The sequence below is a fragment of the Allobosea sp. genome, assembly GCF_035999205.1.
Classification (GTDB): domain Bacteria; phylum Pseudomonadota; class Alphaproteobacteria; order Rhizobiales; family Beijerinckiaceae; genus Allobosea.
The window spans coordinates 1-53,278 of sequence record NZ_DASYHA010000021.1; the positions used below are offsets into that span (position 1 = coordinate 1).

General features: G+C 66.4%; 65 protein-coding genes and 1 tRNA gene (1 of these 66 cut by a window edge). 50 read left to right on the forward strand and 16 right to left on the reverse strand.

Annotated features, from left to right (window positions below; translation table 11 throughout):
- The 32 genes from VGN82_RS10580 to VGN82_RS10735 form a co-directional block, all read left to right on the forward strand.
- The coding region (locus VGN82_RS10580; RefSeq protein WP_465247922.1) for an EF-Tu C-terminal domain-related protein at positions 1-145 on the forward strand (145 nt) is incomplete at its 5' end.
- Between the two features lie 67 nt (positions 146-212).
- Entirely contained in the window at positions 213-521 is a 309-nt protein-coding gene (gene rpsJ, locus VGN82_RS10585) for a 30S ribosomal protein S10 (protein WP_043237115.1), read from the forward strand.
- A 76-nt stretch (positions 522-597) separates the two neighbouring features.
- On the forward strand, positions 598-1,323 hold the full coding sequence (gene rplC, locus VGN82_RS10590; protein WP_327526988.1) for a 50S ribosomal protein L3: 726 nt from the start codon (positions 598-600) through the stop codon (positions 1,321-1,323).
- A complete protein-coding gene (rplD, locus tag VGN82_RS10595) occupies positions 1,323-1,943 on the forward strand; it encodes a 50S ribosomal protein L4 (RefSeq protein ID WP_327526989.1) in 621 nt (206 codons plus the stop codon). Before rplC ends, rplD begins: the two co-directional genes overlap by 1 nt.
- Positions 1,940-2,251, forward strand: a complete 312-nt coding sequence (locus VGN82_RS10600) for a 50S ribosomal protein L23 (protein WP_327526990.1) — start codon at positions 1,940-1,942, stop codon at positions 2,249-2,251. The genes rplD and VGN82_RS10600 overlap by 4 nt, the downstream gene beginning before the upstream one ends.
- A gap of 15 nt (positions 2,252-2,266) precedes the next feature.
- On the forward strand, positions 2,267-3,109 hold the full coding sequence (gene rplB, locus VGN82_RS10605) for a 50S ribosomal protein L2 (protein ID WP_327526991.1): 843 nt from the start codon (positions 2,267-2,269) through the stop codon (positions 3,107-3,109).
- Between the two features lie 8 nt (positions 3,110-3,117).
- Positions 3,118-3,396: a 30S ribosomal protein S19 gene (rpsS, locus tag VGN82_RS10610; RefSeq protein ID WP_327526992.1), complete on the forward strand. Its 279-nt coding sequence runs from the start codon at positions 3,118-3,120 to the stop codon at positions 3,394-3,396.
- A gap of 3 nt (positions 3,397-3,399) precedes the next feature.
- Positions 3,400-3,783 (forward strand): 50S ribosomal protein L22, encoded by a 384-nt coding sequence (gene rplV / locus VGN82_RS10615; protein WP_327526993.1) that lies wholly within the window; start codon positions 3,400-3,402, stop codon positions 3,781-3,783.
- Between the two features lie 10 nt (positions 3,784-3,793).
- Entirely contained in the window at positions 3,794-4,507 is a 714-nt protein-coding gene (gene rpsC, locus VGN82_RS10620; protein WP_327526994.1) for a 30S ribosomal protein S3, read from the forward strand.
- Between the two features lie 18 nt (positions 4,508-4,525).
- A complete protein-coding gene (gene rplP, locus VGN82_RS10625; RefSeq protein WP_327526995.1) occupies positions 4,526-4,939 on the forward strand; it encodes a 50S ribosomal protein L16 in 414 nt (137 codons plus the stop codon).
- Positions 4,940-4,950: 11 nt separating this feature from the next.
- Positions 4,951-5,163, forward strand: coding sequence for a 50S ribosomal protein L29 (gene rpmC / locus VGN82_RS10630; RefSeq protein ID WP_327526996.1), 213 nt, complete (start codon positions 4,951-4,953; stop codon positions 5,161-5,163).
- An 11-nt stretch (positions 5,164-5,174) separates the two neighbouring features.
- Positions 5,175-5,417, forward strand: coding sequence for a 30S ribosomal protein S17 (gene rpsQ / locus VGN82_RS10635; protein WP_327526997.1), 243 nt, complete (start codon positions 5,175-5,177; stop codon positions 5,415-5,417).
- Positions 5,418-5,628: 211 nt separating this feature from the next.
- The gene (rplN, locus tag VGN82_RS10640; RefSeq protein WP_054144259.1) at positions 5,629-5,997 is read left to right on the forward strand and encodes a 50S ribosomal protein L14; all 369 of its coding nucleotides are present in this window, start codon (positions 5,629-5,631) and stop codon (positions 5,995-5,997) included.
- Positions 5,997-6,314: a 50S ribosomal protein L24 gene (gene rplX / locus VGN82_RS10645; protein WP_043237098.1), complete on the forward strand. Its 318-nt coding sequence runs from the start codon at positions 5,997-5,999 to the stop codon at positions 6,312-6,314. Before rplN ends, rplX begins: the two co-directional genes overlap by 1 nt.
- Positions 6,307-6,873, forward strand: coding sequence for a 50S ribosomal protein L5 (rplE, locus tag VGN82_RS10650; protein ID WP_327526998.1), 567 nt, complete (start codon positions 6,307-6,309; stop codon positions 6,871-6,873). The genes rplX and rplE overlap by 8 nt, the downstream gene beginning before the upstream one ends.
- Before the next feature lie 36 nt (positions 6,874-6,909).
- Positions 6,910-7,215: a 30S ribosomal protein S14 gene (gene rpsN / locus VGN82_RS10655; protein ID WP_327526999.1), complete on the forward strand. Its 306-nt coding sequence runs from the start codon at positions 6,910-6,912 to the stop codon at positions 7,213-7,215.
- 12 nt (positions 7,216-7,227) lie between these two features.
- On the forward strand, positions 7,228-7,626 hold the full coding sequence (gene rpsH / locus VGN82_RS10660; RefSeq protein ID WP_068181809.1) for a 30S ribosomal protein S8: 399 nt from the start codon (positions 7,228-7,230) through the stop codon (positions 7,624-7,626).
- 33 nt (positions 7,627-7,659) lie between these two features.
- Complete coding sequence (gene rplF / locus VGN82_RS10665; RefSeq protein WP_327527000.1) at positions 7,660-8,193, forward strand: 50S ribosomal protein L6; 534 nt, start codon at positions 7,660-7,662, stop codon at positions 8,191-8,193.
- A gap of 5 nt (positions 8,194-8,198) precedes the next feature.
- The gene (gene rplR / locus VGN82_RS10670; RefSeq protein ID WP_327527001.1) at positions 8,199-8,561 is read left to right on the forward strand and encodes a 50S ribosomal protein L18; all 363 of its coding nucleotides are present in this window, start codon (positions 8,199-8,201) and stop codon (positions 8,559-8,561) included.
- Between the two features lie 152 nt (positions 8,562-8,713).
- Positions 8,714-9,277 carry a 30S ribosomal protein S5 gene (gene rpsE / locus VGN82_RS10675; protein WP_327527002.1) on the forward strand — a complete coding sequence of 188 codons (564 nt, stop codon included), beginning with the start codon at positions 8,714-8,716 and terminating at the stop codon, positions 9,275-9,277.
- A gap of 10 nt (positions 9,278-9,287) precedes the next feature.
- Entirely contained in the window at positions 9,288-9,482 is a 195-nt protein-coding gene (gene rpmD / locus VGN82_RS10680) for a 50S ribosomal protein L30 (RefSeq protein WP_327527003.1), read from the forward strand.
- Positions 9,483-9,495: 13 nt separating this feature from the next.
- Positions 9,496-9,975 (forward strand): 50S ribosomal protein L15, encoded by a 480-nt coding sequence (rplO, locus tag VGN82_RS10685; RefSeq protein ID WP_327527004.1) that lies wholly within the window; start codon positions 9,496-9,498, stop codon positions 9,973-9,975.
- Positions 9,976-10,081: 106 nt separating this feature from the next.
- Positions 10,082-11,419, forward strand: coding sequence for a preprotein translocase subunit SecY (gene secY, locus VGN82_RS10690; RefSeq protein ID WP_327527005.1), 1,338 nt, complete (start codon positions 10,082-10,084; stop codon positions 11,417-11,419).
- Positions 11,419-12,003: an adenylate kinase gene (locus tag VGN82_RS10695; RefSeq protein ID WP_327527006.1), complete on the forward strand. Its 585-nt coding sequence runs from the start codon at positions 11,419-11,421 to the stop codon at positions 12,001-12,003. Before secY ends, VGN82_RS10695 begins: the two co-directional genes overlap by 1 nt.
- A 237-nt stretch (positions 12,004-12,240) precedes the next feature.
- Complete coding sequence (gene rpsM, locus VGN82_RS10700; RefSeq protein WP_327527007.1) at positions 12,241-12,609, forward strand: 30S ribosomal protein S13; 369 nt, start codon at positions 12,241-12,243, stop codon at positions 12,607-12,609.
- 114 nt (positions 12,610-12,723) lie between these two features.
- Positions 12,724-13,113 (forward strand): 30S ribosomal protein S11, encoded by a 390-nt coding sequence (rpsK, locus tag VGN82_RS10705; RefSeq protein WP_043237079.1) that lies wholly within the window; start codon positions 12,724-12,726, stop codon positions 13,111-13,113.
- A 91-nt stretch (positions 13,114-13,204) separates the two neighbouring features.
- On the forward strand, positions 13,205-14,221 hold the full coding sequence (locus VGN82_RS10710) for a DNA-directed RNA polymerase subunit alpha (RefSeq protein ID WP_327527008.1): 1,017 nt from the start codon (positions 13,205-13,207) through the stop codon (positions 14,219-14,221).
- A gap of 111 nt (positions 14,222-14,332) precedes the next feature.
- Positions 14,333-14,749 (forward strand): 50S ribosomal protein L17, encoded by a 417-nt coding sequence (rplQ, locus tag VGN82_RS10715; RefSeq protein ID WP_327527009.1) that lies wholly within the window; start codon positions 14,333-14,335, stop codon positions 14,747-14,749.
- Positions 14,750-14,907: 158 nt separating this feature from the next.
- A complete protein-coding gene (locus tag VGN82_RS10720; RefSeq protein ID WP_327527010.1) occupies positions 14,908-15,873 on the forward strand; it encodes a tripartite tricarboxylate transporter substrate-binding protein in 966 nt (321 codons plus the stop codon).
- A gap of 145 nt (positions 15,874-16,018) precedes the next feature.
- A complete protein-coding gene (locus VGN82_RS10725; RefSeq protein ID WP_327527011.1) occupies positions 16,019-17,398 on the forward strand; it encodes a Do family serine endopeptidase in 1,380 nt (459 codons plus the stop codon).
- Complete coding sequence (locus tag VGN82_RS10730) at positions 17,395-18,705, forward strand: replication-associated recombination protein A (protein ID WP_327527012.1); 1,311 nt, start codon at positions 17,395-17,397, stop codon at positions 18,703-18,705. Before VGN82_RS10725 ends, VGN82_RS10730 begins: the two co-directional genes overlap by 4 nt.
- A 98-nt stretch (positions 18,706-18,803) precedes the next feature.
- Positions 18,804-18,986, forward strand: a complete 183-nt coding sequence (locus VGN82_RS10735; RefSeq protein WP_327527013.1) for a hypothetical protein — start codon at positions 18,804-18,806, stop codon at positions 18,984-18,986.
- 14 nt (positions 18,987-19,000) lie between these two features.
- On the opposite strand, the gene VGN82_RS10740 is transcribed toward VGN82_RS10735, so the two are convergent.
- The gene (locus tag VGN82_RS10740) at positions 19,001-20,311 is read right to left on the reverse strand and encodes a porin (protein ID WP_327527014.1); all 1,311 of its coding nucleotides are present in this window, start codon (positions 20,309-20,311) and stop codon (positions 19,001-19,003) included.
- Positions 20,312-20,435: 124 nt separating this feature from the next.
- Between VGN82_RS10740 and crcB the strand changes: the two genes are divergently transcribed.
- From crcB to VGN82_RS10760, 4 genes are all read left to right on the forward strand, one after another.
- Positions 20,436-20,819, forward strand: a complete 384-nt coding sequence (gene crcB, locus VGN82_RS10745; RefSeq protein ID WP_327527015.1) for a fluoride efflux transporter CrcB — start codon at positions 20,436-20,438, stop codon at positions 20,817-20,819.
- The gene (locus VGN82_RS10750) at positions 20,816-22,102 is read left to right on the forward strand and encodes an RluA family pseudouridine synthase (RefSeq protein WP_327527016.1); all 1,287 of its coding nucleotides are present in this window, start codon (positions 20,816-20,818) and stop codon (positions 22,100-22,102) included. The genes crcB and VGN82_RS10750 overlap by 4 nt, the downstream gene beginning before the upstream one ends.
- Positions 22,103-22,199: 97 nt before the next feature.
- Entirely contained in the window at positions 22,200-22,694 is a 495-nt protein-coding gene (locus VGN82_RS10755) for a hypothetical protein (protein ID WP_327527017.1), read from the forward strand.
- 49 nt (positions 22,695-22,743) lie between these two features.
- Positions 22,744-23,436, forward strand: coding sequence for an HAD-IA family hydrolase (locus VGN82_RS10760; RefSeq protein ID WP_327527018.1), 693 nt, complete (start codon positions 22,744-22,746; stop codon positions 23,434-23,436).
- On the opposite strand, the gene VGN82_RS10765 is transcribed toward VGN82_RS10760, so the two are convergent.
- Positions 23,399-24,265 (reverse strand): hypothetical protein, encoded by an 867-nt coding sequence (locus tag VGN82_RS10765; RefSeq protein WP_327527019.1) that lies wholly within the window; start codon positions 24,263-24,265, stop codon positions 23,399-23,401. The genes VGN82_RS10760 and VGN82_RS10765 overlap by 38 nt on opposite strands.
- Positions 24,266-24,625: 360 nt before the next feature.
- Between VGN82_RS10765 and VGN82_RS10770 the strand changes: the two genes are divergently transcribed.
- The 5 genes from VGN82_RS10770 (at position 24,626) to VGN82_RS10790 (ending at position 29,447) form a co-directional block, all read left to right on the forward strand.
- Positions 24,626-25,024 carry a hypothetical protein gene (locus tag VGN82_RS10770; RefSeq protein ID WP_327527020.1) on the forward strand — a complete coding sequence of 133 codons (399 nt, stop codon included), beginning with the start codon at positions 24,626-24,628 and terminating at the stop codon, positions 25,022-25,024.
- Between the two features lie 228 nt (positions 25,025-25,252).
- On the forward strand, positions 25,253-27,253 hold the full coding sequence (locus VGN82_RS10775) for an acetyl/propionyl/methylcrotonyl-CoA carboxylase subunit alpha (protein WP_327527021.1): 2,001 nt from the start codon (positions 25,253-25,255) through the stop codon (positions 27,251-27,253).
- A 154-nt stretch (positions 27,254-27,407) separates the two neighbouring features.
- Positions 27,408-28,028, forward strand: coding sequence for a glutathione S-transferase family protein (locus VGN82_RS10780; protein ID WP_327527022.1), 621 nt, complete (start codon positions 27,408-27,410; stop codon positions 28,026-28,028).
- Between the two features lie 53 nt (positions 28,029-28,081).
- On the forward strand, positions 28,082-28,588 hold the full coding sequence (locus VGN82_RS10785) for a hypothetical protein (RefSeq protein WP_327527023.1): 507 nt from the start codon (positions 28,082-28,084) through the stop codon (positions 28,586-28,588).
- Between the two features lie 70 nt (positions 28,589-28,658).
- Positions 28,659-29,447, forward strand: a complete 789-nt coding sequence (locus VGN82_RS10790) for a YdcF family protein (RefSeq protein WP_327527024.1) — start codon at positions 28,659-28,661, stop codon at positions 29,445-29,447.
- A 21-nt stretch (positions 29,448-29,468) separates the two neighbouring features.
- On the opposite strand, the gene VGN82_RS10795 is transcribed toward VGN82_RS10790, so the two are convergent.
- Positions 29,469-29,735 (reverse strand): DUF3253 domain-containing protein, encoded by a 267-nt coding sequence (locus VGN82_RS10795; protein WP_327527025.1) that lies wholly within the window; start codon positions 29,733-29,735, stop codon positions 29,469-29,471.
- A 31-nt stretch (positions 29,736-29,766) separates the two neighbouring features.
- Entirely contained in the window at positions 29,767-30,459 is a 693-nt protein-coding gene (locus VGN82_RS10800) for a DUF599 domain-containing protein (RefSeq protein WP_327527026.1), read from the reverse strand.
- Positions 30,460-30,611: 152 nt separating this feature from the next.
- On the opposite strand from VGN82_RS10800, the gene VGN82_RS10805 reads away from it, so the two are divergent.
- Complete coding sequence (locus VGN82_RS10805) at positions 30,612-30,785, forward strand: hypothetical protein (RefSeq protein WP_327527027.1); 174 nt, start codon at positions 30,612-30,614, stop codon at positions 30,783-30,785.
- A gap of 336 nt (positions 30,786-31,121) precedes the next feature.
- Complete coding sequence (locus VGN82_RS10810; RefSeq protein WP_327527028.1) at positions 31,122-32,918, forward strand: ABC transporter ATP-binding protein; 1,797 nt, start codon at positions 31,122-31,124, stop codon at positions 32,916-32,918.
- Positions 32,919-33,082: 164 nt separating this feature from the next.
- On the opposite strand, the gene VGN82_RS10815 is transcribed toward VGN82_RS10810, so the two are convergent.
- Positions 33,083-33,598, reverse strand: a complete 516-nt coding sequence (locus tag VGN82_RS10815) for a gamma-glutamylcyclotransferase family protein (RefSeq protein WP_327527029.1) — start codon at positions 33,596-33,598, stop codon at positions 33,083-33,085.
- A 180-nt stretch (positions 33,599-33,778) separates the two neighbouring features.
- On the opposite strand from VGN82_RS10815, the gene VGN82_RS10820 reads away from it, so the two are divergent.
- Positions 33,779-34,558 (forward strand): CHAP domain-containing protein, encoded by a 780-nt coding sequence (locus tag VGN82_RS10820; protein ID WP_327527030.1) that lies wholly within the window; start codon positions 33,779-33,781, stop codon positions 34,556-34,558.
- Positions 34,555-36,744 (forward strand): hypothetical protein, encoded by a 2,190-nt coding sequence (locus VGN82_RS10825; RefSeq protein WP_327527031.1) that lies wholly within the window; start codon positions 34,555-34,557, stop codon positions 36,742-36,744. Before VGN82_RS10820 ends, VGN82_RS10825 begins: the two co-directional genes overlap by 4 nt.
- Before the next feature lie 86 nt (positions 36,745-36,830).
- Here VGN82_RS10825 and VGN82_RS10830 read toward each other — a convergent pair whose 3' ends face one another.
- Positions 36,831-38,003, reverse strand: coding sequence for an isovaleryl-CoA dehydrogenase (locus VGN82_RS10830; RefSeq protein WP_327527032.1), 1,173 nt, complete (start codon positions 38,001-38,003; stop codon positions 36,831-36,833).
- 248 nt (positions 38,004-38,251) lie between these two features.
- On the opposite strand from VGN82_RS10830, the gene VGN82_RS10835 reads away from it, so the two are divergent.
- A complete protein-coding gene (locus VGN82_RS10835) occupies positions 38,252-39,865 on the forward strand; it encodes a M14 family metallopeptidase (RefSeq protein WP_327527033.1) in 1,614 nt (537 codons plus the stop codon).
- A 4-nt stretch (positions 39,866-39,869) separates the two neighbouring features.
- On the opposite strand, the gene VGN82_RS10840 is transcribed toward VGN82_RS10835, so the two are convergent.
- From VGN82_RS10840 to VGN82_RS10865, 6 genes are all read right to left on the reverse strand, one after another.
- Positions 39,870-40,886: a CorA family divalent cation transporter gene (locus tag VGN82_RS10840; protein ID WP_327527034.1), complete on the reverse strand. Its 1,017-nt coding sequence runs from the start codon at positions 40,884-40,886 to the stop codon at positions 39,870-39,872.
- Between the two features lie 86 nt (positions 40,887-40,972).
- Positions 40,973-41,896, reverse strand: a complete 924-nt coding sequence (locus tag VGN82_RS10845; protein ID WP_414644264.1) for a glycoside hydrolase family 25 protein — start codon at positions 41,894-41,896, stop codon at positions 40,973-40,975.
- 147 nt (positions 41,897-42,043) lie between these two features.
- On the reverse strand, positions 42,044-42,961 hold the full coding sequence (locus VGN82_RS10850) for a glycoside hydrolase family 25 protein (RefSeq protein WP_327527035.1): 918 nt from the start codon (positions 42,959-42,961) through the stop codon (positions 42,044-42,046).
- A 109-nt stretch (positions 42,962-43,070) separates the two neighbouring features.
- Positions 43,071-44,477, reverse strand: coding sequence for a magnesium transporter (gene mgtE / locus VGN82_RS10855; protein ID WP_327527036.1), 1,407 nt, complete (start codon positions 44,475-44,477; stop codon positions 43,071-43,073).
- Between the two features lie 190 nt (positions 44,478-44,667).
- Positions 44,668-44,752: transfer RNA gene (locus VGN82_RS10860), tRNA-Leu, on the reverse strand.
- A gap of 100 nt (positions 44,753-44,852) precedes the next feature.
- A complete protein-coding gene (locus VGN82_RS10865) occupies positions 44,853-45,122 on the reverse strand; it encodes a FliM/FliN family flagellar motor switch protein (protein ID WP_327527037.1) in 270 nt (89 codons plus the stop codon).
- A gap of 122 nt (positions 45,123-45,244) precedes the next feature.
- Here VGN82_RS10865 and lipB point away from each other — a divergent pair, with 122 nt between their 5' ends.
- From lipB to VGN82_RS10880, 3 genes are all read left to right on the forward strand, one after another.
- A complete protein-coding gene (gene lipB / locus VGN82_RS10870; protein WP_327527038.1) occupies positions 45,245-45,946 on the forward strand; it encodes a lipoyl(octanoyl) transferase LipB in 702 nt (233 codons plus the stop codon).
- 88 nt (positions 45,947-46,034) lie between these two features.
- Complete coding sequence (locus VGN82_RS10875; protein WP_327527039.1) at positions 46,035-46,235, forward strand: hypothetical protein; 201 nt, start codon at positions 46,035-46,037, stop codon at positions 46,233-46,235.
- A 127-nt stretch (positions 46,236-46,362) separates the two neighbouring features.
- Positions 46,363-47,970 carry a carboxyl transferase domain-containing protein gene (locus tag VGN82_RS10880; protein WP_327527040.1) on the forward strand — a complete coding sequence of 536 codons (1,608 nt, stop codon included), beginning with the start codon at positions 46,363-46,365 and terminating at the stop codon, positions 47,968-47,970.
- A 116-nt stretch (positions 47,971-48,086) separates the two neighbouring features.
- On the opposite strand, the gene VGN82_RS10885 is transcribed toward VGN82_RS10880, so the two are convergent.
- The 4 genes from VGN82_RS10885 to VGN82_RS10900 form a co-directional block, all read right to left on the reverse strand.
- Entirely contained in the window at positions 48,087-49,457 is a 1,371-nt protein-coding gene (locus tag VGN82_RS10885; protein ID WP_327527041.1) for a peroxidase family protein, read from the reverse strand.
- A 604-nt stretch (positions 49,458-50,061) separates the two neighbouring features.
- A complete protein-coding gene (locus VGN82_RS10890; protein ID WP_327527042.1) occupies positions 50,062-50,781 on the reverse strand; it encodes a DUF599 domain-containing protein in 720 nt (239 codons plus the stop codon).
- 78 nt (positions 50,782-50,859) lie between these two features.
- On the reverse strand, positions 50,860-51,261 hold the full coding sequence (locus tag VGN82_RS10895) for a hypothetical protein (protein WP_327527043.1): 402 nt from the start codon (positions 51,259-51,261) through the stop codon (positions 50,860-50,862).
- Positions 51,258-52,343 (reverse strand): Kelch repeat-containing protein, encoded by a 1,086-nt coding sequence (locus tag VGN82_RS10900; protein ID WP_327527044.1) that lies wholly within the window; start codon positions 52,341-52,343, stop codon positions 51,258-51,260. Before VGN82_RS10900 ends, VGN82_RS10895 begins: the two co-directional genes overlap by 4 nt.
- A gap of 185 nt (positions 52,344-52,528) precedes the next feature.
- Between VGN82_RS10900 and VGN82_RS10905 the strand changes: the two genes are divergently transcribed.
- Positions 52,529-53,278, forward strand: partial view of an SDR family oxidoreductase gene (locus tag VGN82_RS10905; RefSeq protein WP_327527045.1) — the 5' portion only. 12 nt of this gene lie beyond the right edge of the window; the window shows 750 of its 762 coding nt (coding positions 1-750); it begins with the start codon at positions 52,529-52,531; the stop codon falls past the right edge of the window.

Below are 53,278 nucleotides of genomic sequence, written 5' to 3' on the forward strand. Positions count from 1 at the left end.
CACGGAGATGGTGATGCCGGGCGACAACATCGCCATGGAAGTGCACCTGATCGTGCCGATCGCGATGGAAGAGAAGCTGCGCTTCGCCATCCGTGAAGGTGGCCGCACCGTCGGCGCCGGCGTCGTCGCAAGCATCATCGCGTAACGCGTTTTCGTGAGGGCGTAGGCCCTGCCGGGCCTTCGCCCTTTCACGTCACGAGGAAGAAAAGACCATGAACGGTCAGAACATCCGAATCCGCCTCAAGGCGTTCGACCACCGCATTCTCGACGCTTCGACGCGCGAGATCGTGTCGACCGCGAAGAGGACGGGCGCTCAGGTCCGCGGCCCCATCCCGCTGCCCACGCTCATCGAGAAGTTCACGGTCAACCGCTCGCCCCACATCGACAAGAAGTCGCGCGAGCAGTTCGAAATGCGGACCCACAAGCGGGTTCTCGACATCGTCGACCCGACCCCGCAGACGGTCGATGCCCTCATGAAGCTCGATCTCGCCGCCGGCGTCGACGTCGAAATCAAGCTCTAAGATTTTTGTTCAGCCGGGTCCTCTGTCTCCCGCGTAATGGCGGGATGGACATGACCCCAAAGGAAGGTATGCACCGATGCGTTCCGGTGTGATTGCACAGAAAGTCGGGATGACCCGCATCTTCACCGATGCCGGCGAACATATCCCGGTCACCGTGCTGAAGCTCGATAACTGCCAGGTCGTCGCTCATCGCACGATCGAGAAGAACGGCTATGTCGCCGTGCAGCTCGGGACGGGCTTGGCCAAGGTCAAGAATGTCTCGAAGGCTGAGCGCGGCCATTTCGCCGTCGCCAAGGTCGAGCCCAAGCGCAAGGTCGTCGAGTTCCGCGTCAGCGATGACGCGCTGATCCCGGTCGGCGCCGAGCTCACCGCCGACCACTTCGTCGTCGGCCAGTTCGTCGATGTCAGCGGCACCACCACCGGTAAGGGTTTCGCCGGCGGCATGAAGCGCTGGAACTTCGGCGGTCTGCGTGCCACGCACGGCGTCTCGGTCTCGCATCGCTCGATCGGTTCGACCGGTGGCCGTCAGGACCCTGGCAAGACCTTCAAGAACAAGAAGATGCCCGGCCACCTCGGTGCCGAGCGCGTCACCACGCAGAACCTGCGCGTCGTCCAGACGGATGCCGAGCGCGGCCTGATTCTGGTCGAGGGCGCCGTCCCCGGCGTTGCCGGCGGCTGGATCCATGTCCGTGACGCCATCAAGCGCCCGCTCCCCAAGGATGCGCCGCTGCCTGGCAAGTTCAAAGCCGCCGGTGAGGCGACTGCAGAGGCTCCTGCGGCCCAGGCTGAGGAGAACGCGTGATGAAGCTCGATATCACCACCCTTGAAGGTGGCTCGGCCGGTTCGGTCGAGCTGTCGGATGCGATCTTCGGCCTCGAGCCGCGCGCCGACATCCTCGCCCGCATGGTGCGCTACCAGCTCGCCAAGCGTCGCGCCGGCACGCACAAGTCGAAGGGCCGGTCGGAAGTCGACCGCACCCGCAAGAAGATCTACAAGCAGAAGGGCACCGGTGGCGCCCGTCACGGCGCAGCCTCCGCTCCGCAGTTCCGCGGCGGCGGCAAGGCCTTCGGTCCGATCGTGCGCGACCACGCCCACGACCTGCCCAAGAAGGTCCGCGCGCTGGCTCTGCGTCATGCGCTCTCGGCCAAGGCCAAGGACGCCGGCCTCATCATCATCGATGATGCCAAGCTGTCCGAGCCCAAGACCAAGGTGCTGCTGGGTCACTTCGGCAAGCTGGACCTGTCCAGCGCGCTGGTGATCGGCGGCGCGGAGATCGACACCAATTTCGGCCTGGCCGCCCGCTCGATCCCGAATGTCGACGTGCTGCCGGTTCAGGGCATCAACGTCTATGACATCCTGCGTCGCGACAAGCTCGTCCTGACGCGCGCGGCTGTCGATGCGCTGGAGGCGCGCTTCAAATGAGCCAGTCCGCCAAGAACCTGGACCCGCGCCACTACGACGTCATCCGTGGCCCGGTGATCACCGAAAAGGCGACCATGCTCTCCGAGCATAACAAGGTCGTCTTCAAGGTCGCCAAGACGGCAACGAAGCCGCAGATCAAGGCGGCGATCGAGAAGCTGTTCGATGTCAAGGTGAAGAGCGTCAACACGCTCGTCACCGAAGGCAAGATGAAGGTCTTCCGGGGCCGGCTCGGCCAGCGCTCGGATGTCAAGAAGGCGGTCGTGACCCTCGAGGAAGGTCACTCCATCGACGTGACCACGGGCCTGTAAGGAAAGATCGTCATCATGGCTTTGAAAAGCTTCAAGCCGATCACGCCGAGCCTTCGCCAGCTCGTGATCGTCGACCGCAGCGAGCTCTACAAGGGCAAGCCGCTCAAGGTGCTGACCGAGGGCAAGTCGTCCTCCGGCGGCCGCAACAATCTCGGCCGTATCACCGTCCGCTTCCGCGGCGGTGGACACAAGCGCACCCTGCGCCTGATCGACTTCAAGCGTCGCGGCAAGGACGGCATCCCGGCCGTCGTCGAGCGCCTGGAATATGATCCGAACCGCACGGCGTTCATCGCCCTGATCAAGTATCAGGACGGCGAGCGGGCCTATATCCTGGCTCCGCAGCGCCTGGCCGTGGGCGACACCGTCGTCTCCGGCCCGTCGGTTGACGTGAAGCCCGGCAACGCGGCCCCGATGGGCACGCTGCCGATCGGCACGATCGTCCACAATGTCGAGCTGAAGATCGGCAAGGGTGGCGCGCTGGCTCGTTCGGCCGGCAACTACGCCCAGATCGTCGGTCGCGACCAGGGCTACGTCATCGTCCGCCTGAACTCGGGCGAGCAGCGCCTGATCAGCGGTCTGTGCTATGCTACCGTGGGCGCGGTCTCGAACCCCGACCACATGAACACGAACGATGGCAAGGCGGGTCGCTCGCGCTGGCTCGGCCGTCGTCCGCATAACCGCGGCGTCTCGATGAACCCGGTCGACCATCCCCATGGCGGCGGCGAAGGCCGCACCTCGGGTGGCCGTCATCCGGTCACGCCCTGGGGTCTGCCGACCAAGGGCAAGAAGACCCGCTCGAACAAGCGGACCGATACGTTCATCGTGTCGAGCCGTCACGCCCGCAAGAAGAAGAACTGAGGTCCGTCATGGCGCGTTCGCTTTGGAAAGGTCCGTTTGTCGACGGATACCTTCTGAAAAAGGCCGAGGTCGCCCGCACGGCGAGCCGGCAGGAAGTCATCAAGATCTGGAGCCGTCGCTCCACGATCCTGCCGCAGTTCGTCGGTCTGACGTTCGGCGTCTACAACGGCCACAAGCATGTGCCGGTTGCCGTGTCCGAGGAGATGGTGGGCCACAAGTTCGGCGAGTTCTCGCCGACGCGCACCTTCCACGGCCACGCCGCCGACAAGAAGGCGAAGAGGAAGTAAGCCATGGGAAAAGCATCAGCACCCCGTGCGCTGCCTGAGAACGAAGCCGTTGCGGTCGCCCGCAACCTTCGCGTCTCGCCGCAGAAGCTCAACCTCGTCGCCCAGCTCATCCGGGGCAAGAAGGTCGCCACGGCGCTCGCCGATCTCGAGTTCTCGCGCAAGCGGATCTCGCTCGACGTGCGCAAGTGCCTCCAGAGCGCGATCGCCAACGCCGAGAACAACCATGATCTCGACGTCGACGATCTCGTCGTGGCCCAGGCCTTCGTCGGCAAGGCGCTCGTGATGAAGCGCTTCCACGCCCGCGCCCGCGGCCGTGGCGCCCGCATCATGAAGCCGTTCGCGAACATCACGATCGTGGTGCGCGAAGTCCAGGCTGCGAAGGCCTGAGGAGAGAACGATGGGTCAGAAAATCAATCCGATCGGGCTTCGCCTCGGCATCAACCGGACCTGGGATTCCCGCTGGTTCGCGCAGAAGGGCGAGTACGGCAAGCTGCTCCATGAGGATATGGCGATCCGCGCCGCCCTGATGAAGCTGCTGAAGCAGGCCGCGATCTCCAAGATCATCATCGAGCGCCCGCACAAGAAGTGCCGCGTCACCATCCACTCGGCTCGCCCGGGCGTGGTGATCGGCAAGAAGGGCGCCGATATCGAGAAGCTGCGCAAGACGGTGATGAAGCTCACCAAGGCCGATGTGACCATCAACATCGTCGAGGTGCGCAAGCCCGAGATCGACGCGACGCTCGTCGCCGACTCGATCGCGCAGCAGCTCGAGCGCCGCGTCGCGTTCCGCCGCGCCATGAAGCGGGCCGTCCAGTCGGCCATGCGTCTCGGCGCCGAGGGCATCCGCATCAACTGCTCGGGCCGTCTCGGCGGGGCTGAGATCGCGCGCCTGGAATGGTATCGCGAAGGTCGCGTTCCGCTGCACACGCTGCGCGCCGATGTGGATTATGGTGTCGGCACCGCCTTCACCACCTACGGCACGTGCGGCATCAAGGTCTGGATCTTCAAGGGCGAGATCCTGGAACATGACCCGATGGCCCAGGACAAGCGTCTCTCGGACGAAGGCGGCCGCTCTGGTGAGCGTCGCGAGCGTCGCGAGCAGGCTGCGTAAGGCTGATCGAGAAGAGCCATGTTGCAACCGAAAAGAACCAAGTTTCGCAAGCAGTTCAAGGGACGCATCTCCGGCGTTGCCAAGGGCGGCACGGAGCTCAACTTCGGCCAGTTCGGCCTGAAGGCCCAGGCTCCCGAGCGCATCACTGCCCGGCAGATCGAGGCGGCCCGCCGCGCGATCACCCGCGCGATGAAGCGCGCCGGCCGCGTCTGGATCCGCGTGTTCCCGGACGTTCCGGTGTCGAAGAAGCCGACCGAAGTCCGCATGGGCAAGGGCAAGGGCGCGCCTGAATTCTGGGCAGCCAAGGTCAAGCCGGGCCGGATCATGTTCGAGCTCGACGGCGTGCCCGAGGATATCGCTCGCGAGGCCCTGCGCCTCGGAGCGGCCAAGCTGCCGATCAAGACGCGCTTCATCCAGCGCATCGCCGAGTGAGGGAGGACGAGATGAAAGCTTCGCAACGCCTGTCCGACCTGAAGGCCATGAGCGTGGACCTGCTCCAGGACGAACTCCTGAAGCTCAAGAAGGAGCAGTTCAACCTGCGCTTTCAGAAGGCCACCGGCCAGCTCGAGAACACCGCCCGCGTGACCGAAGTCCGCAAGGACATCGCCCGCATCAAGACGCTGCAGCGGTCCAAGACCGCGGCAGTGAGCGCCTGAGGAGTTAGACAATGCCGAAGCGCGTGCTGCAGGGCGTCGTCGTCAGCGACAAGCAGAACAAAACTGTTGTGGTCAAGGTCGAGCGGCGCTATACGCACCCTCTCCTCAAGAAGACGGTTCGCCGTACCAAAAACTATCACGCCCATGATGAGGCGCAGGTGGTCAAGGTCGGTGACACGGTCTGGATCGAGGAGTCCAAGCCCATTTCCAAGCTGAAAAGCTGGGTTTTGCTCGACAGCGCTCCCAAGGCGTGAGTCAACGTGCTTCCCGCGCCCGATTCGATCGGGCGTCGGAAAGCAGGGCAAGGTAGAAAGTCGGGCATGTTACGCCGCAAGAGTGGGCGCCACTTTTGCGGATCGTGCTTTGTTTTGAGGCCAGGGGGCGATCGACCCCCGTCAGTCGTAGTCCCGGAGGCACTGATGCTTTCGGGAAACCGCGCTGATACACACTGGAAGGATCAAGGCCATGATCCAGGTGCAGACGAATCTCGAGGTCGCGGATAACTCCGGCGCCCGTCGCGTGATGTGCATCAAGGTTCTCGGCGGGTCGAAGCGGCGCTATGCCCGCATTGGCGACATCATCGTCGTTTCGATCAAGGAAGCCATTCCGCGCGGTCGCGTGAAGAAGGGCGACGTCATGAAGGCGGTCGTCGTTCGCACCGCCAAGGACGTCAAGCGCGCCGACGGCTCGGTGATCCGCTTCGACCGCAATGCGGCCGTGCTGATCAACAACCAGAAAGAGCCTGTCGGCACCCGTATCTTCGGACCGGTTCCGCGCGAGCTGCGCGCCAAGAACCACATGAAGATCATCTCGCTTGCGCCAGAGGTGCTGTGATGGCTGCGAAGATCAAGAAGGGCGACAAGGTCGTCGTGCTGGCTGGCCGCGACAAGGGCAAGGCCGGCGAAGTGCTCCAGGTCCTGCCGAAGGATGCCCGCGCCGTGGTGCGTGGCGTCAACCTCGTCAAGAAGCACACCAAGGCTTCGGCTCAGTCCGAGGGCGGCATCATCTCCAAGGAAGCCACCATCGACCTGTCGAACCTCGCCGTGGCCGATCCGAAGGATGGCAAGCCGACCCGTGTCGGCTTCAAGGTCCTGGATGATGGCCGCAAGGTCCGTTTCGCCAAGCGTTCGGGGGATCTGATCGATGGCTGAGAATCTGCAGGCGGCCCTGACGCCGCGCATGAAGAAGCATTATGACGAGGTCGTTCGCCCGGCGATGATCGCCGAGTTCGGCTACAAGAACGTCATGGAAGTCCCGACGATCGACAAGATCGTCATCAACATGGGCGTCGGTGAAGCGACTGCCGACCGCAAGAAGGTCGACAACGCTGCTGGCGACCTCGCCCTGATCGCCGGTCAGAAGCCGGTCATCACCAAGTCCCGTCTCGCCATCGCCGGCTTCAAGCTGCGCGAGAACATGGCGGTCGGCTGCAAGGTCACGCTGCGCAAGACCAAGATGTTCGAGTTCGTCGACCGGCTCGTCACCATCGCCCTGCCGCGCGTGCGAGACTTCCGGGGCCTGAACCCGAAGTCGTTCGACGGGCGCGGCAATTTCGCGCTCGGGATCAAGGAGCACATCGTGTTCCCCGAGATCAACTACGACAAGGTCGACCAGGTCTGGGGCATGGACGTGATCGTCTGCACGACTGCGAAGTCGGACGACGAGGCACGCGCTCTGCTCAAGCACTTCAACTTCCCGTTCCGGCAGTGAACCTAAGCGTTCATACGCGGAAACCAGGAGAGATCGATGGCTAAGAAAAGCTCCGTCGAGAACAACAACCACCGCAAGGCCCTCGTGAAGAAATTCGCGGGTCGGCGCGCGCGGCTTCTCGCGATCGCTAACGACGAAAGCCAGTCCATGGACGAGCGTTTCCTCGCTCGCCTCAAGCTGGCCGAACTGCCGCGCAACTCGGCTCCGACCCGGGTGCGCAACCGCTGCGAGGTGACGGGCCGTCCGCGCGCGTTCTATCGCAAGCTGAAGATGTCGCGCGTTGCGTTGCGCGAGCTTGGCAACAAGGGGCTGGTTCCCGGCCTCGTCAAGTCGAGCTGGTGAGGAGTACGCAACATGGCGATCATTGATCCGCTTGGAGATATGCTGACCCGCATCCGCAATGCGCAGATGCGTCGCAAGTCGCGCGTTTCGACCCCTGGTTCGAAGCTCCGGGCCCGCGTGCTCGACGTGCTTCAGTCCGAGGGCTACATCCGCGGCTACACCCAGACCGAGTTCGGCAATGGCCGGACGGAGTTCGACATCGAGCTGAAGTACCACGAGGGTCTGCCGGTCATCCGGTCGATCTCGCGGGTGTCGAAGCCCGGCCGCCGCGTCTATTCTTCGGTGGAGACGATGCCGCGCGTGGCCGATGGCCTGGGCGTGACGATCATCTCGACCCCGAAGGGTGTGATGCCCGATCATCTTGCCCGCGAGCAGAACGTGGGCGGCGAAGTGCTTTGCAAGGTCTTCTGACCTTCCGCGCCGCTCGTTTTCAGGAGAAATCCAATGTCTCGTATCGGTAAGAAGCCTGTTCCGGTCCCCGCTGGCGTCACCGCCAACGTCGCCGGCCAGCTCGTCAAGATCAAGGGCGCGAAGGGGGAACTCTCCTTCACCGTGCCCGACGACGTTTCGGTCGTCATGGAGAACGGTGCGATCGCGGTTCAGCCGCGTTCGCAGAGCAAGCGCGCTCGCTCGCTCTGGGGCACCTCGCGCGCCCGTATCAACAACCTCGTGGTCGGCACCACTGCCGGCTTCGAGAAGAAGCTCGAGATCAACGGCGTCGGCTACAAGGCCGCCGTCGCTGGCAAGGTGCTGAAGCTGTCGCTGGGCTACAGCCACGACATCGACTACGAAATCCCGGCTGGTGTCGCGATCACGACGCCGAAGCCGACCGAGATCGTGATCACCGGCATCGACAAGCAGGTGGTCGGCCAGACCGCTGCGGAGATCCGCGAGTACCGTGGGCCCGAGCCTTACAAGGGCAAGGGCGTCAAGTACGCCGGCGAATTCATCTTCCGCAAGGAAGGGAAGAAGAAGTAAGCGCCATGAGCAAGCAGACCGAAAACACTGCGCGCCGCAAGGCCCGCGTTCGCCGCGCGATCAAGGCTGTTGCCAATGGCCGCGCCCGCCTGTCGGTGCACCGCACCGGCAAGCAGATCTATGCCCAGGTCATCGACGACGCGAAGGGGGTCACCCTCGCTTCGGCCTCGACCCTGGACAAGGACATCCGCGCCAACATCAAGTCGGGCGCGAATGTCGAGGCGGCTTCGACGATCGGCAAGCTCATCGCAGAGCGCGCCGCCAAGGCTGGCGTGAAGGACGTGGTCTTCGACCGCGGTTCCTACATGTATCATGGCCGCGTCAAGGCGCTGGCGGAAGCAGCCCGCGAAGGCGGCCTGAACTTCTGATTTCGACCAACCCGGTTTTCCTTCCTCGACGCCGAAAGGCGCCGGGGCAGGGGCCGGGAACTATCTTTTGAAGAGACGTCGTTCCATCAGGAACGCTCGAGCGAGCAGTGCCGGACGATGATCCGGTCGCTGCGCAAGTAAGAGGAAAGAACATGGCGAGAGAGCCGCGTGACCGTCAGGATCGCGAAGAGCGCGATTCCGAATTCGTGGACCGTCTGGTCCACATCAACCGCGTCGCCAAGGTGGTGAAGGGCGGGCGTCGCTTCGGCTTCGCCGCGCTTGTCGTCGTCGGCGACCAGAAGGGCCGCGTCGGCTTCGGCCACGGCAAGGCCCGTGAAGTTCCCGAGGCCATCCGCAAGGCGACGGAAGCCGCCAAGCGCGGTCTGGTCCGCATTCCGCTGCGCGAGGGCCGCACCCTGCATCATGACGTCGCTGGCCGCCATGGCGCCGGCAAGGTCGTGCTGCGCGCGGCTCCGGCCGGTACCGGCATCATCGCCGGTGGTCCGATGCGCGCCGTCTTCGAGGCGGTCGGCATGCAGGACGTTGTGTCGAAGTCGCTCGGCTCGTCGAACCCGTACAACCTGGTTCGCGCCACCTTCGATGCGCTGAAGAACGAGGACAGCCCGCGCGGTGTCGCCGCGCGCCGCAACCTCAAGGTCTCTGCCCTGCAGACCCGCCGCCGCGATGCCGGCGCGGATGCTGCGGCCGAAGCGTGAGGGCTCGATCATGGCAAAAGCTGAAAAGACCGTCGTCGTCGAGCAGATCGGTTCCCCGATCCGCCGCGAGGCGTCGCAGCGCCAGACCCTGATCGGTCTCGGCCTCAACAAGATTCGCCGGCAGTCGACCCTGGTCGATACGCCGTCCGTGCGGGGCATGATCGACAAGGTCAAGCACCTCGTGCGCGTCGTCGACGCGAAGTGAGGGGTATCGTTCGATGAAACTCAACGACATCCGTGACAACGAAGGCGCGCACAAGTCGCGCATCCGCGTCGGCCGGGGCATTGGCTCGGGCAAGGGCAAGACCGGTGGCCGTGGCGTCAAGGGTCAGAAGGCCCGCGCCGGCGTGGCGGTGAAGGGCTTCGAAGGCGGCCAGATGCCGCTGTATCGTCGCCTGCCGAAGCGCGGCTTCAACAACCTGTTCGCCAAGGACCTGAACGAGGTGAACATCGGCCGCATCCAGCAGGCGGTGGAAGCCGGCAAGCTGGACGCCAAGGGCGCGATCACGATCGAGGCGCTCGTCGCCGCCGGCGTGATCACCCGCCAGGCCAAGGACGGCGTGAAGATCCTCGGCGTGGGCGAGCTCAAGACGAAGCTCGCCTTCGAGGTTGCCGGCGCGTCGAAGTCGGCCGTCGAGGCGATCGAGAAGGCCGGCGGTTCTGTGAAGATCCTGGCGGCTGCCGCTTCACAGGCGTGAGCCGAACGCTTACATGACGACTCGCGAACGGCGGCCGGGCCAGAAGCCCAGGCCGCCGTTCGACTGTCTGACGACCGAATGACGACATCACCCAAGGACCAGACGCATGGCATCGGCGGCTGAACAGCTTGCTTCAAACCTGAATTTCGGAGCGTTCGCGAAGGCGGACGAGCTGAAGAAGCGCATCTGGTTCACGCTCGGAGCGCTGATCATCTACCGGCTGGGAACCTATATCCCGCTGCCGGGCATGAACCCCGACGCGGTCGCCGACCTGTTCAAGCAGTCGCAGTCGGGCGTGCTGGGCCTGTTCAACATGTTCTCGGGCGGCGCCGTCGGCCGGCTTGCGATCTTCGCGCTGGCGATCATGCCGTACATCTCGGCCTCGATCATCATCCAGCTCCTCTCGAGTGTCATCCCGACGTTCGAGGCGCTGAAGAAGGAAGGCGAGCAGGGTCGCAAGATCCTGAACCAGTACACGCGCTATCTGACGCTCGTGCTGGCCGTGTTCCAGGCCTATGGCATCGGCGTGGGTCTTCAGGGTTCGGGTAACCTGGTGCTCGAACCCGGCCCGTTCTTCCTGCTCTCGACCACGATCACCCTGGTCGGCGGCACGATGTTCCTGCTCTGGCTGGGTGAGCAGATCACCAGCCGCGGCATCGGCAACGGCACCTCGATGATCATCTTCGCGGGCATCATCGCCGAGTTCCCGTCGCAACTTGCGCAGACCCTCGAGCTCGGCCGCCAGGGCGCGATCTCGACCGGCCTGCTGCTGCTGATCCTGGTCATGGCAGTCTGCGTCATCGCCTTCTGCGTGTTCATGGAGCGCGCCCAGCGCCGGCTCCTGATCAACTATCCCAAGCGCCAGGTCGGCAACCGGATGTATGAGGGGCAGACCTCGTTCCTGCCGCTGAAGCTCAACACGGCCGGCGTCATTCCGCCGATCTTCGCTTCCTCGCTGCTGCTGCTGCCGACGACGATCGCGAGCTTCTCGCAGGCTTCGGGCGGCACGGGCGTGCTGTCGACGATTGCGACCTATCTGGCCCATGGCCGGCCGCTGTTCATGATCCTCTACGCGGCGCTGATCATCTTCTTCTGCTTCTTCTACACCGCGATCGTGTTCAACCCGGTCGAGACGGCGGACAACCTCAAGAAGCATGGCGGCTTCATGCCGGGCATCCGGCCGGGCGAGCGCACCGCCGAGCATATCGACCGGGTGCTGACGCGCATCACCGTGCTCGGCGCCGGCTATTTGACTATCGTCTGCCTTATCCCCGAGTTCATGATCACCTATGCCCAGATTCCGATCATCCTGCTCGGCGGCACCTCGCTGCTGATCGTGGTGACGACGACGATGGATACCGTGGCACAAGTCCACGGACATTTGCTGGCCCATCAGTATGAGGGGCTGGTGAAGAAAGCGAAGCTGCGAGGAGCGAAACGCTGATGCGACTGATCTTCCTGGGGCCGCCGGGGGCGGGTAAGGGCACTCAGGCTACGCGCATCGTCGCGAAGCATGGCATTCCGCAGCTTTCGACCGGCGACATGTTGCGCGCCGCCGTTGCTGCCGGCACGCCGATCGGCGTCAAGGCCAAGGCGGTCATGGATGCGGGCGGGCTGGTCTCGGACGAGATCGTCATCGGCATCGTCGCCGACCGCATCGAGGAGCCGGACGCGAAGAAGGGCTTCATCCTGGACGGCTTCCCGCGCACGCTGGCGCAGGCCGAGGCGCTGGACAAGATGCTCGCTTCCAAGGGCCTGAAGCTCGACACCGTGCTCGAGCTCAAGGTCGACCAGGCCAAGCTCGTCGACCGGATCATCAAGCGCGCCGAAGAGGCGAGGGCGGCCGGCCAGCCGGTCCGCAAGGACGACGATCCGGAGGTCTTCAAGACCAGGCTCGAAGCCTATAACCGCGATACCGCGGTGGTCGCGCCCTACTATGCGGCGCGGGGCCAGGTGATCGATATCGACGGCATGCAGCCGATCGACGTCGTTACGGCAGCAATCGAGAAGGCTCTGGCGGGACACTGATTTCCGCCTTGGCACGATTCTTGGTCGCGGCGGGTTGACTCGTCGCGGCCAAGCGACTAACGACCCCACTTCCGGTTTCATGCGAGCGATGCCGTTACCTTCGCGAGAAGGGGCGACGTCGCATTCCCGCATGGGACGGATTCAACGCTTCGCAGAGGCCGGCCTCCACCGGCGCGAGGGCATCCGATAACCGCCGGTGCGCCAATGGGTGCAGTCGGCCGACATGGAGAGACGATCATGGCTCGTATCGCGGGCGTCAACATTCCGACCAACAAGCGCGTCGTCATCGGCCTGCAGTACATCCACGGCATTGGCGCGGCCAAGGCCAAGGAAATCTGCGAGAAGGTCGGCATCGTCGACGAGCGTCGCGTCAATCAGCTGACCGACGCCGAGGTTCTGCAGATCCGCGAGACCATCGACCGCGACTATCTCGTCGAGGGCGATCTGCGTCGCGAAGTCTCGATGAACATCAAGCGCCTGATGGATCTCGGCTGCTATCGCGGCCTGCGTCATCGCCGCTCGCTGCCGGTCCGCGGCCAGCGCACGCACACCAACGCCCGCACCCGCAAGGGCAAGGCGAAGCCGATCGCCGGCAAGAAGAAGTGATTTCGGCGGGCCGGTTCTCCGGCCCGCTGCTTTGCGCCGCCTGACCCCGCAGGGGCGGGCGGCATCCCCAGCGCCTGGCATCACGGGCGCGTCTGAAGGACAAGAGAGAAGACTATGGCCAAGGAAGCCCAGCGCGTTCGCCGTCGCGAACGCAAGAACATCGTCTCCGGCGTCGCCCATGTGAACGCCTCGTTCAACAACACCATGATCACCATCACCGACGCGCAGGGCAACACGATCTCGTGGTCGTCGGCCGGCACGATGGGCTTCAAGGGCTCGCGCAAGTCGACCCCCTACGCCGCCCAGGTCGCTGCCGAGGATGCCGCCCGCAAGGCCGCCGAGCACGGCATGCGCACACTCGAAGTCGAAGTCACCGGCCCGGGTTCGGGTCGTGAGTCGGCTCTGCGCGCCCTGCAGGCCGCCGGCTTCACCGTGACCTCGATCCGCGACGTGACGCCGATCCCGCATAACGGCTGCCGTCCGCGCAAGCGCCGTCGCGTCTGACGCTGCCTGACCTTCGAGGCGCCCGCACCGGCGGGCGCCTGTCCGGGGCGGCCCGCCGCCGCCATAGAATTCAAGCACGAGGAGTGCGGTCGTGATCAGCAAGAACTGGCAGGATCTGTCAAAGCCCAACAAGCTCGAAGTCAAGGTCGGCGACGACCCGAAGCGTCAGGCGACCGTCATCGCCCGTCCGCTGGAGCGTGGCTTCGGCATGACGCTCGGCAATGCGCTGCGTCGCGTGCTGCTTTCCTCGCTCCAGGGCGCGGCCGTGACCGCCGTCCAGATCGACGGCGTGCTGCATGAATTCTCGTCGATCCCGGGCGTCCGCGAGGACGTCACCGACATCGTCCTCAACATCAAGGCCATCGCGGTCAAGATGCAGGGCGAGGGTCCGAAGCGCATGACCCTGCGCAAGACCGGCCCGGGCATCGTCACCGCCGGCGACATCAACACCATCGGCGACGTCTCGATCCTGAACCCCGACCTCGTGCTGTGCACGCTGGACGAGGGCTCCGAGATCCGCATGGAGTTCACGGTCAACACCGGCAAGGGCTATGTCCCGTCCGAGCAGAACCGTCCGGAAGATGCGCCGATCGGCCTGATCCCGGTCGACAGCCTGTATTCGCCGGTCAAGAAGGTGTCGTACCGCGTCGAGAACACCCGCGAGGGCCAGAATCTCGATCGCGACATGCTGACGCTGAACATCGAGACCAACGGTTCGGTGACCCCTGAGGACGCGCTGGCGCTGGCCGCCCGCATCCTGCAGGACCAGCTCGCGGTGTTCATCACCTTCGAGGAGCCGCGCAAGGAAGAGGCCGTCTCGACCGCGCCGCAGCTGCCCTTCAACCCGGCGCTGCTCAAGAAGGTCGACGAGCTCGAGCTTTCGGTGCGTTCGGCGAACTGCCTGAAGAACGACAACATCGTCTACATCGGCGACCTGATCCAGAAGTCGGAGGGCGAGATGCTGCGCACCCCGAACTTCGGCCGCAAGTCGCTGAACGAGATCAAGGAAGTGCTCGCCACCATGGGCCTCCATCTCGGCATGGACGTCACCGGCTGGCCGCCGGAGAACATCGAAGAGCTGGCGAAGCGCTTTGAAGAGCACTACTGAGCAACACGGCGCAGGCATCCGCCTGCGCCTTTCGGCCCGCCGCATGAGCGTCGGAGCATAAAGAACGGCCGTACCGTGGCACGGCGGCCGTAATCATCGAAGGAGCCAATCATGCGTCACGGTTTCCGCGGTCGTCGTTTCAACCGCTCGGCCGAGCATCGCAAGGCGATGTTCGCCAACATGTCCCAGGCCCTGATCAAGCACGAGCAGATCACCACCACGCTGCCGAAGGCCAAGGACCTGCGTCCGGTCGTCGAGAAGCTGGTGACGCTCGCCAAGCGCGGCGACCTGCATGCCCGTCGCCAGGCGATCGCGCAGATCAAGGACGTCGCCCTGGTCGGCAAGCTCTTCGCGGTCCTCGGTCCGCGCTACAAGGAGCGCAATGGCGGCTATCTCCGCATCATGAAGGCGGGCTTCCGCTTCGGCGACAACGCCCCGCTCGCCGTGATCGAATTCGTCGATCGCGACGTCGACGCCAAGGGCCAGGATTCCGGCCCGGTCTTCACGGCGGAAGACGAGGCGGCCTGAGGTTTTCCTCGGTTCACCGATTTGGAAGGGCGGCCCTCGGGCCGCCCTTTTTCTTTGTTCGGGCCTTCGCAACGCCGCTTGGCCGCGCTCCGCTTCGCGACTAGGCTTCCCGCAAAGACATCGACACGGCGACGGATCGCCGGCAGGGGAGCGCAGACATGAAGATCACTATCGGGGCAGGATTGGTCCTGGCGACCACGGTCGCCTTTGCCGCCCAGCCGGCCACGGCGCAGGACTATCCCTCCAAGGCGATCACGATGATCGTGCCCTTCGCCGCGGGTGGCTCGTCCGACGTGATCGCGCGGCTCGTCGGCGACGAGATGGGCCGCGTGCTCGGCCAGCGCATCGTGATGGAGAACATGGGCGGGGCGGGCGGGGCTACCGCATTGTCGCGTGCAGCCAAGGCGGAGCCGGACGGCTACACCATCGTCATCGGCAACAGCGGCACCAATGCTGCCTCCTACTCGATCTATCCGGACCTGAAATACACGCAGGCCGATTTCGCGCCGGTCGGCCTCGTCGCCAAGACCTCGCCGATGATCGCGCTGAAGCTCGATTTCCCGGCCAAGACGCTGATGGAGTTCGTCGCCTATGCGAAGGCCAATCCGGGCAAGGTCAGCCTGGGGCACGCCGGTGTCGGCTCGTCGAACTACCTGATCTGCCGGAATTTCATCAAGGCGGCGGGCGTGGACGTGGCGCTGGTGAGCTATCGCGGCGCGGGTCCGGCGCTGAACGACCTGATGGGGGGGCAGATCGACGGCGTTTGCGATGCGGCGACCTCGCTCTCGGGAGCCGTCCAGGGCGAGAAGGTGAAGGCGCTGGTTGTTGCGACGCCGTCGCGGCTGCCCAGCCTGCCGGATGTTCCGACCTCGTCTGAGGCCGGTCTGCCTGGCTTCCAGGCACAGGGCTGGAACGCGATCTTCGTCCCGAAGAACACGCCCGAGCCGATCATCGCCAAGCTGAACGGGGCCCTGCGGACGGCGCTGGCGAGCGCCAACCTGCAGGGGCGTTTCAAGGAGCTGTCCTCGGTCGTTCCCGGCACCGACGAGATGACGCCTGCCTTCGTCGCGGCGATGGTGCCGGGCGAGATCGAGAAATATCGCGTGCTGCTCAGCGACAAGTGAGGCAGCACTCGTAACGAGCCGGTCGCGCCGTCGGCGCGGCTGGCTGGAAATCACCTCGCCATCGGCCTATCTGTCCCGTGAGTCGCGCCGATCGCAGAGGAGATGCCAGATGCTTGGGCGAGCCACCTTCACTCGAGGGGCCCTCATGGCCGCAGTGCTGACCGCCGTGTCGGTCGGCGCGCAGGCGCAGCAAAGGCAGGTCCCCGAGTCCCGCCAGGAAATCTCGCTCTCTTTCGCCGGGGTGGTGAAGAAGAGCGCAGGCGCCGTCGTCAACGTCTATGGCGCGCGGGTCGAGAAGCAGCCGCGCAACCCCTTCATGGACGACCCGTTCTTCCGGCGGTTCTTCGGCGATCGCGGCTTCGGCGTCCCGCAGGATCGCGTTCAGCGCTCGCTCGGCTCGGGCGTCGTCGTCGATGCGAGCGGCCTCGTGGTGACCAACAACCACGTCATCGAGGGCATGAGCGAGGTCAAGGTCGCCTTCGCCGACAAGCGCGAGGTCGAGGCGACGATCCTTTTGCGCGATCCGCGCACCGATCTCGCGGTGCTCAAGCTCAAGAGCGCGAAGGATCTGGTCGCGATCGAGCTGGCCGATTCCGACAAGGTCGAGATCGGCGATATCGTCCTGGCGATCGGCAATCCCTTCGGTGTCGGCCAGACGGTGACGCAGGGCATCGTCTCGGCGCTGGCCCGCACACAGGTCGGCGTCGGCGATGCCCAATCCTTCATCCAGACCGACGCGGCCATCAATCCCGGCAATTCCGGCGGTGCCCTGGTCGACATGCAGGGCCGGGTGATGGGCATCAACACGGCGATCTTCTCGCGTTCCGGCGGCAGCCACGGCATCGGCTTCGCCATTCCGTCCGCGATGGTGCGCGTTGTCCTGGAGAGCGCCAAGTCGGGTGCCACGACGGTTCGCCGGCCCTGGTTCGGCGCGCGCCTCCAGGCCCTGACGGCGGATGTCGCCGACGGGCTCGGACTGGACCGCCCGGCGGGCTCCGTCGTCGCCGGCGTCGTCGAGAAGGGGCCGGCTGCCGAAGGCGGCTTGCGCCGCTCCGACGTCATCCTCGCCGTTGACGGTTTCGCCGTCGATGATCCTGAATCCTTCGGCTACCGCTTCGCGACCCGCCCGCTCGGCGGCGTGGCGTCGCTGACCGTGCTGCGCGGCGGCAATCGGGTGACGGTGCCGGTGAAGCTGGTTCCGGCGCCGGAGCTTCGCCCGCGCGCGCCCGTGACGCTGTCTGGGCGTTCGCCACTGTCGGGGCTGACCGTGATGAACCTGTCGCCGGCGGTGGCCGAGGAACTCGCGATCGAGGCGGGGACGGACGGGGTCGTGATCGCGGAGATCGAGGAGGGCAGCACGGCGGCCCGGGTCGGCTTCCAGAAGGGCGACATCATCCAGGCCCTGAACGGCGAGCGAATGGTCAATTCGCGCGATGTCGAGAATGCTCTGAAGGAGCGCAAGCGCGCCTGGGAGGTGACGATCTCGCGCGGCGGCCAGAGCATCACCTCGGTCTTTCCGGGGTGAGCGACCTCTTCGCTGCCTCCGGGCTGGATAGGTCAGGCCCGCGGCCGCTCGCCGATCGCCTGCGCCCGACGACGCTGGCCGAGGTCGCAGGCCAGGAGCACCTGACCGGCCCAGACGGCGCCCTGACGCGCCTGGTGCAGTCCGGCTCGCTCGGCAGCCTGATCTTCTGGGGGCCGCCCGGCACCGGCAAGACGACGGTCGCGCGGCTATTGGCGGGCCAGGTCGATCTCGGCTTCGAGCAGATCAGCGCGATCTTCTCCGGCATTGCCGACCTGAAGAAGGTCTTCGAAACGGCGCGTGGCCGCCGGCTCGGAGGCAAGGGCACGCTGCTCTTCGTCGACGAGATCCACCGTTTCAACCGGACCCAGCTCGACGCCTTCCTGCCGGTCATGGAGGACGGCACGATCACGCTGGTCGGCGCGACCACCGAGAACCCGTCCTTCGCGCTCAATGCGGCGCTGCTGTCGCGCGCCCGGGTCCTCACCTTCAAATCGCTGGACGAGGGCTCGCTGCTGTTCCTGCTCGGCCGGGCCGAGCTGCTCGAGAATCGTGAGCTGCCGCTGACGCCGGAGGCGAAGGCGGCGCTGGCGCGTTTCGCCGATGGCGATGGCCGCGCCGTGTTGACGTTGGCGGAGGAACTGTGGCGGGCGGCCAAGCCCGGCGAGGTCTTCGACGAGGCGGGGCTGGCGGAGGTGATCCAGCGCCGCGCGCCGATCTACGACAAGGCGCAGGACGGCCACTACAACCTGATTTCGGCCCTGCACAAGACGATCCGCGGCTCGGACCCGGATGCGGCGCTCTACTATTTCGCCCGCATGCTCGATGCCGGAGAAGATCCGCGCTTCCTGGCCCGGCGGCTGGTCCGGATGGCGGTCGAGGATATCGGGTTGGCCGATCCGCAGGCGCTGGTCCATGCCCGCGCCGCGGCCGAGACCTATGAGCAACTCGGCACGCCCGAGGGCGAGCTCGCGCTGGCCAACACGGTCATCTACCTGGCGACGGCGCCGAAATCGAACGCCGCCTACACGGCCTACAAGGCGGCGCGCCGTGTCGCCTCCGAGCGTGGCTCGCTCATGCCGCCCAAGACCATCCTCAACGCTCCGACCAAGCTGATGAGGCAAGAGGGCTATGGCGCCGACTACGCCTATGACCACGATGCGCCCGATGCCTTTTCCGGCCAGAACTACTGGCCGGACGCGCTCGGTCGGCAGGTCTTCTACGATCCGCCCGAGCGCGGCTTCGAGCGCGAGATCCGCAAGCGGCTGGAGTACTGGGAAAAGCTCAGGCGTGAGCGGGGCGAAGGCTGAGCACCACCGCCTGATTTGATCGATCGCATGGGTGGGGCGCCGTGGTCGAGATATTGTCGGCGACTGTGCCAGCCCCAAGCATTCCGACCGGAGCGACCATGATCTCCCTCATAGCCCGCATTCTCCTGATCGTGCCCTCGCTGATCGCGGGCTGGTTCGTGTCGGCAGACGATGTCGCCTATTGGGTGATCGCTTTTGCGATCGCGCTGGTCTTCGTCGTCCTGACCATCGCGTTCGAGCTCTATGTCCATCCGCTGCTGAAGCGGGGGCCCAGGCCGTAGCCGGGCGGAGTCGGCTAGAACGTTCTCTCGAAGAAAAGTTGCCCGGAGAGCAGGCGCCCGCCCAGGTTCGCCGGCACGGATCGTCCTTCGAAGGCGATCCGCGACTGGGCGATCGATCCCTCGATGCCTGCCTTGAAGCCGTCCACCGGTGTCCAGACGAGATTGGCCGTCATGCGGTCGACACGGAGCTTGCCCATGGCTGAGGCCGTCAGCGGCACCGCGATCTGGTAGCGGCTGACATAGAAGTTCGTCGCCAGCTCGTCGGTCCATTCACGGCGGGTGGCGAGAACGGTCGAGAAGCCGCGCGACGAATCGCCTTGAACCAGGATCTGTCGGGCGCTGGTCGCATCCAGCGAGGAGCCGATATAGGCGGCGGCATCGATCGCGCCGGCGATCTGGGCGGTGATTTCACCGGGACGCCCGAGGAGCGTGAATTCGTAGGTCGCGCCGACGATACCGGCGCGGCCGAGCTTTGGCACCAAGCCAGGCACCTCGCGCAGCGCGCCCGCAAGGTGCAGCGTCAGGTCGCCTGCGGTGTAGGTCAGGCGCGCGACGCCGTCGGGGACCCGGCCCGTGGCCGCCGGGATCGACCCGGTCGTCCCGGCCGACGGGTCCTCAAGCGAAAGCGCCAGGTTCCAGCGATCGGTGAGATCACGCTCCCAGGCGATGAGGTTCGCGTTTCGGCTGGGCAGGCGGGCGCTGAAGGCGAACTCGTCGCCGGTCCAGAAGCTGAAGCGCGTGGTCGCCAGGCCGAAGGTCATGGTGCCGACGGTCACCGTCGCCTCCTCGAGCGTGGTGGTATCGGGCTGGCTGCCGCCTGGAGTGACCATCATCTCGAAGGCCGTTCCGATGCGCAGACCCGAAGCGAGGTCGTGCGAGGTTTCGAGCCGCAACGACGCGCTGGCTGGCCAGGAGTAGCCCGGTCGCGGCTCGGCGTCGCCGGCCTTGGGAATGCGATAGCTGTCGTATTGCAGCCCGGCGCTGACAGTGCCGGAGATCGCCAGGCAGGTCGTGGTACCCGGCAGGATCAGCCCTGGGACGCTCTCGTCGTCGTCATCCTCATCGTCATCGTCATCCTCGTCGTCGTCCTGGTCCTCGCTGTCCTTTGTCGCTGACGTGCTGGCATTGCCGGTCGCGGGAAACAGGGGCGCGACGTCGGGAGGCTCGATCATGCAGCTGCGGGCAAGCTGGGGCGCCCTGGCGGGAAGACGACGAGGCGAAGCCGCCTCGGCCAGGGAGAGCGCCGCCGGCGCTGCGCCAAGGGCGAGCAGGAGCGCGCAGAGCACGCCTCGACCGATCTTCGCGCCCCCGGGTGCCTCCTGCATGATCTTCGGTCGCCCTCCCGGCCGCTGCGTCGCGGCAGCTTGACTACACTTTCCAGCTTGCCCGGCGCGCGGCAAGGGCCCGAATTCGTTTGTGCGCGCGCGAAGTGCTGGCTATTGCAGAGCCATGACCTCCACCGTTCTCGTTTTCCTGGGCGCCGGCATCGGCGGCATGCTGCGGCATGGCGTCAATTTCGTCTCGCCCCGCTGGTTCGGCACCGGCTTTCCCGCCGGGACCATGCTGATCAACGTCGTCGGCTCGGCGCTGATGGGGCTGATCGCCGGCTGGCTCGCCTTCAAGACGCAGACCGGCTGGTCGCAGCCTGTCAGGCTCTTCGTGACCACGGGCATCCTCGGCGGCTTCACCACCTTCTCCGCCTTTTCGCTCGAGGCGGTGCTGCTCTGGGAGCGGGGCGAGGCGGGGCTCGCCTTCGTATACATTGCCGGCTCCGTCATCCTCTCGCTGGCTGCGCTCTGTGCCGGCCTCGCACTCGTCCGGAGCCTGTCATGAGAACCGGTGGCAAGGGAACAGGTGGCAAAGGACCTGGAGCCGGGCGGGGCGGCAGGCCGCCGGCAGCCGGCGCTCCCAAGGGCAGGCGCCCGAGCCATGATGCGCGTCGTTCCGCGCGGGCCTCGGAGAGGTCTGGCCCGGAGCGCGAGGAGGCGGAGGTCCGCACGACGCGCAACCCGGCGCCGCGCGCGGCAGGGCCGCGCAAGCCAGCGGCACCACGCAAGGCCCCGGTGACGAATGCGCCGACGCGCGCCGAGATCAAGGCCGAGACGGCGCAGGTACTGGCGACAGGTGTGCAGCAGCTCGTGGTCAGCGCCGACGAGCACGAGATGCGGATCGACCGCTTTCTCGAGAGCCGCTTTCCGCAGCTCTCCTTCAGCCATATCCAGCGCATCGTCCGGAAGGGCGAGCTGCGCGTCAACGGCAAGCGCGCCGACAGCAAGGACCGGCTCGAGGAGGGGCAGACCGTCCGCATCCCGCCGCTGAAGCTGGAAGTCGCGGCCGAGCGGCCGCGTTCGGCCAAGGCGGATGAGGACACGATCGGCTTCCTGCGCTCGATCACGCTGTATGAAGATGACGACGTCATGGTGCTGAACAAGCCGGCCGGCCTTGCCGTGCAGGGGGGCTCCGGCACGACGCGCCATGTCGACCGCATGCTGGAGGCGCTGACCGACAAGAGCGGGCAGAAGCCGCGCCTCGTCCACCGACTCGACAAGGACACGGCCGGCTGCCTCGTCATCGCCAAGTCGCGCTTTGCTGCCGCAACGCTCGCCAAGACCTTTCGCTCGCGTTCGGCCCGCAAGGTCTACTGGGCGCTGGTCGCGGGCGTGCCGCGCGTGCGCCAGGGCCGGATCTCGACCTATCTCGCCCGCGAGGAGGCCTATGACGGCGACCAGCGCATGGCGGTGGCCAAGCATGGCGAGGACGGCGCCATGCATGCGGTGACCTATTACGCCGTGGTCGAGACGGCGGCGCAGAAGCTGGCATGGCTGTCGCTCAAGCCGGTGACCGGGCGCACCCACCAGCTGCGCGCCCACACCACCCATATCGGCCATCCGATCGTGGGCGATCCGAAGTACTTCAACATCCAGAACTGGGAGCTGCCCGGCGGCATCCAGAATAAGCTTCATCTGCTGGCGCGGCGCATCGTGCTGCCGCATCCGCGTGGCAAGGGCACGATCGACGTCAGCGCGCCGCTGCCGCCGCATATGCGCCAGTCCTGGAACCTGCTCGGCTTCGAGGACGAGCGTTACGATCCGATCGTCGACGCGCCGGATGCGTGAGGCTTGCAAGGGGGCTGACGCAGCGTAAGAGAATGATTGCGGAACAAAAGGAATTATGTTCTAATTTTGTTCCCATCACTCTGACGCAGGTGTCCCGATGATCCGCTTCGCCTTCCTGCTTGCCGGCCTCGTTCTCACCGCTTCCGTTCCCGTGCTCGCGCAGAGCCAGGGCGCGCCCGCCACGCGGAACGCGTCCGCCTCGGCGGACGAGCCGGTGCCGCGCGCCGAGCGTGCCAAGGCGCGTCAGGACTGTCTGGCCGAACATGTCGCGCTCTCCGGCGACGATCTCCGGGTCGCCATGCGCGACTGCATCCAGGCCAGGTTCCCCGGCGTCCAGCTCTATGCCCGCGACGGTGTGACGCGAGACGGCAAGCCGACAGCGGTCGCGACGCGTGCCGCCTGCAAGGAGGAGGTCGATGGGCGCGGGCTTGCGGGTTCGACGCGCACGGCCGCGCTCGTCGCCTGCTTCAATGCCAAGCGCCCGGATCTCGCGCAGCGCGCCGAGTGCCGCAAGGAAGCGCGCGGCAAGGGGCTCGACGGCGAGGATCTGCGCAAGGCGGTCGAGACTTGCGCCCGCGAGGCGCGCTCCTGACGGCGTTCGGCCCTCGGAGCGGCGGCGGAGGAGCCATGAGCGGAGCGCAATGGATCGCCGTGGCGATCCGCGCTACAGCGCCGCCATGGATCTCATCATCTTCGATCTCGACGGCACGCTCATCAACTCCGAGGCCATCCTGCTCGGCGCACAGGTCGAGACCTTCGCGCGGCATGGCCTCGTCCATCCCGGCCGTGAAGCGGGGCTCGGCGTCGTAGGCCTGACCCTCAACATCGCCTTGATGAGGCTGGCAGGGCTGGCGGAGCCGGACGAGGCGCTGACGGACACCTACAGGGAGGTGTTCGGCGCGATGCGGCGCCGGGCCGAGACGGATGCGTCCTTCGACGAGCCGCTCTTTCCCGGTGTGTCGGAAACGCTGGCGACACTGGCAGCGCGGCCCGGGCTCAAGCTCGGCGTTGCGACCGGCAAGTCGCGCCGTGGCGCCGAGTACATCATCGAGCGCCATGGCTGGCAGGATTTGTTCGCCACTGTCCAGAGCGCCGACGACGCGCCCTCCAAGCCGCATCCCGGCATGATCCTGCGGGCGATGGCCGAGACCGGGGCTGCACCGGAGCGTACCGCGATGGTCGGCGACAGCTCGTTCGACATCGAGATGGCGGTCGCAGCCGGCGTCGTCCCCGTCGCAGTGTCCTGGGGCTTCCAGCCCGCCGCGAGCCTCGTCGCGCTGGGCGCGCGCCATCTGATCACACGTTTCGACGAGGTCGCGCAGCTGACGGCTTGACCGGGTTCAGTCCGAGCGGGGCGACCGGCACAGGTTGCGCCGCATCGAGTTCCTGTTGGCAGGACGCGATGAAGGTCTCGAGTTCGGCGATCTTCTTCGACAGGTCCCGGCCGGAACGGAGCAATGTCGCCTTGTAGCCGTTGAACTGCTCGGTGGTCGCCAGATCATCCTCGATCAGGCCGTCGAAGGCCTTGCCGATCTTGTCGTTGTATTCATAGGCGCCTTTGGCAATCTGGAGGAAGGCGGCGGTCTTGCCCCATTTGGCGAGCTGCGCCGCGCTCGCATTCAGGTCGACGATGTAGAGCGCGCTGCTGCGGATCACCTTCGACTGGTTTTGATGCATCGCGGCGTTGACGACCTCGACCTTGATCGCGGCCGACCGCACGAGCAGTTCGTAGCCCTTGTTGTCGGTCATCAGCGGCGCCCCCTTGCGGACGGAAACCGCTGCCGTGTCGACCCAGTCGACCTTGTTGCCGGCCGTGACGTTGCCCAGCGCATCGGCCCAGGGGGATGCGGCTCCGTAGACGCGGGCTACCATGTCGCTCTGGGCGGCCTGCTTCGGCATCACGACCTTGACGAGGGCTGCCGTCATGACGACGAAGGCATCGGCCGTCGCGCGTGTGAAGCGGGCCACCATCAGGGCCTTATTGATCAGTTCCGCCTGCTTTCGTTCGCTTTCGAGCTCGCGCAGGCTGATATCGAGGCCGCTGCGAAGCTCGTTGAGAGTCGCCAGATGCTTGTTGGCCTTCCACAGGCCGGCGGCGTTGCACACCCGCACGGCATTCGGCTCCACAATCGGTGTCGTATTGGCACTGAGTTCGCCGCTCATCGCTCAACCTCCGTGTTCGGTCATCGGGTTGGCGTCCAGCGCCGATGTTGCTCCTGAACGGCGTGGAGGGATCCAGCGTCCTTCGATCGGAGGAGGTGCTTCGCACCGCTCCGCGTTAGCCCGTGGATGCGGGGCGGCGGCACTGGCGGAAGTCGAGAAGGTCAGCTTAGTAACATCCTCGCAACCACGTCCGATCAGGGCCGTTTAACCTGAACACGCGTTCAGATTTGGCTGTTAACCACCTGATGGCGAGCGTCGATCCATGGTGTCCCTACAGCGGGAACGTACCGGCACAAAACAACGCCGGACAGGGGTCGAACAATGATTGGTCATGAGCTTCGTGAATTCGTTGATCGCGTGATGGATCGTCTCTCTATCAGTGATGAAGACGTCAAGTTTCTTCAGCGCGATATTCTGGACGATGCAGTCCTGACCCGAGATGCGATCGATGTGCTGATCGCCCTCGACCGGGCTGTGCCGGAGCGCTGTGAAGCGTTCGGCGAATATCTGGTCCAGCTCGTGGTCGATTTCGCCGTCTGGCAGAACCGCCCTACCGGCGTCATCGATCGCGACAAGGCCCACTGGCTGGTGACGTCGCTCTCGGCCGGCGAGGGGCCGACAGCGACGGCTCGCCGCATCGCCTTCGAGATCGTGCGCGAGGCGGAGCGCTGCGACGAGCTGCTGATCGGCTTCGCGCTCAACAAGGGCATCGCCGCGCCCATGCGCTTCAGCCCGGAGCGCGTGCTGCTGGCGAGCTGACGGGGCTGGGCGCTGGCCCGCCGCAGCTCGGCACCTTCCGACTTTCGCATCGGTGGACGCCGCGCGCGGCGTCCCATACACCCGAACCCGGATCGACGCGTCAGCCCGGCGCGCCGATCCGGGTTTCGCCATTGGGGCTGTGCGAAAAACCGGTAGCTGGTTTTGCCCGAGATGCTCTAACTGACGTGCTCCAATTCGAGCAGCCAGACGGCCGGGGAGGCGCCACGCATGTTCTCGAAGATCCTGATCGCGAACCGCGGCGAGATCGCCTGCCGGGTCATCAAGACGGCGCGGCGCATGGGTATCAAGACCGTCGCGGTCTATTCGGATGCCGATCGGGACGCGCTGCATGTCGAGATGGCCGACGAGGCCGTGCATATCGGACCGCCGGCTGCGGCCCAATCCTATCTGGTGATCGAGAAGATTATCGAGGCCTGCAAGGCGACCGGCGCCGAGGCCGTGCATCCGGGCTACGGCTTCCTCTCCGAGCGCGAGGCTTTCGCCCAGGCGCTGAAGGACAACGGCATCGTTTTCATCGGCCCCAATCCGGGCGCCATCGCCGCGATGGGCGACAAGATCGAATCGAAGAAGGCGGCTGCGGCGGCCAAGGTCTCGACCGTGCCTGGGTATCTCGGCGTGATCGACAGCCCCGAACAGGCCGTGAAGATTGCCGACGAGATCGGCTATCCCGTGATGATCAAGGCCTCGGCCGGCGGCGGCGGCAAGGGCATGCGCATCGCCTATTCGGCCGGCGAGGTGGCGGAAGGCTTCGCGCGGGCGAAGTCTGAAGCGGCGTCCTCCTTCGGCGACGACCGCGTCTTCGTCGAGAAGTTCATCGTCGATCCGCGCCATATCGAGATCCAGGTGCTCGGCGACAAGCATGGCAACGTGATCTATCTCGGCGAGCGCGAGTGCTCGATCCAGCGCCGCAATCAAAAGGTGGTGGAGGAGGCGCCATCGCCGCTGCTCGACGAGGCCACGCGCCGCAAGATGGGCGAACAGGCGGTCGCGCTGGCCAAGGCGGTGAACTACGATTCCGCTGGCACGGTCGAATTCGTCGCTGGCCAGGACAAGTCCTTCTTCTTCCTCGAGATGAACACGCGGCTCCAGGTCGAGCATCCGGTCACCGAGATGGTCACCGGGATCGATCTGGTCGAGCAGATGATCCGCGTCGCCTATGGCGAGAAACTCCAGCTCACCCAGGACGACGTGAAGCTCGACGGCTGGGCGGTCGAGAGCCGCGTCTATGCCGAGGATCCGACGCGCAGCTTCCTGCCTTCGACCGGCCGGCTCGTGACCTATCGCCCGCCGGCGGAGGGGCCGGACGGGGATGCGACGGTGCGCAACGACACCGGCGTCTATGAGGGTGGCGAGATCTCGATCTATTACGACCCGATGATCGCCAAGCTCGTGACCCACGCGCCGACGCGCAAGGCGGCGATCGAGGCGCAGGCGCGCGCACTCGATGCCTTCGCGATCGATGGCATCCGCCACAACATCCCCTTCGTCTCGGCGTTGATGCACCACCCGCGCTGGATTTCCGGCAATCTCTCGACCGGCTTCATCGCCGAGGAGTTTCCGGAAGGCTTTTCGCTGCCGGCGCCTGAGGGCGAGGTCGCCTTGCGGATGGCTGCCATCGCGATCGCCTGCGACCACAGACTCAACCAGCGTAAGCGCCATGTCTCGGCGCAGATGGAGGGCTGGCGCAAGGTCTCGTTCGAACGCACGCGCATCGTTGTCCTCGGCGGCGAGCGCTTCCAGGGCGAGGTAACGGAGCAGGGCGAGGCTGTGGTGATCGGTTTCGGCTCCCGCAGCCTGTCAGTCGTCAGCGACTGGCGCCCGGGCGAGCCGGTCTGGCGCGGCACGCTGGATGGCGTCGTGGTCGCGGCGCAGGTGCGTCCGATCCTGAACGGCGTCGCGCTCGGCCATGCCGGAGCCTATGCCAACGCCCATGTCCACACCCCGCGCGAAGCGGAGCTCGCGGCGCTGATGCCGGAGAAGGTCGCGGCCGACACCGGCAAGTTCCTGCTCTGCCCGATGCCCGGCGTGGTCAAGGCGATCTCGGTCAAGCTCGGCCAGGAGGTCAAGGCCGGCGAGGCGCTCTGCATGGTCGAGGCGATGAAGATGGAAAACGTGCTGCGCGCCGAAAAGGATGCGACCATCGCCAAGATCCTGGCGAAGGAAGGCGATTCGCTTGCCGTCGATGCCGTGATCATGGAGTTCGCCTGAGCGGAGGCCGATCCGCGAGCCGTCATCCAGAGAAGCAGCGGACGGCTGCGTCTCGCAGGATGCTCAATGAGGGCCCGGCGATAGCTGGACGATCCTTCGAGACGTCGCTTCGCGGCGCCTCGGGATGAGGGTTGGTGACGAGGAGTAGCCGCGCATGCTGACGATCTGGGGGCGGATCAGCTCCATCAATGTCCAGAAGGCGGTGTGGGCGGCCGGAGAGGTCGGCCAGAGCTTCGAGCGCATCGATTGCGGTGGTTCGTTCGGCGGGCTGCGCGAGCCGGTCTTTCTCGCCAAGAATCCGAACGCGCAGATTCCGGTCCTCGAGGACGGCGAGGTCTGCATCTGGGAATCCAACAGCATCGTGCGCTATCTCGCGGCGCGCTACGGTTCCGGCTGGATCTGGGAGGAAGATCCCGCCCTGCGTGCCGATGCCGACCGCTGGATGGACTGGATGCAGTCCTCGTTGCAGCCGGCGATGACGCCGGCCTTCTGGGGCCTGGTGCGCAAGGTGCCGGACTACACCGACCCTGAAACGATCGCGGCCAGCGCGGCCAAGGCCGAACGGCTGATGGAGATTCTTGACAATCACCTTTCGACGCGCAGCTTCCTCGCCGGAGGGCGCTTCGGCATGGCAGACATCACGGTCGGCTGCGGCGCGCATCGTTGGCTGAACATGCCGGTCGAGCGGATCGAGCGGCCGCATGTCCGGCGTTGGTACGAGACGATCTTCGCCCGGCCGGCGGCCAAGCCGGCGCTGCCGCTGCCGGTCACCTGACGGTGATCGGGGCGCGGCTTGATCCGGCTGAGAGGCATGGCAAGATGACCGCCATGCTCTTGCCTAGGCTCATCATTCTTGCGCTCGCCTTCGGCGCCACGCCCTGCTGGGCACAGGGCAGCACGACCCTTGCCGCCGACCGGGCGCAGGTCGCCGCCTGCCTGCGCGACAACCGCACGGCCGCGCCATCTTGCATCGGTGCCATCGCGGTCGCCTGCGTGAGCGCGGCCAGCACCGACCGCCGCGCGGCCGAGGCCGGTTGCGCGCGGCGCGAGGAGGCGGTCTGGCGCGAGCGGCTGATGCAGGCGATGCAAGTGAGCGGGCGATCCCTCGATGCAGGGCAGCGCAGCCGACTTGCGGCGCTGCATCTCGCCTGGGAAGGGTTCATCGCCCAGAAATGCGCCTTCTATGGTGCGACCCAGCGCGAGGGTTGGCAGCTCGGCCGGCAGGCAGGCTGCGAACTGCGCGAGGTCGCCACGCGGGCGCTCGAACTCCAGCGCGCGGCCTTGCCGCAGGCGCCGGCACGTCGCCCGTCATCGCCGCCGCAGATTTTCCGCTGAGACGGCCGTTAGCGAGCTGTCAGCTTTCCGGGGCTAGAAGCGGCTGAACCCTGCGGCCCGGAAGCACGCCATGTTCTTCGCCCTGTCCAAGCTGGTCTGGTTCGTGTTCTCTCCGGTGAACCTGGCCATCCTGCTGGCGGCGCTAGCCGCCCTCCTGTCCTTCACGCGCCTGGCGCGCCCGGCCCGCTGGCTAGGAGCGGCGGCGTTGCTGGCGCTGGTGCTAATGGCGTTCAGCCCGCTGCCGCGCATCGTGATCCGCCCATTGGAGGATCGTTTCCCGCAGCAGGACGCGGCGAAGGGGCCGGTCGCCGGCATCATCGTGCTCGGCGGGCCGATCGGTGTCGCCCGCGGGGATGTGGTGCTGACCTCTGCGGGAGCGCGAATCACCAAGGCAATCGAGCTGGCGCGACAGCATCCGCAGGCGAAGCTTGTCTTCACGGGGGGCTCCGCGAACCTGATCTCGCCTGTGACCAAGACGGAAGCGGATGGCGCGAGACTGCTCTTCACCGGGCTCGGCCTGCCGCCGGAGCGGCTCCTCTTCGAGGACCGGTCACGCAATACGGTGGAGAACGCCATCCTCACGCGCCGGCTGGTCGATCCCAAGCCCGGCGAGCGCTGGCTGCTGGTGACGTCGGCCTGGCACATGCCACGTTCCATGGGTGTCTTCCGCAAGGCCGGCTTCGCCGTGGAGGCGTTCCCGGTCGACTATCTCTCGGAAGGCGAACCGGACGATTTCATCCGGCCTTACATGCGGGCACCGCGAGGCCTGACCATCGCCGATGATGGCTTCAAGGAGTGGGTCGGGCTGCTGGCCTACTGGCTGGCGGGCTATACGGATGCGCTGCTTCCGAAGCCCTGAGAGAGCTTCGGCGCGTGGCGTTCACTCGCCCTCGGGCAACCTCAGCCGGTAGACGCCACGGAAATCGTCGGGGTCGACGGGCCGCCCCTTGCGGGTGATGACGATCCGGCCCTCCTTCATCAGCCGCACCGCCACCTTGCGGATCGGTTGCATCAGCGGGCCCCAGCCGTCGGGATGGTCGCCACCCACGGCGCGCGCCGCATCCGCCGGCGAGACCGTCTTGCCGGGGCCGGCCGCTGCGGTGAGCGTCAGGATCGCGGATTCGAGGGCTTCGGTCTGGTCAGTCATGGCTGCGAGAAAGGCCCGAGCGCGGGATTCGTCAAGGCGCGCCGGGATAGCGGAAGACACGCGCGGCGTCGGAAGCGAATTGGCGCCGGTACATCGCCACCAGCACGGCGCCGGTGAAGAGGATGAAGGTCGTCGGCCCAAGGAACCAGCCCATATAGGCCAGCGCGAAGAAGAAGGCGCGCTGGCCGCGGTTGAAGTGCCGCCCGCCGGCGATGTTCATCTCGGTCGCTTCGTGGACGGCGCGCTCGGCGTCCTTGGCTTCGTGGTTCTTGGCCGGCGGCAGCGAACCCAGCAGGATGACGCAGTAGTTGAACAGCCGATAGCTCCAGGCGAATTTGAAGAAGGCATAGCCGAAGATCAGCGCGAGCCCGATCACCTTGAGTTCCCAGACGGCGCGGGTCGGCGCCGTACCGAAGGGCAGGTCTGAGAACAGCGCGACGACACGATCGGTCGATTGCAGCAGGGTCAGCGTGCCGCCGATCGCGATCAGCGAGGTCGAGGCGAAAAAGGCCGTGCCGTTCTGCAACCCGTTCATGATCTGGGTGTCGACGATGCGGTTGTCGCGTGTCATCGCCTCGCGGATCCAGCGGGCGCGACGCAGGTTCATCCGCATGTTCAGGCTCTTGCCGGCATGCGGGCCCAGCTCGACGGCGTAGTGATAGCCGATCCAGGAGGCGGCGAAGAAGACGACGCCGATGATGTCGAGGTTTTCGAATCCGATCATGCCCATCCCCTGCCGGCAGCTTGCGTCGCCTCCGCGTCCTTGCCAAGGCTTCCCGCGACGCTCGCCCGGATTGACCTGCTTCGTCCGAGCCGACAAGGGTGTTGCCGATGAAAGCGGCGTGCTTGCCGCGCCCGGAACGGTCCGAGTCTGCCTTGTCCCATATCCTGATCGTTCTCGCCGTCGTCGCCTTTCTGTTCCGCAAGCCGCTGGGGCGGTTGCTGGCGCGGCAGTTTCCCAACCGGGCGAAACGCCAGCAGGTGCTCGGAACCATCATCGCGGCCTTTCTATTGGTCATCGCGATCAGGCTGCTGGCACTGTTCTGGTAGGAACATCGGCCTGGCGCATCCGCTCCTGTTGCCACGAAGCCTCATGCCGGCCCTGATCCGCCCGGCCGGCTTGCCAGCCGGATGATCCTGCGGCATTCTGTCCGCTCGCTCACACACGAGACAGGGAGGGCTGAATGAAATTCACGATCGTCGTCAGCTCCCCGCGCAAATTCGCCTTGCCGCGAATGTCCCGCGCTTAAGCCGGACACGCCCGTGGCCCGCCCGAGGCGGCGCCTGAGCTTTCTCCACCGTTTGTCGTCCTTTCGCTGAAGACCGGCGCGTGTCGCCGTCTCCAGCCTGATCCGGAGTCGGCTCCCCTGCGGGCCGAAATCACAGATGTCCCGTCCCGATCGTACCGGGCGGCCCGAACCCTTCCGGGCCGTTCTCGGCTTCACCTTTCGTCACTGGGCCCGCCGGCCCGGCTCCGTCGGCCTTGTCGGCGGTGCGATGATGGCGGCGACCGTCGCCGACCTGTTCATGCCGCTCTATGCCGGCCGCCTCGTCGATGCGGTGGCGGGCGAGGGCCCTGCCGCCCGGGAGGCGGCGCTGTGGGCGCTCGCCGCGATGCTGATGCTTGGCGCCTGTGGCGTGGCGTTCCGCCATCTCGGCTTTATCGGCATCACCGGCATGACGCTGCGCACGATGGGCGACACGGCGAGCGAAGCCTTCGCGCGACTGCAGCGCTTCTCGACCGACTGGCACGCCAACAATTTCGCCGGCTCGACCGTGCGCAAGATCACGCGCGGCATGTGGGCGCTCGACCTGCTGACCGACACGATCCTGATCGCGCTGCTGCCTTCGGTCGTGGTGCTGGTCGGCTCGACGGTGCTGCTCGCCTGGCACTGGCCGGCGATGGGGCTGGTCGTTCTGGCCGGTGCGCTGGTCTATGTCGGCGTGACGGTCGCGCTGTCGCTGAACTATGTCGCGCCGGCCGCACGCCTCGCCAATAGCTGGGATACCCGCCTCGGCGGGGCGCTCGCCGACGCGATCTCCTGCAACCCGGTGGTGAAGGCCTATGGCGCCGAGCTGCGCGAGGATTCACGCACCGCCGGCGTGCTGGCGAAATGGGCGCTGCGCACCCGGCGCACCTGGGTCCGGGGCACAACCTCGGGCACAGCCCAGCAGCTCGTATTGCTGGTGCTGCGGGCGGCCGTGATCGGGCTGGTGATCTGGCTCTGGGCCAATGGCCAGGCTACGCCGGGCGATGTCGCCTTCGTGCTGACGAGCTATGCGGTGGTGCATGGCTATCTGCGCGATGTCGGCCAGCACGTCCATAATCTGCAGCGCTCCGTGAACGACATGGAGGAGCTGGTCGCGATGCACGGCCAGCCCTATGGCGTGCCGGACCGCAAGGGCGCTGTAGCCATGGCGGTGACGGCCGGCGAGATCGCCTTCGAGGACGTGACCTTCCATTATGGCGGGCATGCCGAGCCGCTCTATCGCGACTTCTCGCTGACGGTCCGGGCCGGCGAGAAGGTCGGGCTCGTCGGGCGCTCCGGCTCCGGCAAGACGACCTTCGTCAAGCTGGTGCAGCGGCTCTACGACGTCACCTCGGGCCGCATCACGATCGACGGGCAGGAGATCGCCGGTGTCACGCAGGCGAGCCTGCGCCAGCAGATCGCGATCGTGCAGCAGGAACCGGTGCTGTTCCATCGCTCGCTGGCCGAGAACATCGCCTATGGCCGACCCGGTGCCTCGCTCGCCCAGATCGAGCAGGCAGCGAGGCTCGCCAACGCGCATGAGTTCATCATGCGCTTGCCGAAAGGCTACGCGACGCTCGTCGGCGAGCGCGGCGTCAAGCTCTCCGGAGGCGAGAGGCAACGCGTCGCGATCGCGCGCGCCTTCCTGGCCGATGCGCCGATCCTGATCCTAGACGAGGCGACGTCCAGCCTCGACTCGGAATCGGAGGCGCTGATCCAGGATGCGATGGATCGCTTGATGGAGGGACGCACCACCATCGTCATCGCGCACCGGCTCTCGACGGTCCGCGCGATGGACCGGATCCTGGTGTTCGACCGGGGTCGCGTGGTGGAGGAGGGGCCGCACGAGCTCCTGCTGACGGCCGAGAACGGCGCCTATCGCGCACTGTTCGAGAAGCAGGTGAGCGAGCTGGCCAAGGGGCTGGCGGTGTAGGGCAGCGCGCGGGAACCCCTCTCCCGGATGGGAGAGGGGCAGGGGTGAGGGACTGGCCTGATCGTTGGAGCGCGACGAAGCCGTTGGGCCTAGAGCTGCGACGGCAGGCCCTCATCCAGCGCTCCGCGCCAACTTCTCCCATTCGGGGGAAGGAAGAAGGCGTCTTACTTCGGTGCCAACGCCCGCGGCCTCACGCCCTTCACAGGCCCCGGCGGCAGTTCGCCCGAGTCCTGGGTGAACGACTTCAGATCCAGATTCGGCTTGCTTAGAAAACGATTCAAGCCGGCTACATAACCCTCTGGCAGAGACCAGTGTTTCGCGCTTTCGATCACGGTCTCCATATAGCCCGGTTTCGCCTTCCCGACCTCGCCGGAGCGGCCGATATAGACCAGCGCGCGCTTGGCCCCGCCGGGCACGATCACCGGCTGGCTGATCTTGACGTAGAGCCCGCTGGCCAGCTCCTCGAACTTGTCGAGGGCGCGGACATCGCCGAGCGAGCAGTCCCAGAGCACGCCATGGACCTCCTCGCGCGGGTCGCGGATCACCGAGGCGTACCCGTCGCGGGTGACGATGAAACGGTGGCGCGGCAGGCGGGCCAGGCCGAGCGCCCGCGAATTGGGACAGCGCTGCGCCATCCCGGCGGGGTCCATGTTGAGGCCGTAGGCGAAGTAGAGGGGCATGCGCTGATCGTCCTTGCTGGCGCGCGGCGGCGGCGGACATCCATGCGGGCTCGGCCGCGCGGAATCAACGGGCGATGAACGCTTGCCGAAGAACGCAACCTAAGGTAGTGATTACTAATGTGATGATATCAGGGGTTTTATTGCAGCCGTTCGAGTTTCCCAGGGGACGAGGGGGGAAAGATGCACACTAGACGTTCGGTTTCCGGCCTTGCGCTTGCTCTTGCCGCATCCGGCCTGCCGCTCTCGCGGGCGCTGGCGATCCCTGATCTCGCCGGGCCGCCGAAGCCGCTGAGCCTGGAGCGGGATGTTCCGACGATCGCGGAGGCCCTGGCGTCCGAGGTCGCGACGACCGGCGTCGGGACGCCGTATCAAGGCGAAGTGACGATGGGCAAGAAGGTGCTGGCGGGTGCACCGGCCTCGCAGCCCGGGCGCCCGGTCACGCCACTGGCGGTGGCGCAGTACTTCCTTGATGTCGGTGCCGGCAGGGTCGATCCGGACTGGGCCGGCTATGTCCAGGAATGGCCGGTGCGGGCCAATCCGGTGATACTCGGCTTCTTCGACGAGACGAGCTATCGGCGGCCGGCGGGCGACACGACGCCGTGGTGCGCCGCCTTCGTCAACTGGTGCATGCACCGCGCCTATACTGGACGGGCAGGGTCGGACGTGCTGGCGGGGACACGATCGGCTGCTTCGCAATCGTTCCTGAACTGGCCGGGCAGCATTCGCACCGACGATCCGAAGCCGGGCGATCTTTGCGTCTTCACCAATACCGGCGATCCCGCGCACGGGCATGTCGCCTTTCTGGTCGGCCGGAGCGGCAACTCCCTTTTCATCCTCGGTGGAAACCAGCGCTACCAGAGCGGCTACAACAGCGGCGAGGTCAACATCTCGCGCTTCAACGCCAATTCGCCGAGCCAGCCGCTGACGGCCTTCGTGACCGCCAAGGGGTTGCGTGGATGAAACGTTTCGTCGCCGCGCTGCTGCTCGCACTTGTCGCCGTTCCGTCGCGGGCGGCGGCGCAGGCCGATGCGTGCCCGGCGGCGAACTGGATCTTCGACATCGTCGAGACGAGGCCGGCGCCCGCGCCGCCGCTCAAACGCGGCCTCGCCGTGCCCGTCGACAAGCTCGGCAACTTCATCCTCAACGAGCACGCGCTCGAATTCGATGCGGCCACGTCCTCGCTCGCCAGCTTCACGCTGGTCCGGCAGAGCGATCCTCAGCAGCGCATCCCGCTGGCGTCGATCAATTCGGTCAAGGCCGGCCCGCTGGACTTCCTCATCGTCCATATCCCGGATGCGGTCGGAAAGGTCCATTACGCGCCGAGCTTCCGGGTCGTCGACAGCTTCGAGAAGCTGAGGGTGGTTTCGTCGCAGAGCAAGCGCGTGGTCGTCGCGGCTTCCAAGCGCGAGATCGTGGTGCCGGGGCGGGACGGCGGGGTGCGCTCGCTGGCCTGTCCGACGACGATCGAGATCATCAACATCCCGTCCTACATCCGTGGCGACAGCGGCAGCCCCATCATCGACGACGCCTGCAATCTGGTCGGCATCACCAGCAAGTTCGCGGCGGGCAAGGATCTGTTCCGGAATGCCGACAATTTCGCCCGGATCATGCAAGAGGTCGCCAAGCAGAAGGACGCCGCCGCCGACGCTGCGGGAGGGGCCGGCGTCGACGAACTGATGCTGGTGCTGGGCCGGTACGAGCAATTCTCGGCGCTGCTCGAGCGCACGGGCGACGTCTCGGTCGTCTCCGGCTACTGCATGCTCGCTTCCCATATCGCCATGGGCGGAGCCGTCGACCTCTATCAGCCCAAAGGCGGGTACAGCCGAGCGATGTTCGCCCGGCGCGACCGCGACTTCGACGCGACGCTGGCGGAGATGACGAAGCTGACGGACATCGTGCCGTTCGTGAGCGACGCCGTGCGGGCTGTGAGCAACGGCAGCCGCCCCGAAATGCAGTTTGCGATCGCAAGCCTGCTCAAGCTGGCACATGCCCGCGGGATCAGCCTGGACACCGTCGACGACTTCATCGCGGGCCCGGAGGCCGCCGTCCGAACGCCCGTCAGCCCGGCCGCCGCGGGGGCCACCCCAGCCCCGGCGGCGCCGTCGGCGCCTTCGGGTGACGGCGCCGCAACCCGTGGACCGGATCCCGGCGCGCCCGATGCCGCCGCGGGCAGCGGCGCGGCGCCGACGGGTGGAACGGTTGCCGCACCGCAAGGCGCGTCAGCGGCGGGCTCCGCGCTCATCAAGCACACCGGCACGGTGTCTGATGCGGTCGTCGCCGCGGAAGGCCAGGTCAGCAAGGTTCCGGCCGAAATACCCCGCCTGCTCCTGCGCCTGTCGCCCGGCGAGCGTGTCACGCTTGCCGCCGAGATGGCGGAGATGGCCCAGGCCGTGCTTGCGCGGGCGGAGAGCATCGAACAGGTCGGCGCGGCAAGACGATTGGCGGATGGCAGCGTCGCCGTTGCCGCGCATGTCGCGGGCATGCAGGAAAGTGCCGAGGCGCGGCTGGGGACCAATGCAGCCGCCTATGCGACCATTGCCAAGGCGTTGTCCTTCTATTCCCAGGCCTCGGCGCTGGTGGCGGTCGGGGGGGCAGCCGACGGCGCCACGGCCCTGGCCGCCGCCAGGGAGCAGGCGAAGAGCCTGGTCGAAGCCAACGAGACCCTGAACATTGCCGTGGCGGAGGTGTCGGCGCGAGCGCTGCGACTGGACTGGCAGAATCCGCAGGCCTGGACGAGCTTCGCGCAATCGTCGAGCAATCTCGGCGATCATTTCGGTGCCCTCAAGGCCGCGAGCATCTCGGCAAAGAGCTGCAGGCCTGGCACCGCCTGCCCCGCTGCGGCGATCGCGGAGGCCGCACGGGCGCAGGCGCCGGCCCTGCCGGACGCCGCCACCGTGGGATCGCTCGGCGCCGCCGCCGCGTCCCCCTGGGAGGTCGAGGTCCTGTCGCCGGCCGAGATAACGCGGGCGCCCGCGATCAGCATCGACCAGAAGAAGGCTGTCGAGGCACTGCTGAAGGACGGAGCCTTCGGCCCCAACGCGATCGGCGTCTGGAGCAAGGCGGGTGCCTGCCCGTCTTGCCTGCCGGCACCGCGGCAACTGACCAGCATCGACGCCGTGATCGGCAAGCGCGGCATCCGCTTCTGAGCGCCGGGGCGCGAGGCGTCGAGCGGGGTGCCGGCTCCGCGCGGCATCACTTCACGCTGGCCGGGCCGTCACGCCGGCTTGTAGCGTCACTTCGTCTTCTCGAACAGCTCCCGCCCGATCAGCATGCGCCGGATCTCGCTGGTGCCGGCGCCGATCTCGTAGAGTTTGGCGTCGCGCAGCAGGCGTCCGGTCGGATAGTCGTTGATGTAGCCGTTGCCGCCGAGGAGCTGGATCGCGTCGAGGGCGATCTGCGTCGCCTTCTCGGCCGAGATCAGTATCGCGCCGGCGGCGTCCTCACGGGTGGTCTCGCCGCGGTCGCAGGCCTTGGCGACGGCGTACACATAGGCCTTGCAGGCGTTCATCATCACGTACATGTCGGCGAGCTTGCCCTGGACCAGCTGGAACTGGCCGATCGACTGGCCGAACTGCTTGCGCTCATGGACATAGGGCATGACGACGTCCATTGCCGCCTGCATGATGCCGAGCGGTCCGGCAGAGAGCACGACACGCTCATAGTCGAGGCCGGACATCAGCACGTTGACGCCGCGCCCGACGCTGCCCAGCACGTTCTCTTCCGGGACCTCGCAGTCCTCGAAGACGAGCTCGCAGGTGTCGGAGCCCCGCATGCCGAGCTTGTCGAGCTTCTGGGCGGTGGAGAAGCCCTTCATGCCCTTCTCGATCAGGAAGGCGGTGATGCCCTTCGAGCCGGCCGCCGGGTCAGTCTTGGCGTAGACCACCAGCGTTTCCGCGATAGGCCCGTTGGTGATCCACATCTTGTTGCCGGTGATGACATAGCGGTCGCCCTTCTTCTCGGCCCGCGTTTTCATCGAGACGACGTCGGAGCCGGCGCCGGGCTCGGACATGGCGAGCGAGCCGACATGCTCGCCCGAGATCAGCTTCGGCAGGTACTTCGCCTTCTGCGCCGCGTTGCCGTTGCGGGCGATCTGGTTGATGCAGAGGTTGGAATGGGCGCCATAGGACAGGCCGACCGAGGCCGAAGCGCGCGAGACCTCCTCGATCGCGACGACATGCTCGAGATAGCCGAGGCCGGCGCCACCGTCCTCTTCCTTCACCGTGATGCCATGCAGGCCGAGAGCGCCCATCTGCGGCCAGAGATCGCGCGGGAACTGGTTCGTCTTGTCGATCTCCTCGGCGCGCGGGGCGATCTGCTCCTGCGCGAAGCCATGGACCGCGTCACGGATCGCGTCGGCGGTCTCGCCGAGGTCGAAATTGAAGGGGCGGGGCGCGTTGGCGAGCATGGCGGATCCTCCCGGCAGATCGTTGGGAGCGAGGCTCCCCTTTACGCCGTTATAGCCGGGCCGGCGTCTCTGCGTCAGTGTGCAGGCACGCCCGGCGCGTCTGGGTGTCGGCGCGATGGCTGAGGCGAGATGTACGCGCTCGCCGGACTGGTCGAAGGGCGTTCCCTCGCTGCAGCATGCATGACATTGCGAAAGCCTCGCGCGCGGATTTAGGGTAGCGCTTCCACATCATCAGGCGGGAGCGCGCCATGAACGGTCGGAATGTCCTCGCAGCCGGTCTCGTCGTCGCGCTCGGAGGAGGCGCGCTGGCGCAATTCAAGCCGGAAGGCGCCTATCGCGAGAGTCCCGCCGTGGCGGAGCGCTATCCCGATCCGCAAATCGCCTTCACAACGCCGGCCTTCGCGCCGGGAAAGACCGATTTCACCAGCCAGGCCGAGATGATGAGGTTCCTGACGGAGCTGGCGGCCCGCGCACCGAAAATGACGTTGTCGATCGTCGCGAAGAGCCAGGAAGGGCGCGACATGCCCGCTTTGGTGTTCTCGCGCCACGGCCTCGACACGATCGGCAAGGGGCAGCGGCCAGTGGTGATGCTGATCGGCCAGCAACACGGCAACGAGCCGGCGGGCGGCGAGGCCATGCTCGTGCTGGCGGAGCGGCTCGGCGCCGGCACCCTCGCGCCCCTGCTCGATGCGATCGACGTCGTCATCATCCCGCGCGGCAATCCGGACGGGGCCGACCGCTTCCGCCGGGCCCTGGCCAACGGCATCGATGCCAACCGCGACCATACGCAATTGCGCACGCCGGAAATCCGGGCGATCGCCGAATTGTTCACCCGTTACCGTCCCGACATCGTCCTCGACTGCCATGAGTTTACCGTCGCCGGGCGCTGGGTTGAGAAGACCGGCGGGATGGTCAAGATCGACGGGATGATTCAGGCCGCGACGGTGCCGAATCTCGCGCCGGCCCTGAAGCAGGTCCAGGACGAGGTGGTGCTGCCGGCGCTGCGCTCGGCCTTCGAGGCGGCCGGCGTCAGCTATGACTGGTATCACACCACCGATGGCGCCAATCCGGCCTCGCCCGTGGCGATGGGCAGCATCGGCGCGGATACCGGGCGCAACATCGCCGGCCTGCGAAATGCGGTCAGCCTGCTGCTGGAGACGCGCGGCGTCGGGATCGGCCGGGCGCATCTGGGCCGGCGCGTGCAGGCCCATGTCGTCGCCTCCGAGGCCATCATGAAGCTCGCGGCCCAGCGGCCGGGCGATATCCTCGCTGCCACACGCAAGGCGGAGGCCGAGGTCACGGCGATCAAGCCGGGGACGCCGTTCGTGGTCACGGCCCGGCAGCGGCCGGAGCAGCGCTTGCTGACCTTCATCGATCCGGTGACAGGCCAGGACCGGCAGGTCGAGGTGACATGGCTGTCCTCCCTCGATATCGAGGCGACGATGATGCGGTCGCGTCCGGCCGGCTATGTGCTGCCGGCGAAGGCCGCCGCCGCGATCGAGGCCCTGCAGCGGCTGGGGCTGACGACTGAGACGGTGGCGAACGCCGCGAGGGTGCCGGGGGAACGCTACAGGGTCGTCAAGGTCGAGCTCGGCGCCAAGGAGGACGGGCGCGGCGACGATACCGGCGCCGGTCAGATCGTGAAGGGCAGCTATGTGGTCGAACCGGCCTCGGTCCAGCTTGAGCCGGGGGATGTCTATATCGGCCTCGACCAGCCGCTGGCGGCGTTGCTGCCGGTGATGCTAGAGCCGGAAAGCCAGACGGGGCTCGCGGCCAACAAGGTGCTTCCGGTGAGCGAGGGCGGCGTGCTCGACGTTCTGCGCATCACCGAGCGACCGGGGGCAGCGCTCGCAAAGCCGTGACGGTTCAGCCGCCGATCACGCCTCGGCGCCTGAGCAGCAGGAGCGTCAACAGCGCGGCGCCGAGGCAGGCGAGCGCGACGAAGCCGGCGCCGAGATCGGCCTCGACCCAGGGCAGGCCCTTCACATTGATGCCGAAGAGCCCGGTGATGAAGGTGGCGGGCAGAAAGAGCGCGGTCAGGAGGGAGAGCGCGTAAAGCTGGCGGTTGGTCTGGCTGGCGTTGCGGGCGGCCATCTCGTCCTGCAGCAACCGGGCGCGATCCTGCACCGACTGGACGTCGGTATGCGGACCCTCGATCCCTTGCAGCAAACGGCTTGCACAAGCCCTCATCGCGTCGGGCGCGCCGCGTCCGGAGTTGCCGTCGGCGAAGCGGCGGAGGAGCAGGTGCAGCCCGGCGAGCTGCCGGTGCAGGCGCACCGCCGTGCGCCTGATCGCGCCGATCCGGCTCGGTGCATCCTCGAAGCCGTCGGACAGGACGAGATCCTCGACGCTGTCGGTCTGGTCCATCAGGAGGACGACCGCATCGGTGACGTCGTCGATGATGAGCTCAAACAGGAGCTCGAAGAGGTCGGCGGTGCTGGCGACGCTTTCGCCCCGGTCCAGGGTCTCGGCCACGAGCCGGGTCGAGCGCATCGCCTCGCGCCGGCCGGTGATGACGAAGCGGTCGGTCACGATCCAGTAGAGCGCGCCCACCTCGCCGGAGTTGCGGTCGACGTCCCGGATCAGGTCGTGGGCGACGCCCCAGACCAACCCGGCCGAGTGATCGAGCCGCTGATGGGTTTCGCCCGAAAGGAAGACCTCCTCCGCCGTGGGAGAGAGCAGGCGCGATTGCTCGCCGATCCAGCTCTTGGCGCGGTTGTGGACGAGGTCGAGATGGATCCAGACGAAGCCCTGTTCCGGCGGCAGGGTTGGGATTTCCTCGCGCGGGACGATTTCGGCACGGCCGTCCGCGGCGAAGCGGTAGGCCCAGACGATGCCGGTCTTCGACTGCTCGTCGGCCCGGAAGGCGAAGGCTTGTGTCATGAGCTGGTGGCCGGTCGGGAAAAGGACGGCCGCGAGCCCTGCGCGCGCTGCGCGAAGGTTTTATGACGAAGCGCCTGCGCTGCGCCTCAGTTCTTCGCCTGCACCGTGCGGGAGGGGACGCGCCCCGGTGGCCGAGGCCCGTCGCTGCCGCCGTTCACGAGACGGGCAGGGGGCGTGGGCAGGGCGCGCGGGCCGGCAACCTGGACCTTCGGTTCGCCGCCGCGCCATTTGCGGGAGCCGATGTCGAAACGCCCCTCCCGCCAGGCGGCGAATTCGCGTTCGCTGCCGAAGAAGGCGTTGCGGTCGACGTCGCCGGTGATCCCGGGCACGCGGCCGGTCGTCGTGAACTGCCAGAACTCCCACTTCTCGCGATTGTAGCGGTGGCGCAGCGGGGCGGCGGTCGAGCGCAGCCAGTAGGGATAGTCGTTGAACTCGCCCTCGAGGATGTCCTCGTGGAAGTTGATGTCGGTATAGATGATCGGCTTCTTGCCGGTGTGCTCGTGCAGCGCGGCCAGCATGATCCGCATCTTCTCCAGCGCGTCCTCGCGCGAGACCTTGCGGGTGCATTGGGAATCGTTCTGCCATTCGACGTCGAGCACCGGAGGCAGCGCATCGGGATCGCGCGGGATATGGCGCTTTATCCAGCGCACCTGATCCTTGGCCGGGCGGCACCACCAGACGAAGTGATAGGCGCCGCGCGCGACGCCGGCCCTCTTCGCACCGGCCCAGTTCTGCCTGAAATTGGGATCGAGATGATCGCCGCCTTCGGTCGCCTTGATGAAGGCGAAGCGCGTGCCGGCATCCTTGACCTTCGCCCAGTCGATCTCGCCCTGCCAGCGCGATACGTCGATGCCCTGGATCGCCTGGCGGCGCGCGTCGCGGACGCCGTGATGGGGGGCGGAGTCGCTCTTCTTCGGATAGAGGGCGGCGGCAGGAGCGGCCAGACAGGTCAGCAGGCCGCAAAGTGCGATCGCACCGAGCGTGGCCCGCTCCAGAATCCTCGGTCGCACCGGCATCTCCTTGTCTCGCATCGCCTATCGAGATGCCGAGGGGATGGTTAAGGGCCGGTTAGAGTTTGCGAGAATGCGCCGGGCTTGTTTCAGCCTTGGTTAACCCCGGAGACGGTGCCGTAGCGTCGTTGTGCCCGAAGCTGAGGATCAGTCCGCCGCCGCCATCTCCTGGTCGGCCGGCTGGAAGGCGGACGCCATGGGAGAGACGCTGCCCGGAATCCTGGCGATGGCCGGCGCGGCAGGCCGTTCGGGCCCCGGGTTCGGCGGCACGCCCTTTTCCTTGTCCCAGCGGCGCGTGCCGATATCGAAGCGGCCCTCCCGCCAGGCGACGAACTCGCCGTCATTGCCGAAGAAGGCGTTGCGATCGACATCGCCCTTGATGCCGGGAATGCGGCCGGTGGTCGTGAACTGCCAGAAGGACCAGGGGCGGTTGGCGTAGCGCGTCTCGGGCAGCGCCGCGGTCGAGCGGATCCAGTAGGGGTAGTTGTTGAACTCACCCTCCAGCACGTCCTTGTGGAAGGTGATGTCGGTGTAGATCACCGGCTTCTTGCCGGTGAGCTGCTCCAGCTCCGTCAGCATCAACCGAATCTTTTCCAGCGCCAGTTCGCGGTCGATCTTCTTGGGGCAGCTCTTCGAGTGCCCGTTCCATTCGACGTCGAGCACCGGCGGCAGCGCATCGGGATCGTTGGGGATATGCTGCTTGAACCAGACCGCCTGCTCATGCGCCGGGCGGCACCAGTAGACGAAGTGGTAGGCGCCGCGCGGGATGCCGGCGCGGCGCGCGCCATCCCAGTTGCGCAGGAAGGCGGGATCGACATGGTCGCCGCCCTCGGTCGCCTTCATGTAGACGAAGCGGGTGCCGGCGCCCTTGACCGCGGTCCAGTCGATGTCGCCCTGCCAGCGCGAGATGTCGATGCCGTGGATCGGGTAGCGATGGGCCTCTGCCACGCCAGGGTGGGGGCGCGCATCGCCCTTGGCCGGATAGTGCCCTTCCATGGCGACGCAGCCGCCAAGGGCGGCGATCGCGACGGCGAGCGCAAGAGGGGCCAAGGATGAGGTTTGCATGCGGCGGGCGGTCATTGCCGCAAGATTGAGGAGAAAGCTTGACGACGGGTTTACGTTACCGGTTTTTCCGCAATCGTCAGCTCCGCTGGCGGGTCGGCCCTCCTGCCCGTCAAGCCAGATGCAGCAGCATCGTCGCGATGCCGAGGAAGGAGAAGAAGCCGATCACGTCGGTGATCGTGGTGACGAAGGTGCCCGACGAGATTGCCGGGTCGATGCCGGCCTTGTCGAGCGCCAGCGGCACGGCGACGCCGGCGAGTGCGGCGACGATCAGCGTCAGGACCATCGCCATGCTGATCACGATGCCGAGCATGACGCTGGAGAACCAGACGGCCGCCACGACGCCGGTGATCGCCGCGAAGGCGACGCCGTTCAGCAGGCCGACGATCATCTCGCGTCGGAAGAACCGGCCCATGTTCCAGCTTCCGAGGTCACCTGTGCCGAGCGCGCGCACCGCGACCGTCATCGTCTGGGTCGCGGCATTGCCGCCCTGGCTGGCGACGATCGGTGCGAGCACGGCCAGCGCCACGAGCTTGGAGAGCTGCGCCTCGAACATCGCCATAACCGATGCGCTGACGAAGGCGGCGATCAGGCTGATGAAGCGCCAGCGGAAGCGCCCGAGCGCCACCTCGCGCACCGAATCCGACAGTTCTTCGTCGGCATGCACGCCGCCGAGCTGCTTGACGTCGTCGTCGGCCGCTTCCTCGATCACGTCGACGATGTCGTCGATGGTGATCACACCGACGAGCCGGCCGGCGTCGTCGATGACGGGCGCGGCGATGAGGTTGTAGCGCTGGAACAGTCGGGCCACGTCCTCGATGTCGTCCGTCGCCTTCACGGCGCGGCTGTCCTCGTCGACGAGCTCAGAGACGGAGACGGGGCGCTTGGTGCGCAGCAATCGGTCGAGCCGGACAGTGCCGACGAAGTGGTGCGCCGGGTCCGCGACGAAGATCTCGAAGAAGCGCTCCGGCATGTCGGCCGCCTCGCGCAGATAATCGATGGTCTGGCCGACGGTCCAGAAGGCCGGCACGGCGACGACCTCGCTCTGCATGCGCCGTCCGGCGCTGTCCTCGGGATAATCGAGGCCCTGCTGCAGGATGATGCGCTCGGCCGGAGGGAGCTTGTCGAGAACCTCCTGCTTGTCGGCCTCATCGAGGTCTTCGAGGATGTAGACCGCGTCGTCGGTGTCGAGGTCGCGCACGCCCTCGGCCACCGTCTCGGCCGAGAGTTCCTCCAGGATCTCCTCGCGGATCGTGTCGTCGACCTCGGTCAAGGCGGTGAAGTCGAAGTCGCTGCCCAGCAGCGAGATCAGCCGGGGCCGCTCCTCGGGGTCGAGCGCTTCCAGCAGGGCGCCGAGGTCGGCCTCGTGCATGTCGGCGACGATTGCGCGCAGCGTCGTCAGGTCCGAGAGCAGCAGCGCCTGTGAGACCTGCTCGACGAGCCCCGCGTCGATCGCTCCGTCCTCGTCGCGAATCGGGCGCTCAAGCGTGTCTTCGGGAGCCTTGTGCGTGTCCGTCATCGGCCCGCTCCGCGATTCGCGATTCGAAAGGGGTGGTTTCGGCGATCTGCCCGCCGCCCTTGTGTCAGCGGGTTCGCGTTGTTGCAATGCAACGAAGCGCTTTCGTGGAGGAAAGCTGCGCAGGACAGGTTCCAGAAACACGAACGGCGATCCTTGCGGATCGCCGTTCGTCGGGCCGAGGCCCACAATCTGGTGCGGTCAAGAGGACTCGAACCTCCACGGGTCTCCCCGCTACCACCTCAAGGTAGTGCGTCTACCAATTCCGCCATGACCGCGGCGTCTCGAAGATCCCTGCGCGGTGGCGGAGAACTCCGGAGCGGCGCGGGTCTAGCAAATCGAATCCGTCGCCACAAGTGCCCTGAGAAGGAAAAGCGATCAGGCGGCCGCGGCGACGCTCTGAAGGGTGTAGACCGTCGGCCGTTTCAGCATCTGCGTGATCTCGACGGCGATCCTCGAGCCGTTGACGACGACGATTCCCTTGGCGAAGGGGTGATTGTTGGCGAGAATCTGGACCTCGTCGGTCTCGCTGGCGTTGAGCTCGATGATCGCGCCGCGCCCCATGCGCAGCAGCTTGTAGATCGGCATCCGGGCGGAGCCGAGCACCACCGTCAGTTCGACGCCTACGAGATCGAGATCGGCCTTCAAGTCCTGCCTCCGAAACCCTACTTCAGAATTCCACCAACGAAACTTGCCTGATTCCCCGCCAGGGGGCATGAGGCTGGCCGCCGCTTCGATCCCGAAGTTGGTCGCAACAGGGTTAATGCGCAGTGAAGACGCGCGAGGCGCTTGTCGAAAATTTCCTGCCCGAGGCCGGCTCCGCGCCTGTCGAATGGGTCGTGGCCGAGGGGCTCGTCGGGTACGACGCAGCCGTCGCCGAGATGGAGATGCGCGCCGGCCTGATCGCCGACGGGCTCGCCCGCGAGCGGGTCTGGCTGGTCGAGCACCCGCCGCTCTATACCGCCGGCACCTCGGCGAAGGACGAGGACCTGATCGCGCCGGAGCGCTTCCCGGTGCATCGCAGCGGGCGCGGCGGGCAGTTCACCTATCACGGCCCGGGCCAGCGCGTGGGCTATGTCATGCTCGACCTGAAGCGACGCGAGCCGGATCTCCGGCGCTTCGTCGCGGCGCTCGAATCCTGGCTGATCGCCACGCTCGACGGCTTCAACATCCGCGGCGAGCGCCGCGAGGACCGTGTCGGCGTCTGGGTTCGCCGGCCGGAGAAGGGCGAGGGCGCCGAGGACAAGATCGCGGCCATCGGCATCCGCGTGCGGCGCTGGGTCTCGTTCCACGGCATCTCGCTCAATGTCGAGCCGGAGCTTTCGCATTTCGACGGCATCGTGCCCTGCGGTGTCAGCGACCACGGCGTCACCTCGCTGGTCGATCTCGGCCTGCCGCTGACGATGGCGGATGTCGATGTCGTGCTGCGCACCGAGTTCGAGCACATTTTCGGCGAGACCGTCGCCGCCTGAGGGGCGGTGCGGGTTCCGCCGATTTACCTCTCGTTGACCAAGCTCGCCCATCCTCCCGCCCCAGGACAGACGGAGAGGAAGGGACGAGATGATCAGAATCATGCTCGCAGCCGGCATCGCTGCGTGTCTTGCGGCCTGCACGAACACCGAGACGCGCATTGCCGGGGCGGCGGCGGGAGCCGGCGCCGGTGCGATCGTGCTCGGGCCAATCGGTGCGGTCGCCGGCGGCGCGATCGGGGCGGTGGCCGGGCCGTCCGTGACGGGCTCGATCAGCAAGGTGCAGGAATAGTTCGGCGACATCGAGCAAGCCGGGGCATGGCGGATTTGCGCTTCCGCCTCTGAGCATCCCCGCCGGTTGGCGTTTGCGACGCGGCGCGCCATAACCCGGTGAAGAAAACACCCTCTGGGAGCGCGCCGTGCCGATCATCGAGAGCAAGGTTGATCTGAATTCGGCCGAGACGCGCGCTAACGCCGCTGCCTGGGCCGAACTGCGTTCGGAGTTGCAGGGGCGCCGCGCGGCCGCTGCGCTCGGAGGCAATGCCAAATCGCGCGAGCGCCATACGGGGCGCGGCAAGCTGCTTCCTCGTGAGCGGATGCTGCGTCTGCTCGATCCGGGTTCGGCCTTCCTCGAGATCGGCTCGCTCGCCGCCTTCGGCATGTATGAGGGCGATGTCCACGGCGCCGGTATGATAGCCGGTATCGGCCGCGTCGCCGGGCGCGAGGTGATGGTGGTTTGCAACGACGCCACCATCAAGGGCGGCACCTACTACCCGATGACGGTGAAGAAGCATCTGCGCGCGCAGGAGATCGCGCGCGAGAACCGGCTGCCCTGCATCTACCTCGTCGATTCCGGCGGGGCGAACCTGCCGCACCAGACCGAAGTCTTCCCCGACCGCGAGCATTTCGGCCGGATCTTCTACAACCAGGCAACGCTCTCGGCCGAGGGCATCCCCCAGATTGCGGTCGTGATGGGCTCCTGCACCGCAGGCGGCGCCTATGTGCCGGCGATGTCCGACGAGACGGTCATCGTCCGGCAGCAGGGCACGATCTTCCTCGGCGGCCCGCCCCTGGTGAAGGCGGCGACCGGTGAGGTCGTCTCGGCGGAGGATCTCGGCGGCGCCGACGTCCATGCGAGGCTTTCCGGCGTCGCCGACCATTATGCCGGCGACGACTCCCATGCGCTCGCGATCGCTCGCCGCATTGCCGCCAATCTCAACAGCGTCAAGCGGCCGGATATCGATGTGGCCGAGGCCGTCGAGCCGCTCTACGACCCTGCCGAACTCGAGGCGGTCGTTCCGACCGACCTGAAGAAGCAATACGATATCCGCGAGGTCATCGCCCGCCTCGTCGACGGCTCCGAGTTCGACGAGTTCAAGAAGCTCTACGGCACGACGCTGATCACGGGCTTCGCGCGGATCCATGGCATGCCCGTCGGCATTATCGCGAACAACGGTATCCTGTTTTCGGAGAGTGCGCTGAAGGGCGCGCATTTCATCGAGCTGTGCTGCCAGCGGCGGATTCCGCTGCTTTTCCTGCAGAACATCACCGGCTTCATGGTCGGCCGCGATTTCGAGACGCGCGGCATCGCCAAGGACGGCGCGAAGCTGGTCACGGCGGTGGCCTCGGCGCGCGTGCCGAAGATCACGGTGCTGGTCGGCGGCTCGTTCGGCGCCGGCAATTACGGCATGTGCGGCCGGGCCTACAGCCCACGCTTCCTGTTCACCTGGCCGAATTCGCGCATCTCGGTGATGGGCGGCGAGCAGGCGGCGAGCGTGCTTGCGACCGTCCGCCGCGACAACATCGAGGCCGAGGGCAAGAGCTGGTCCGGTGCGGAGGAGGAGGCCTTCAAGGCGCCGATCCGCGACCGCTACGAGCAGGAGGGCTCGCCCTACTATGCCACCGCCCGGCTCTGGGACGATGGCATCATCCTGCCTTCCGAGACGCGCCGCGTGCTGGCGCTGGCCTTTTCCGCCTGCCTCAACGCCGAAGTGCCGGAGACGAAGTTCGGCGTGTTCCGGATGTGACGTGCCGGTGCGATGGGCCGCCCCTCCCGGTCCGGCCGGGAGGGAGTCCTTGTCCATGCATGGTAGGGAGCCTTCGCTCCCCACCTCCGTTTACGCTGTGGCGGCCGGGCCGCGTGTCAGGCGTCGCCGATGGGATTGACGACGCCCGCGAAGGTCAGGAGATCGGTCATCTCGAACTTGCCCGGCGTGCTGCCGAGGCTGGGCTTAAACTTGGGCGTCGCACTCAGATAGGATGCGGGATTGCCCTGTATGAGGCCGACGAAGACTTCGGCGACGATGGTCGCACCGACTGGGCCGAGATGCTCGCCCGAACCCTTCAGTTCGGCTTCCTTCAGGATGTAGTACCAGAGCGGCGTCGCCTTATCGAAGCCGTGCTTCCGGGCGACGACGCTGTCGGGCTTCGCGCCGCCTCCGATTTCCGCGGGAGTCAACGCCGGAAGGCCCATCTTTTTCGCAACCGCCTGGCCGGATGGCAGGCGCATCATCACGCCGCGCTTGAGATTGCGGAACGGCAGGATGGCGCCCGGCGTGGCCGGATCCACGCCAGGCAAGGTGTGCAGCGCCTCCACGACGAATGGATCGATCGGCTGGGCGAAATTGAACTCGAAGTTCGGCGTGCCGGGCGGCGTCTTGAAATCGAAGAAGCGTCGCCAATCGATCACCCAGTTGCTTGGAAGCACTGGCTGCGGCAGCGGTGTCGCCGGCGCCTGCAGAGCACCCACGATGCGCCCCGATTTCGCGGTGAAGTCGAACAGCAATGGCAGGGTCGCCACGGTGGCCCCGCCCGGCCGGAAGACGAAGTTGTGACTGTAGCCCTGCCGCACCATGCTGTGGCCGAAGCGATAGGCCGCCACGGCGAATTCGATCGGCATGAACGGAAATTTCGCGAAGCGAAAGTGCTTGCGGCCTGCCTTCATGATGCGTTCGGCAACGCCTCTTTCTCCGGTGATCGTTTCCAGGAACTCGTGAAGAACGATCCATTGATAGTGCCATGTCACGAGCTCGCGGGCTTTCGCGAAGACTTCGTTGGACGGCACGCCTTCCGCCTGCAGCTTGTCGACGACCTTGTTGTGGAAATTCATGAGGGCGACGTGCAATTGCGCGACGACCAGATTCTCGTCGTTGCGCGGGTCGCTGATGATCGCCATGCCGGTGACGGGGCTGCGCGGCAGATCATGGCCGACCTGGTCGGGTATCGTGCCCGCCGAGACGATCTTGGCGCTCTCGGCCGCGGTGCCGATCAGCAGCTTTGGGCCGATATGCAGGCCGACGGGATCCCGCTCGTAGAGAAAGGGTGAGCCGTCCTGGCCGAGGCCATAGAGCGAGTCGAGATCGGCGGTCGGTGTCCGGAAATTCTCCTTGCCCTGAGGGTCGGCGATCTTTTCGGAAAGGGATGTCGGATCGAAGGTGATGTCGTGGTCGATGAACTGGCCAAGATAGGTGAAGCCGGCCGGAATCTTCGAGTCGGCGCGCGCTAGGTCTTTCATGGCCTTGGCCAACTCGAGAAGGGCGTCGTCGCTCGCCTCGAGTGGTTGCAGATTGAACAGCTTGCCGAAAAGTCCGGGATTCTTGTTGGCGGGAGAGCTCAGAGAATCCGGTTTCGGATGTCGGCTACCAATTCCATGCATCGGCATAGCGAGACCTCCATGGTTGTGAGGCCTCCCATGTCACGGGAGGTGCGATGCGAATGTAATTGGAGGGCGAAGTTGAGTCGCCATTTTATGTTTACTGAGAATTATACGTACTTGCTAACATTGGTTTATTTTATTTCAAACATTCTCGGTTTCATTATTTCGCGTAGTATATCAATGTTTCACGGCGCGCTGTTGGCTTGCATTCCTTTTGGGTGTGTCGCGATTTCGAGGCGGGTAACGCCAAGGACGCGGCGAAGCTGGTCACGGCGGTCGCCTCGGTGCGGGCAAACACGGCACGTGCGGCCGGGCCTCTACACGATCCCTTTCTGTTCATTTGGCCAACCTTGCGCATCTCAGTGATGGGCGGCGCGCGTGCTCGTCATCGTCCACCGCGACCATATCGAGGCGGATGGCAAGACCTGGTCTGCCGGGTCGCGCGGTCGTCCTGCGACTGGGCTCATACCGGGCCGGGCGGGGGCGCGCGAAACGCCGCCAGGTCCCGGAGCGCAAGCGCGGTCCGCGACTGCGCCTGCCGCCGAAGGATCAGCGCTACCGTTCCCAGCGAGGCGAGCAGGAGCAGGGCGGGGCTGATGATCCAGGTGACAGCCGCGAGGGCGAAATAGTAGCTGCGCAGGCCGTGGTCATAGGCTTCGGCCACGCCCGTGATGATGTTTCCCATCGTCATGGACAGGCGCTCATGGGTGGCGTCGTCGAGGCCGGAGGCCGGAGGGGCCGCGCCGATCACGACGCCGGCGAAATTGGCCTGCCGGATCGCCCAGGTGAAGGATTGAAAGGCATAGACGGCGACGACGAGCACCAGCACGATCTTGATGTCGAGCGCAGTCGGCGCCGGGACCGCCAGCCAGTTGGCTACCGGTGGCTGCGCGCTCCGACCGAGATTCAGGTTGAACAGCACGCCGAGCAGTGCGCCGATCACGATGACCGAGGTCGAGGCGAAAAGGCCTGCGGTCGAGGTGATGACCGTGAGGATGGCGGTGTCGCCGATGCGGATGTCGCGTCTCAGGAGTGCGCCCATCCAGGCCCGGCGATGATCGACCATAGCTGCTGCGACGATCTTGGAATGCTTGCCGCGCCAGCGCAGGAACGGTGCGAGCCCGAGCCAGCAGGCCAGGAAGACCAGGAGGGCCAACACGTCCAATGCCGACAATCCGAACATGGATCTCTCCTGCTGCAATGTCCCGCGGGAGCGATCTTACCAAAGGTCATGACGAATTTGACCAGCGGTGAAGCGCGTCTAGTTCCCATACCAATCGCCGGGATCGACCCGGTCGCGGCGCTCGCCAGCCTTCAGCGTCACGACGATCGGCTTGTGCGAGGGGCATCTGGCGTTGAGGCCGCAGGTCACGAAGTCGGAATAGTAGGCCGGCGGCCCCGACCATTCCGCTGTCGTGGCGTGGACGTGGTAGCTGCCCGGCGGCACCTTCAGCTCGTAGATCGTGGCTCGGCCGCGCTTCGTCTTGCGCGTCGTGCAATGCGCCTCGCGCGTCGCCAGCGAGATGGCGCAGATGCGCATGTCCTGCGGGATGTGGTCGCTCGGATAGGAGAGGCTGCCGCTGATCGTCGCGAGAGGGCTCTGGGCTGCGGCATGACTGGTCGCAAGGCCGAGCAGCGCGATCGCGAGGGGGCGGTGCATCATCCCAGCACGAACGCCTCATGCACGGCGCTCTGCACGCCCCCGCCCATGATCGGTCCGCCGCCGGCGACGTGGATGGCGTCGCCGACGAGCGCCGCACCGAGGCCGTGGCGCGGGGTCAGCATCGGGGCATACTGCTCCCAGCCGTCGCTGGCGGGGTCATAGGCCTCCATCTGGCCAAAGACGCGGTTGGTGCCTTCGCCGCCCATCACGAAGACCTTGCCGCGATAGAGCACGGCGCCATGGCCGGAACGGGCGGTCGGCAGCGGGTTGCGCGGCGCCCATTTGTCGGTCGCCGGGTCATAGGCGTGGTGCAGGTTCGAGTTGGTGTGGAAGCTATCGACGCGGCCGCCGATGACGTGAATCAGGTTGCCGATCGCCAGCGTGCCGGTGTGGTCGCGCGCCGTCGGCATCGGCGTGCGCTCGCTCCACTTGTCGGTCTTCGGATCGTAGACGAGGTGCCAGTCGACCGAGCGCTTGGTCTCGGTGGTCTCGCCGATGGCGCCGCCGATGACGTGTAGCACGCCGTTCAGCCCGACCACGGCGGTGGAGCCGGCCGGGCGGGGCAGGGCGGCGATCTCGGCCCAGCGATCGGTCTTCGGATCCCACACGAAGCAGCGCGGATGCGGCTTGCGGTTCTGCTCGATGAAGCCGCCGATCGCGTAAAGCCTGCCGTCGAGGAAGGCGACGCCGACATGGTTGGCGCCGAGCGGCAGCGGTGCTGCGTCGGTCCAGCGATCGGCCTTCGGCTCGTAGACATGGTGATAAGGCCGGTCGACGCGCTGCTCGGCATAGCCGCCGACGATGTGCATGCGGTCTTCATTGGCCGTCGCCCAGGCCATCTCGGAGCGCGGCATGGGCAAGAGCGCCTTCGCGCTCCAGCGGCCGGGCTGCGCGGCCTTCGGCGCGGGGGAGTCAAAGACGTTTTGGCTGGTTGCCAGTTCCGGCTTCTGGATGCGGCCGGGCTGGTTCAGCCGCTCGTAATGGCCGCCATGGTGCTCGTGTCCGGGCTGCTGGGCCAAAGCGGGGGCGGCGATGGCGGCGCCGGCGGTGGCGAGCAGGCGGCGGCGAGTCAGGCTGGTCATGCGCGTTCTCCCATTTTTCCGCGAGAGTATGGGGGCATGCCGCGTTGGCAAGACACGGATGCGACAGATCGCGATGAAAGCGTGGGGGGCGCGCGCGAAAGCCTGTTCCGTCTGCCGAAGGCGCTGCTATGGTCGCGGCCCACCGATTGAAACGGTTTAGCCGACAAGAAAACTGAGGATACGCCATGTCGTCGCACAACAAGGTCGCCATCATCACCGGAGCAGGCTCGGGCGTCGGGCGGGCCGTGGCGCTCGCCTTTCTGAAGGACGGCTACCGCACCGTGCTGGCCGGGCGTCGCAAGGATGCGCTGGACGAGACGGCCGCGCTGTCCGGCGCGCCGGCGTCGCAGGTTCTGTCGGTGCCGACCGACGTGACCGACAAGGCCTCGGTCGCGAACCTGTTCGCCAAGACGAAGGAAGCCTTCGGGCGGGTCGACGTGCTGTTCAACAATGCCGGCGTCAATGCGCCTGGCGGCATCATGCTCGAAGATCTCTCGCTGGAAGATTGGCAGAAGGTCGTCGACACCAACCTGACCGGCCCGTTCCTGTGCACGCAGGAGGCCTTCAAGGCGATGCGTGATCAGCAGCCGCAGGGTGGCCGCATCATCAACAACGGCTCGATCTCGGCCCATGCGCCGCGGCCGAACTCGGTCGCCTACACGGCGACCAAGCATGCCATCACCGGCCTGACCAAGACCGCGTCGCTCGACGGGCGCAAATACGGCATCGCCGTCGGCCAGGTCGATATCGGCAATGCGCTGACCGAAATGGCGCGCAAGATGACGACCGGCGTGCCGCAGGCCGACGGCTCGATCAAGGTCGAGGCGGTGATGGACGTCGACAACGTCGCGACGACGGTGCTGCACATGGCCGCCCTGCCGCCGGAGGCGAACGTGCTGTTCGTCACGGTGATGGCGACGAACGCACCCTTCGTC

Bases quoted from the DNA above. Each gene is read 5' to 3' on its own strand.
- VGN82_RS10835 (WP_327527033.1), top strand. From the start codon at position 38,252: ATGAACGGTCGGAATGTCCTCGCAGCCGGTCTCGTCGTCGCGCTCGGA.
- rplC (WP_327526988.1), top strand. From the start codon at position 598: ATGCGTTCCGGTGTGATTGCACAGAAAGTCGGGATGACCCGCATCTTC.
- rpsE (WP_327527002.1), top strand. From the start codon at position 8,714: ATGGCGAGAGAGCCGCGTGACCGTCAGGATCGCGAAGAGCGCGATTCC.
- VGN82_RS10875 (WP_327527039.1), top strand. From the start codon at position 46,035: ATGATCAGAATCATGCTCGCAGCCGGCATCGCTGCGTGTCTTGCGGCC.
- VGN82_RS10800 (WP_327527026.1), bottom strand. From the start codon at position 30,459: ATGATCGGATTCGAAAACCTCGACATCATCGGCGTCGTCTTCTTCGCC.
- rpsK (WP_043237079.1), top strand. From the start codon at position 12,724: ATGGCCAAGGAAGCCCAGCGCGTTCGCCGTCGCGAACGCAAGAACATC.
- rplV (WP_327526993.1), top strand. From the start codon at position 3,400: ATGGGAAAAGCATCAGCACCCCGTGCGCTGCCTGAGAACGAAGCCGTT.
- rplX (WP_043237098.1), top strand. From the start codon at position 5,997: ATGGCTGCGAAGATCAAGAAGGGCGACAAGGTCGTCGTGCTGGCTGGC.
- rpsN (WP_327526999.1), top strand. From the start codon at position 6,910: ATGGCTAAGAAAAGCTCCGTCGAGAACAACAACCACCGCAAGGCCCTC.
- VGN82_RS10895 (WP_327527043.1), bottom strand. From the start codon at position 51,261: ATGATGCACCGCCCCCTCGCGATCGCGCTGCTCGGCCTTGCGACCAGT.
- VGN82_RS10750 (WP_327527016.1), top strand. From the start codon at position 20,816: ATGAGAACCGGTGGCAAGGGAACAGGTGGCAAAGGACCTGGAGCCGGG.
- rplD (WP_327526989.1), top strand. From the start codon at position 1,323: ATGAAGCTCGATATCACCACCCTTGAAGGTGGCTCGGCCGGTTCGGTC.
- VGN82_RS10725 (WP_327527011.1), top strand. From the start codon at position 16,019: ATGGCCGCAGTGCTGACCGCCGTGTCGGTCGGCGCGCAGGCGCAGCAA.
- rpsM (WP_327527007.1), top strand. From the start codon at position 12,241: ATGGCTCGTATCGCGGGCGTCAACATTCCGACCAACAAGCGCGTCGTC.
- VGN82_RS10770 (WP_327527020.1), top strand. From the start codon at position 24,626: ATGGATCGTCTCTCTATCAGTGATGAAGACGTCAAGTTTCTTCAGCGC.
- crcB (WP_327527015.1), top strand. From the start codon at position 20,436: ATGACCTCCACCGTTCTCGTTTTCCTGGGCGCCGGCATCGGCGGCATG.
- VGN82_RS10780 (WP_327527022.1), top strand. From the start codon at position 27,408: ATGCTGACGATCTGGGGGCGGATCAGCTCCATCAATGTCCAGAAGGCG.
- VGN82_RS10695 (WP_327527006.1), top strand. From the start codon at position 11,419: ATGCGACTGATCTTCCTGGGGCCGCCGGGGGCGGGTAAGGGCACTCAG.
- secY (WP_327527005.1), top strand. From the start codon at position 10,082: ATGGCATCGGCGGCTGAACAGCTTGCTTCAAACCTGAATTTCGGAGCG.
- VGN82_RS10890 (WP_327527042.1), bottom strand. From the start codon at position 50,781: ATGTTCGGATTGTCGGCATTGGACGTGTTGGCCCTCCTGGTCTTCCTG.
- VGN82_RS10775 (WP_327527021.1), top strand. From the start codon at position 25,253: ATGTTCTCGAAGATCCTGATCGCGAACCGCGGCGAGATCGCCTGCCGG.
- rplN (WP_054144259.1), top strand. From the start codon at position 5,629: ATGATCCAGGTGCAGACGAATCTCGAGGTCGCGGATAACTCCGGCGCC.
- VGN82_RS10825 (WP_327527031.1), top strand. From the start codon at position 34,555: ATGAAACGTTTCGTCGCCGCGCTGCTGCTCGCACTTGTCGCCGTTCCG.
- rpsC (WP_327526994.1), top strand. From the start codon at position 3,794: ATGGGTCAGAAAATCAATCCGATCGGGCTTCGCCTCGGCATCAACCGG.
- VGN82_RS10820 (WP_327527030.1), top strand. From the start codon at position 33,779: ATGCACACTAGACGTTCGGTTTCCGGCCTTGCGCTTGCTCTTGCCGCA.
- VGN82_RS10815 (WP_327527029.1), bottom strand. From the start codon at position 33,598: ATGCCCCTCTACTTCGCCTACGGCCTCAACATGGACCCCGCCGGGATG.
- rpsJ (WP_043237115.1), top strand. From the start codon at position 213: ATGAACGGTCAGAACATCCGAATCCGCCTCAAGGCGTTCGACCACCGC.
- rpmD (WP_327527003.1), top strand. From the start codon at position 9,288: ATGGCAAAAGCTGAAAAGACCGTCGTCGTCGAGCAGATCGGTTCCCCG.
- rplR (WP_327527001.1), top strand. From the start codon at position 8,199: ATGAGCAAGCAGACCGAAAACACTGCGCGCCGCAAGGCCCGCGTTCGC.
- VGN82_RS10765 (WP_327527019.1), bottom strand. From the start codon at position 24,265: ATGAGCGGCGAACTCAGTGCCAATACGACACCGATTGTGGAGCCGAAT.
- VGN82_RS10810 (WP_327527028.1), top strand. From the start codon at position 31,122: ATGTCCCGTCCCGATCGTACCGGGCGGCCCGAACCCTTCCGGGCCGTT.
- rpsS (WP_327526992.1), top strand. From the start codon at position 3,118: ATGGCGCGTTCGCTTTGGAAAGGTCCGTTTGTCGACGGATACCTTCTG.
- rplE (WP_327526998.1), top strand. From the start codon at position 6,307: ATGGCTGAGAATCTGCAGGCGGCCCTGACGCCGCGCATGAAGAAGCAT.
- rplP (WP_327526995.1), top strand. From the start codon at position 4,526: ATGTTGCAACCGAAAAGAACCAAGTTTCGCAAGCAGTTCAAGGGACGC.
- VGN82_RS10740 (WP_327527014.1), bottom strand. From the start codon at position 20,311: ATGCAGGAGGCACCCGGGGGCGCGAAGATCGGTCGAGGCGTGCTCTGC.
- VGN82_RS10850 (WP_327527035.1), bottom strand. From the start codon at position 42,961: ATGCAAACCTCATCCTTGGCCCCTCTTGCGCTCGCCGTCGCGATCGCC.
- VGN82_RS10720 (WP_327527010.1), top strand. From the start codon at position 14,908: ATGAAGATCACTATCGGGGCAGGATTGGTCCTGGCGACCACGGTCGCC.
- VGN82_RS10795 (WP_327527025.1), bottom strand. From the start codon at position 29,735: ATGACTGACCAGACCGAAGCCCTCGAATCCGCGATCCTGACGCTCACC.
- mgtE (WP_327527036.1), bottom strand. From the start codon at position 44,477: ATGACGGACACGCACAAGGCTCCCGAAGACACGCTTGAGCGCCCGATT.
- VGN82_RS10830 (WP_327527032.1), bottom strand. From the start codon at position 38,003: ATGCTCGCCAACGCGCCCCGCCCCTTCAATTTCGACCTCGGCGAGACC.
- VGN82_RS10735 (WP_327527013.1), top strand. From the start codon at position 18,804: ATGATCTCCCTCATAGCCCGCATTCTCCTGATCGTGCCCTCGCTGATC.
- VGN82_RS10755 (WP_327527017.1), top strand. From the start codon at position 22,200: ATGATCCGCTTCGCCTTCCTGCTTGCCGGCCTCGTTCTCACCGCTTCC.
- VGN82_RS10885 (WP_327527041.1), bottom strand. From the start codon at position 49,457: ATGAAAGACCTAGCGCGCGCCGACTCGAAGATTCCGGCCGGCTTCACC.
- VGN82_RS10760 (WP_327527018.1), top strand. From the start codon at position 22,744: ATGGATCGCCGTGGCGATCCGCGCTACAGCGCCGCCATGGATCTCATC.
- VGN82_RS10840 (WP_327527034.1), bottom strand. From the start codon at position 40,886: ATGACACAAGCCTTCGCCTTCCGGGCCGACGAGCAGTCGAAGACCGGC.
- rpmC (WP_327526996.1), top strand. From the start codon at position 4,951: ATGAAAGCTTCGCAACGCCTGTCCGACCTGAAGGCCATGAGCGTGGAC.
- rplB (WP_327526991.1), top strand. From the start codon at position 2,267: ATGGCTTTGAAAAGCTTCAAGCCGATCACGCCGAGCCTTCGCCAGCTC.
- rpsH (WP_068181809.1), top strand. From the start codon at position 7,228: ATGGCGATCATTGATCCGCTTGGAGATATGCTGACCCGCATCCGCAAT.
- VGN82_RS10900 (WP_327527044.1), bottom strand. From the start codon at position 52,343: ATGACCAGCCTGACTCGCCGCCGCCTGCTCGCCACCGCCGGCGCCGCC.
- VGN82_RS10785 (WP_327527023.1), top strand. From the start codon at position 28,082: ATGCTCTTGCCTAGGCTCATCATTCTTGCGCTCGCCTTCGGCGCCACG.
- VGN82_RS10790 (WP_327527024.1), top strand. From the start codon at position 28,659: ATGTTCTTCGCCCTGTCCAAGCTGGTCTGGTTCGTGTTCTCTCCGGTG.
- rplQ (WP_327527009.1), top strand. From the start codon at position 14,333: ATGCGTCACGGTTTCCGCGGTCGTCGTTTCAACCGCTCGGCCGAGCAT.
- rplF (WP_327527000.1), top strand. From the start codon at position 7,660: ATGTCTCGTATCGGTAAGAAGCCTGTTCCGGTCCCCGCTGGCGTCACC.
- VGN82_RS10600 (WP_327526990.1), top strand. From the start codon at position 1,940: ATGAGCCAGTCCGCCAAGAACCTGGACCCGCGCCACTACGACGTCATC.
- rpsQ (WP_327526997.1), top strand. From the start codon at position 5,175: ATGCCGAAGCGCGTGCTGCAGGGCGTCGTCGTCAGCGACAAGCAGAAC.
- rplO (WP_327527004.1), top strand. From the start codon at position 9,496: ATGAAACTCAACGACATCCGTGACAACGAAGGCGCGCACAAGTCGCGC.